Annotated in this window: 60 protein-coding genes and 3 tRNA genes (2 of these 63 running past the window's edge); 44 read left to right on the forward strand and 19 right to left on the reverse strand. The window is 65.9% G+C overall.

Going from position 1 to position 53,989, the window contains the following annotated elements; genetic code table 11:
- Positions 1-1,554, forward strand: the 3' portion of a protein-coding gene (locus C4S71_RS07255) for a SpoVR family protein (RefSeq protein WP_086508536.1). It extends 3 nt beyond the left edge of the window; the window shows 1,554 of its 1,557 coding nt (coding positions 4-1,557); the start codon falls outside the window, past its left edge; the stop codon is at positions 1,552-1,554.
- Between the two features lie 79 nt (positions 1,555-1,633).
- On the opposite strand, the gene C4S71_RS07260 is transcribed toward C4S71_RS07255, so the two are convergent.
- Entirely contained in the window at positions 1,634-1,987 is a 354-nt protein-coding gene (locus C4S71_RS07260; protein WP_176342760.1) for a high-potential iron-sulfur protein, read from the reverse strand.
- Between the two features lie 346 nt (positions 1,988-2,333).
- Here C4S71_RS07260 and C4S71_RS07265 point away from each other — a divergent pair, with 346 nt between their 5' ends.
- Positions 2,334-2,753 (forward strand): CopD family protein, encoded by a 420-nt coding sequence (locus C4S71_RS07265; RefSeq protein ID WP_103968709.1) that lies wholly within the window; start codon positions 2,334-2,336, stop codon positions 2,751-2,753.
- Between the two features lie 53 nt (positions 2,754-2,806).
- Here the strand turns inward: C4S71_RS07265 and C4S71_RS07270 are convergent, their stop codons facing one another.
- On the reverse strand, positions 2,807-3,271 hold the full coding sequence (locus tag C4S71_RS07270) for a DUF2231 domain-containing protein (protein ID WP_086508534.1): 465 nt from the start codon (positions 3,269-3,271) through the stop codon (positions 2,807-2,809).
- Positions 3,272-3,370: 99 nt separating this feature from the next.
- On the opposite strand from C4S71_RS07270, the gene coxB reads away from it, so the two are divergent.
- The 5 genes from coxB to C4S71_RS07295 all read left to right on the forward strand — a co-directional run bounded on the left by coxB (position 3,371) and on the right by C4S71_RS07295 (position 8,622).
- Complete coding sequence (gene coxB, locus C4S71_RS07275; RefSeq protein ID WP_235014242.1) at positions 3,371-4,372, forward strand: cytochrome c oxidase subunit II; 1,002 nt, start codon at positions 3,371-3,373, stop codon at positions 4,370-4,372.
- Entirely contained in the window at positions 4,369-6,900 is a 2,532-nt protein-coding gene (ctaD, locus tag C4S71_RS07280; protein ID WP_103968710.1) for a cytochrome c oxidase subunit I, read from the forward strand. Before coxB ends, ctaD begins: the two co-directional genes overlap by 4 nt.
- Positions 6,897-7,247, forward strand: coding sequence for a hypothetical protein (locus C4S71_RS07285; RefSeq protein ID WP_086508532.1), 351 nt, complete (start codon positions 6,897-6,899; stop codon positions 7,245-7,247). The genes ctaD and C4S71_RS07285 overlap by 4 nt, the downstream gene beginning before the upstream one ends.
- A 128-nt stretch (positions 7,248-7,375) precedes the next feature.
- Positions 7,376-7,651 carry an Lrp/AsnC family transcriptional regulator gene (locus C4S71_RS07290; RefSeq protein ID WP_086508531.1) on the forward strand — a complete coding sequence of 92 codons (276 nt, stop codon included), beginning with the start codon at positions 7,376-7,378 and terminating at the stop codon, positions 7,649-7,651.
- Positions 7,652-7,737: 86 nt separating this feature from the next.
- Positions 7,738-8,622: a DNA/RNA non-specific endonuclease gene (locus C4S71_RS07295; RefSeq protein ID WP_103968711.1), complete on the forward strand. Its 885-nt coding sequence runs from the start codon at positions 7,738-7,740 to the stop codon at positions 8,620-8,622.
- 119 nt (positions 8,623-8,741) lie between these two features.
- Here C4S71_RS07295 and C4S71_RS07300 read toward each other — a convergent pair.
- From C4S71_RS07300 to C4S71_RS07310, 3 genes are all read right to left on the reverse strand, one after another.
- A tRNA-Leu gene (locus C4S71_RS07300) sits at positions 8,742-8,828 on the reverse strand.
- Between the two features lie 46 nt (positions 8,829-8,874).
- Positions 8,875-8,961, reverse strand: a tRNA-Leu gene (locus tag C4S71_RS07305).
- A 33-nt stretch (positions 8,962-8,994) separates the two neighbouring features.
- Positions 8,995-9,081 (reverse strand) — tRNA-Leu (locus tag C4S71_RS07310).
- A gap of 231 nt (positions 9,082-9,312) precedes the next feature.
- Between C4S71_RS07310 and rnr the strand changes: the two genes are divergently transcribed.
- The 11 genes from rnr (at position 9,313) to hemH (ending at position 20,059) form a co-directional block, all read left to right on the forward strand.
- Positions 9,313-11,721: a ribonuclease R gene (gene rnr / locus C4S71_RS07315; protein WP_103968712.1), complete on the forward strand. Its 2,409-nt coding sequence runs from the start codon at positions 9,313-9,315 to the stop codon at positions 11,719-11,721.
- Positions 11,721-12,551, forward strand: coding sequence for a 23S rRNA (guanosine(2251)-2'-O)-methyltransferase RlmB (rlmB, locus tag C4S71_RS07320; protein WP_255408512.1), 831 nt, complete (start codon positions 11,721-11,723; stop codon positions 12,549-12,551). Before rnr ends, rlmB begins: the two co-directional genes overlap by 1 nt.
- Positions 12,552-12,725: 174 nt before the next feature.
- On the forward strand, positions 12,726-13,109 hold the full coding sequence (gene rpsF / locus C4S71_RS07325) for a 30S ribosomal protein S6 (protein ID WP_010629659.1): 384 nt from the start codon (positions 12,726-12,728) through the stop codon (positions 13,107-13,109).
- A gap of 24 nt (positions 13,110-13,133) precedes the next feature.
- Positions 13,134-13,361 (forward strand): 30S ribosomal protein S18, encoded by a 228-nt coding sequence (rpsR, locus tag C4S71_RS07330; RefSeq protein ID WP_010629658.1) that lies wholly within the window; start codon positions 13,134-13,136, stop codon positions 13,359-13,361.
- Positions 13,362-13,373: 12 nt separating this feature from the next.
- Positions 13,374-14,228 carry a YybS family protein gene (locus C4S71_RS07335; protein WP_086508528.1) on the forward strand — a complete coding sequence of 285 codons (855 nt, stop codon included), beginning with the start codon at positions 13,374-13,376 and terminating at the stop codon, positions 14,226-14,228.
- A 15-nt stretch (positions 14,229-14,243) separates the two neighbouring features.
- Positions 14,244-14,690: a 50S ribosomal protein L9 gene (rplI, locus tag C4S71_RS07340; protein WP_086508527.1), complete on the forward strand. Its 447-nt coding sequence runs from the start codon at positions 14,244-14,246 to the stop codon at positions 14,688-14,690.
- Positions 14,691-14,992: 302 nt separating this feature from the next.
- A complete protein-coding gene (locus C4S71_RS07345) occupies positions 14,993-16,492 on the forward strand; it encodes a carbohydrate porin (protein WP_103968713.1) in 1,500 nt (499 codons plus the stop codon).
- A gap of 149 nt (positions 16,493-16,641) precedes the next feature.
- A complete protein-coding gene (gene dnaB, locus C4S71_RS07350) occupies positions 16,642-18,030 on the forward strand; it encodes a replicative DNA helicase (RefSeq protein ID WP_086508525.1) in 1,389 nt (462 codons plus the stop codon).
- 77 nt (positions 18,031-18,107) lie between these two features.
- Positions 18,108-18,401: a hypothetical protein gene (locus tag C4S71_RS07355; protein WP_086508524.1), complete on the forward strand. Its 294-nt coding sequence runs from the start codon at positions 18,108-18,110 to the stop codon at positions 18,399-18,401.
- Between the two features lie 157 nt (positions 18,402-18,558).
- Positions 18,559-18,861, forward strand: a complete 303-nt coding sequence (locus C4S71_RS07360; protein ID WP_026038265.1) for a DUF6482 family protein — start codon at positions 18,559-18,561, stop codon at positions 18,859-18,861.
- A 124-nt stretch (positions 18,862-18,985) separates the two neighbouring features.
- Positions 18,986-20,059, forward strand: coding sequence for a ferrochelatase (gene hemH, locus C4S71_RS07365; protein WP_103968714.1), 1,074 nt, complete (start codon positions 18,986-18,988; stop codon positions 20,057-20,059).
- 39 nt (positions 20,060-20,098) lie between these two features.
- Here hemH and C4S71_RS07370 read toward each other — a convergent pair whose 3' ends face one another.
- The 6 genes from C4S71_RS07370 to C4S71_RS07395 are packed head-to-tail and all read right to left on the reverse strand — an operon-like array spanning position 20,099 to position 26,008.
- A complete protein-coding gene (locus C4S71_RS07370) occupies positions 20,099-20,533 on the reverse strand; it encodes a Na+/H+ antiporter subunit G (RefSeq protein ID WP_086508522.1) in 435 nt (144 codons plus the stop codon).
- 10 nt (positions 20,534-20,543) lie between these two features.
- Entirely contained in the window at positions 20,544-20,813 is a 270-nt protein-coding gene (locus C4S71_RS07375; protein ID WP_010629649.1) for a K+/H+ antiporter subunit F, read from the reverse strand.
- Positions 20,807-21,304 (reverse strand): Na+/H+ antiporter subunit E, encoded by a 498-nt coding sequence (locus tag C4S71_RS07380; protein ID WP_086508521.1) that lies wholly within the window; start codon positions 21,302-21,304, stop codon positions 20,807-20,809. Before C4S71_RS07380 ends, C4S71_RS07375 begins: the two co-directional genes overlap by 7 nt.
- A complete protein-coding gene (locus C4S71_RS07385) occupies positions 21,301-22,857 on the reverse strand; it encodes a monovalent cation/H+ antiporter subunit D (protein WP_103968715.1) in 1,557 nt (518 codons plus the stop codon). Before C4S71_RS07385 ends, C4S71_RS07380 begins: the two co-directional genes overlap by 4 nt.
- Complete coding sequence (locus tag C4S71_RS07390; protein WP_010629646.1) at positions 22,854-23,198, reverse strand: Na+/H+ antiporter subunit C; 345 nt, start codon at positions 23,196-23,198, stop codon at positions 22,854-22,856. Before C4S71_RS07390 ends, C4S71_RS07385 begins: the two co-directional genes overlap by 4 nt.
- The gene (locus C4S71_RS07395; protein WP_103968716.1) at positions 23,198-26,008 is read right to left on the reverse strand and encodes a monovalent cation/H+ antiporter subunit A; all 2,811 of its coding nucleotides are present in this window, start codon (positions 26,006-26,008) and stop codon (positions 23,198-23,200) included. Before C4S71_RS07395 ends, C4S71_RS07390 begins: the two co-directional genes overlap by 1 nt.
- 144 nt (positions 26,009-26,152) lie before the next feature.
- Here C4S71_RS07395 and C4S71_RS22285 point away from each other — a divergent pair, with 144 nt between their 5' ends.
- The 9 genes from C4S71_RS22285 to C4S71_RS07435 all read left to right on the forward strand — a co-directional run bounded on the left by C4S71_RS22285 (position 26,153) and on the right by C4S71_RS07435 (position 33,760).
- Positions 26,153-26,431 (forward strand): hypothetical protein, encoded by a 279-nt coding sequence (locus C4S71_RS22285; RefSeq protein ID WP_146064588.1) that lies wholly within the window; start codon positions 26,153-26,155, stop codon positions 26,429-26,431.
- Positions 26,432-26,453: 22 nt separating this feature from the next.
- Complete coding sequence (locus C4S71_RS07400) at positions 26,454-28,787, forward strand: putative monovalent cation/H+ antiporter subunit A (protein ID WP_103968717.1); 2,334 nt, start codon at positions 26,454-26,456, stop codon at positions 28,785-28,787.
- On the forward strand, positions 28,780-29,211 hold the full coding sequence (locus C4S71_RS07405; protein ID WP_010629643.1) for a Na+/H+ antiporter subunit B: 432 nt from the start codon (positions 28,780-28,782) through the stop codon (positions 29,209-29,211). The genes C4S71_RS07400 and C4S71_RS07405 overlap by 8 nt, the downstream gene beginning before the upstream one ends.
- A gap of 51 nt (positions 29,212-29,262) precedes the next feature.
- Complete coding sequence (locus C4S71_RS07410; protein ID WP_086508515.1) at positions 29,263-29,610, forward strand: Na+/H+ antiporter subunit C; 348 nt, start codon at positions 29,263-29,265, stop codon at positions 29,608-29,610.
- Positions 29,607-31,181: a Na+/H+ antiporter subunit D gene (locus C4S71_RS07415; RefSeq protein WP_103968718.1), complete on the forward strand. Its 1,575-nt coding sequence runs from the start codon at positions 29,607-29,609 to the stop codon at positions 31,179-31,181. The genes C4S71_RS07410 and C4S71_RS07415 overlap by 4 nt, the downstream gene beginning before the upstream one ends.
- On the forward strand, positions 31,178-31,651 hold the full coding sequence (locus C4S71_RS07420; RefSeq protein WP_103968719.1) for a Na+/H+ antiporter subunit E: 474 nt from the start codon (positions 31,178-31,180) through the stop codon (positions 31,649-31,651). The genes C4S71_RS07415 and C4S71_RS07420 overlap by 4 nt, the downstream gene beginning before the upstream one ends.
- A 27-nt stretch (positions 31,652-31,678) precedes the next feature.
- On the forward strand, positions 31,679-31,948 hold the full coding sequence (locus C4S71_RS07425; protein WP_010629639.1) for an MrpF/PhaF family protein: 270 nt from the start codon (positions 31,679-31,681) through the stop codon (positions 31,946-31,948).
- Positions 31,941-32,345: a monovalent cation/H(+) antiporter subunit G gene (gene mnhG, locus C4S71_RS07430; protein ID WP_010629638.1), complete on the forward strand. Its 405-nt coding sequence runs from the start codon at positions 31,941-31,943 to the stop codon at positions 32,343-32,345. Before C4S71_RS07425 ends, mnhG begins: the two co-directional genes overlap by 8 nt.
- Positions 32,346-32,455: 110 nt before the next feature.
- The gene (locus C4S71_RS07435; protein ID WP_103968720.1) at positions 32,456-33,760 is read left to right on the forward strand and encodes a lytic murein transglycosylase; all 1,305 of its coding nucleotides are present in this window, start codon (positions 32,456-32,458) and stop codon (positions 33,758-33,760) included.
- A gap of 224 nt (positions 33,761-33,984) precedes the next feature.
- Here C4S71_RS07435 and C4S71_RS07440 read toward each other — a convergent pair whose 3' ends face one another.
- Positions 33,985-34,569 carry a hypothetical protein gene (locus C4S71_RS07440; protein WP_103968721.1) on the reverse strand — a complete coding sequence of 195 codons (585 nt, stop codon included), beginning with the start codon at positions 34,567-34,569 and terminating at the stop codon, positions 33,985-33,987.
- A 113-nt stretch (positions 34,570-34,682) separates the two neighbouring features.
- Between C4S71_RS07440 and rloA3 the strand changes: the two genes are divergently transcribed.
- Entirely contained in the window at positions 34,683-35,306 is a 624-nt protein-coding gene (gene rloA3 / locus C4S71_RS07445; RefSeq protein ID WP_103968722.1) for a retropepsin-like aspartic peptidase RloA3, read from the forward strand.
- A gap of 16 nt (positions 35,307-35,322) precedes the next feature.
- On the opposite strand, the gene C4S71_RS07450 is transcribed toward rloA3, so the two are convergent.
- On the reverse strand, positions 35,323-36,036 hold the full coding sequence (locus C4S71_RS07450; RefSeq protein WP_086508508.1) for a 16S rRNA (uracil(1498)-N(3))-methyltransferase: 714 nt from the start codon (positions 36,034-36,036) through the stop codon (positions 35,323-35,325).
- A gap of 94 nt (positions 36,037-36,130) precedes the next feature.
- Here C4S71_RS07450 and phaR point away from each other — a divergent pair, with 94 nt between their 5' ends.
- The 7 genes from phaR to C4S71_RS07485 all read left to right on the forward strand — a co-directional run bounded on the left by phaR (position 36,131) and on the right by C4S71_RS07485 (position 41,219).
- A complete protein-coding gene (phaR, locus tag C4S71_RS07455; RefSeq protein WP_086508507.1) occupies positions 36,131-36,607 on the forward strand; it encodes a polyhydroxyalkanoate synthesis repressor PhaR in 477 nt (158 codons plus the stop codon).
- A gap of 122 nt (positions 36,608-36,729) precedes the next feature.
- Positions 36,730-38,025 carry a phosphoribosylamine--glycine ligase gene (purD, locus tag C4S71_RS07460; protein WP_103968723.1) on the forward strand — a complete coding sequence of 432 codons (1,296 nt, stop codon included), beginning with the start codon at positions 36,730-36,732 and terminating at the stop codon, positions 38,023-38,025.
- Between the two features lie 44 nt (positions 38,026-38,069).
- On the forward strand, positions 38,070-38,510 hold the full coding sequence (locus C4S71_RS07465; protein WP_103968724.1) for an acyl-CoA thioesterase: 441 nt from the start codon (positions 38,070-38,072) through the stop codon (positions 38,508-38,510).
- Positions 38,510-39,382, forward strand: coding sequence for a phosphoribulokinase (locus tag C4S71_RS07470; protein ID WP_086508504.1), 873 nt, complete (start codon positions 38,510-38,512; stop codon positions 39,380-39,382). The genes C4S71_RS07465 and C4S71_RS07470 overlap by 1 nt, the downstream gene beginning before the upstream one ends.
- A 20-nt stretch (positions 39,383-39,402) precedes the next feature.
- Positions 39,403-39,747, forward strand: a complete 345-nt coding sequence (locus C4S71_RS07475) for a histidine triad nucleotide-binding protein (protein WP_086508503.1) — start codon at positions 39,403-39,405, stop codon at positions 39,745-39,747.
- Between the two features lie 211 nt (positions 39,748-39,958).
- Positions 39,959-40,603 carry a 2-polyprenyl-3-methyl-6-methoxy-1,4-benzoquinone monooxygenase gene (gene coq7 / locus C4S71_RS07480; protein WP_086508502.1) on the forward strand — a complete coding sequence of 215 codons (645 nt, stop codon included), beginning with the start codon at positions 39,959-39,961 and terminating at the stop codon, positions 40,601-40,603.
- A 10-nt stretch (positions 40,604-40,613) separates the two neighbouring features.
- On the forward strand, positions 40,614-41,219 hold the full coding sequence (locus tag C4S71_RS07485; RefSeq protein ID WP_086508501.1) for a DNA-3-methyladenine glycosylase family protein: 606 nt from the start codon (positions 40,614-40,616) through the stop codon (positions 41,217-41,219).
- A 63-nt stretch (positions 41,220-41,282) separates the two neighbouring features.
- On the opposite strand, the gene C4S71_RS07490 is transcribed toward C4S71_RS07485, so the two are convergent.
- From C4S71_RS07490 to C4S71_RS07500, 3 genes are all read right to left on the reverse strand, one after another.
- Positions 41,283-41,702, reverse strand: coding sequence for an OsmC family protein (locus C4S71_RS07490; protein ID WP_086508500.1), 420 nt, complete (start codon positions 41,700-41,702; stop codon positions 41,283-41,285).
- A gap of 61 nt (positions 41,703-41,763) precedes the next feature.
- Complete coding sequence (murU, locus tag C4S71_RS07495; RefSeq protein ID WP_086508499.1) at positions 41,764-42,435, reverse strand: N-acetylmuramate alpha-1-phosphate uridylyltransferase MurU; 672 nt, start codon at positions 42,433-42,435, stop codon at positions 41,764-41,766.
- Positions 42,432-43,475 carry an aminoglycoside phosphotransferase family protein gene (locus tag C4S71_RS07500; protein ID WP_103968725.1) on the reverse strand — a complete coding sequence of 348 codons (1,044 nt, stop codon included), beginning with the start codon at positions 43,473-43,475 and terminating at the stop codon, positions 42,432-42,434. Before C4S71_RS07500 ends, murU begins: the two co-directional genes overlap by 4 nt.
- Positions 43,476-43,612: 137 nt before the next feature.
- On the opposite strand from C4S71_RS07500, the gene C4S71_RS07505 reads away from it, so the two are divergent.
- From C4S71_RS07505 to C4S71_RS07540, 8 genes are all read left to right on the forward strand, one after another.
- Positions 43,613-46,054, forward strand: coding sequence for an LPS-assembly protein LptD (locus C4S71_RS07505; RefSeq protein ID WP_103968726.1), 2,442 nt, complete (start codon positions 43,613-43,615; stop codon positions 46,052-46,054).
- A 46-nt stretch (positions 46,055-46,100) separates the two neighbouring features.
- On the forward strand, positions 46,101-46,763 hold the full coding sequence (locus C4S71_RS07510) for a SurA N-terminal domain-containing protein (RefSeq protein WP_103968727.1): 663 nt from the start codon (positions 46,101-46,103) through the stop codon (positions 46,761-46,763).
- A 3-nt stretch (positions 46,764-46,766) separates the two neighbouring features.
- A complete protein-coding gene (pdxA, locus tag C4S71_RS07515) occupies positions 46,767-47,816 on the forward strand; it encodes a 4-hydroxythreonine-4-phosphate dehydrogenase PdxA (RefSeq protein ID WP_103968728.1) in 1,050 nt (349 codons plus the stop codon).
- A 26-nt stretch (positions 47,817-47,842) separates the two neighbouring features.
- On the forward strand, positions 47,843-48,655 hold the full coding sequence (gene rsmA / locus C4S71_RS07520; RefSeq protein WP_103968729.1) for a 16S rRNA (adenine(1518)-N(6)/adenine(1519)-N(6))-dimethyltransferase RsmA: 813 nt from the start codon (positions 47,843-47,845) through the stop codon (positions 48,653-48,655).
- Positions 48,652-49,050, forward strand: coding sequence for a Co2+/Mg2+ efflux protein ApaG (gene apaG / locus C4S71_RS07525; protein ID WP_086508493.1), 399 nt, complete (start codon positions 48,652-48,654; stop codon positions 49,048-49,050). The genes rsmA and apaG overlap by 4 nt, the downstream gene beginning before the upstream one ends.
- A 66-nt stretch (positions 49,051-49,116) precedes the next feature.
- Positions 49,117-49,947: a symmetrical bis(5'-nucleosyl)-tetraphosphatase gene (locus C4S71_RS07530; RefSeq protein WP_086508492.1), complete on the forward strand. Its 831-nt coding sequence runs from the start codon at positions 49,117-49,119 to the stop codon at positions 49,945-49,947.
- A 40-nt stretch (positions 49,948-49,987) separates the two neighbouring features.
- A complete protein-coding gene (gene glpE / locus C4S71_RS07535; RefSeq protein ID WP_086508491.1) occupies positions 49,988-50,311 on the forward strand; it encodes a thiosulfate sulfurtransferase GlpE in 324 nt (107 codons plus the stop codon).
- Positions 50,311-51,450, forward strand: a complete 1,140-nt coding sequence (locus tag C4S71_RS07540) for a tRNA nucleotidyltransferase/poly(A) polymerase-related protein (protein ID WP_086508490.1) — start codon at positions 50,311-50,313, stop codon at positions 51,448-51,450. The genes glpE and C4S71_RS07540 overlap by 1 nt, the downstream gene beginning before the upstream one ends.
- Positions 51,451-51,487: 37 nt before the next feature.
- On the opposite strand, the gene folK is transcribed toward C4S71_RS07540, so the two are convergent.
- Both folK and folB read right to left on the reverse strand, forming a co-directional pair.
- Entirely contained in the window at positions 51,488-51,985 is a 498-nt protein-coding gene (gene folK / locus C4S71_RS07545) for a 2-amino-4-hydroxy-6-hydroxymethyldihydropteridine diphosphokinase (RefSeq protein ID WP_086508489.1), read from the reverse strand.
- Entirely contained in the window at positions 51,985-52,350 is a 366-nt protein-coding gene (folB, locus tag C4S71_RS07550; protein ID WP_086508488.1) for a dihydroneopterin aldolase, read from the reverse strand. Before folB ends, folK begins: the two co-directional genes overlap by 1 nt.
- Before the next feature lie 130 nt (positions 52,351-52,480).
- On the opposite strand from folB, the gene plsY reads away from it, so the two are divergent.
- Entirely contained in the window at positions 52,481-53,080 is a 600-nt protein-coding gene (plsY, locus tag C4S71_RS07555; protein ID WP_086508487.1) for a glycerol-3-phosphate 1-O-acyltransferase PlsY, read from the forward strand.
- Between the two features lie 47 nt (positions 53,081-53,127).
- Here plsY and tsaD read toward each other — a convergent pair whose 3' ends face one another.
- Positions 53,128-53,989, reverse strand: partial view of a tRNA (adenosine(37)-N6)-threonylcarbamoyltransferase complex transferase subunit TsaD gene (tsaD, locus tag C4S71_RS07560; protein WP_086508486.1) — the 3' portion only. Its footprint extends 176 nt past the window's final position; the window shows 862 of its 1,038 coding nt (coding positions 177-1,038); the start codon falls outside the window, past its right edge; the stop codon is at positions 53,128-53,130.

The raw sequence follows: 53,989 nt of genomic DNA on the forward strand, positions 1-53,989 counted from the left end.
ACCCGACGCAAGCCGATTGCCACCGGTTCCGACTGGAACTTCGACATCCTCAAGTCATATGAGCAGGAGCTGGCCAGGCTGGCCGACGAGTACCGGCTGGACACCTATCCCAATCAGATCGAGATCATCACCACCGAGCAGATGATGGACGCCTATGCCAGCGTGGGGATGCCGGTGGGCTACCATCACTGGTCGTTCGGCAAGCAGTTCCTGGCCGTGGAGCAGGCCTACCGGCGGGGCCAGATGGGGCTGGCCTACGAGCTGGTGATCAACTCCGACCCCTGCATCGCCTATCTGATGGAGGAGAACACCCTGATGATGCAGGTGCTGGTCATGGCCCACGCCTGCTATGGCCACAACTCCTTCTTCAAGGGCAACTATCTGTTTCGTACCTGGACGGATGCCAGCTCGATCGTCGACTACCTGGTGTTCGCGCGTCGATACGTGGCGGAATGCGAGCAGCGCCACGGGGTGACCGCCGTGGAGCAGCTGCTCGATGCCTGCCACGCGCTGCAGAACTACGGCGTCGATCGTTACAAGCGACCGTCGCCCATCTCCGCCGAGGAGGAGGTGCGCCGTCAGGCGGAGCGCGAGGCCTACCTGCAGACCCAGGTCAACACCCTATGGCGCACCATTCCGGGCCGCCAGGCGGCTGATGCGCTGCCCGGCAGTCTGGCCAGCGACGAGGATCCGCTGGGCCTGCACGGGGGTGGGCGCTATCCGCCCGAGCCCCAGGAGAACCTGCTCTACTTCATCGAGAAGAACGCGCCGCTGCTGGCGCCGTGGCAGCGCGAGATCGTGCGCATCGTGCGCAAGCTGGCGCAGTACTTCTACCCCCAGCGCCAGACCCAGGTGATGAATGAAGGCTGGGCATCGTTCTGGCACTACACCCTGATGAACCGGCTCTACGACGAGGGGCTGGTCGACGAGGGGCTGATGCTGGAGTTCCTGCAGTCGCATACCGCCGTGGTCAGCCAGCCCGGTTTCGACAGCCCTTACTACAGCGGCATCAATCCTTACGCGCTGGGATTCGCCATGTTCAGCGACATCAAGCGCATGTGCGAAAACCCCACCGCCGAGGATCGCGAGTGGTTCCCCGACACCGCGGGCGGCGACTGGCTGGAGGCGGTGCACTTCGCCATGCGCAACTTCAAGGACGAATCCTTCATCCAGCAGTTCCTCTCGCCCAAGGTCATGCGCGACCTCAAGCTGTTCAGCATCGTCGACGACGATCAGGAGGAGATGCTGGAGGTGGCGGCCATTCACGACGAGCGCGGCTATCGTCGCATTCGGGAGGCGCTGGCGGCGCAGTACGCCCTGTCGCTGCGGGAGCCCAACATTCAGGTGTACGAAGCCGATATCCGCGGTAACCGCTCATTGACCCTGCACCACGTGCAGGACAGCCGACGACCGCTGGGCCGCAGCGTCTACCCGGTGATTCGCCACCTGCACCAGCTGTGGGGCTTCCCGGTGCGGCTGGAGTCGATTGCGGCGGATGGCAGCGTCGGCAGGCGCTATCAATGGCCGCTGCCGGACGAAGAGGGGAAAGAGTAGCGCCTGACGTAACGTCGGGCAGTTTGGGCCGTGCCGACAGCCGCGCTTCGTCGCGCGGCTGGTTCGGTCGGTTCCTGGCTCAGTCGGCGCTGATCCAGGACTGGCACCAGCCGCCGGGTTCGACGCTATTCTGTGGAAAAAGCTGGCAGCCTTCGCTGCGACGTTCGAAGAACATGCAGTTGCTGCAGGTTTCGCCTCGCTCGTAGGCGGGATGATCGCTGGCTCGCTCGGCCACTTCCACGTAGTTCAGTGCCTGGGCCTGCTCGTCGTTGGGGTTGAGCCTCGGCAGGGTCTGGGCGAACGCCTGGCGCGAGAGAGTGCCGGCTCCCAGGGGTAGAGCGGCGAGGCCCAGCAGGCTGTTGCGTAAGAAGTTGCGTCGGCTCTGATGAGCCGGGGAGCGATGCTTCTTGGCCATGGGAGGCTTCTTGGCCATTGAAAGTTCTCCTGCTTCGACACGGTCAAGTCGGTATGGAACAAACCCCACGGGCCGGGGCAGCTGCCGAGAGGACAGACGACGTACCGGCTCGATTATCAGACTCGACAAGGGGGAGTGAAGTTCTCGAGTGTTAAGCGGAGGAAACACTCTTTCGAGCCGAGGCGCAATTGCCGAATTTTGCCTTGCGTTTCAGTTCGGTGTCATGCGGTTTCGGCAGGGCAGTCGATGTAATGGAATGCGAAGGAGCGGAGCGAGAGACGCCGCCCGCCGGACCCGATGGCGCTGGCACCGCTAAGGTAGATTCGATAGTGTGGGTGAACACTGCTGCTGCAAGGATGCTGTTATGCCGTGGTTAAAGGTTCTGCACATCGCCACGCTGCTGTGCTGGTGTGCTTCGCTGCTGTATCTGCCGGCCATGCTGATGGCCAGTGCCCGAGCCCGGACGGGCAGCTCTTTCGAGGTGTCTGCCCCGGCGCTGCTGCGTTTCGTTTTCACTCACATCGCCACTCCCTTCGCCCTGGTGGCGATCATGAGCGGTACGCTGCTGTTCGTCGTGGCGCAGCTCGTCGGCGGCTGGCTGGTGCTGAAGCTGGCGGCGGTGAGCGGCATGGTGCTGTGCCATGTGCTGTGTGGTGCGCTGATCGTGCGCCTGGAGCGTGACCGACGCCGTTTCCTGATGCCGGCAAGCGTGTTGGTGGCCGCCATCGCCGCCACGCTCATGCTTGCCGTTCTCGTGCTGGTACTCAGCAAGCCATTCGATTGAGGCATGACAAGGAGAGTCACATGCACCACTCGACCCGCCATGCTCGGTCAACGTTACTTGTCGTCGATCTCGACGCCGACCGCCTCGTCGTAGACGAGCATGCCACCGAGAATCCCGGCCAGCACGATCAACCCCGCCGTCATCAGCGTCAGGCCAACGGCCCAGGGCAGCAGATCGGTGGGATTGAGGTAACGCCACAGCCAGTTGAGCGAGGCCAGCGACAGCATCATCACCGCCAGGATGGCGTGACACCAGCCCAGGATCATGTCGCGGATGCGCTTGACCGTCACCAGGTCGGTCAGTCCGGCAATGCTGGCGACCCATCCCCCCAGCGCGCCGATGCCGGCCAGCCACAGACTGGTGCGTGCCCAGAACGGGTCGCCGATGAACAGGAAAAGGGCGTCGCTGCCCACCACCAGCATCAGGCAGGCGATGGGGAAGTGCACCATGGTGGGATGAAGGGGATGGCCGGCAATGGCAGCACGGCTCTTGATCGAGCGTCTCGGTTGTTCAGCCATGTTCGCGTCCTTTGCGATCGGTTCAGAGGTCTCTCTGGCATTCAACGCTCTGACCGGCAGCGGGTCAACCGCCAGCGGCTGGCGAAAAGGGGCTGGGTCTTGCCGCTTGCGCTGCTGCTGGCGGGCTGTGCCGGCGAGATGTCGATCCTCGACCCCAGCGGTCCCGCCGCCCGCCACCAGTTCTGGGTGTGGTGGGCCATGCTCGGCGTCAGCGTGGTCGTGGCGCTGGTTCTCTTCACGCTCTGGCTCTATACCTTCCGGCGCCGCGAGCAGCCGGAGCGAACCCCGCGGGAGGAGCAGCGCATCATGCTGCGCTGGGTGCTGGGCGGCGGTATCGCGCTGCCGCTGGTCAGCATCATTGCGCTGCTGGTGTTCGCCGCGCCGACCGGTCGCAGCATGCTGCCTCTGCCACTGCCGGAGGGGGAAGCCGAACTCATCGAAGTGGTGGGGCATCAATGGTGGTGGGAAATCCGTTACCCCGGCGAAAACGGCGAGCCCGACGTGATCACCGCCAACCGGCTGGTGATGCCGGCCGGTGAACCGGTCGACTTCCGCATCGTCAGCGCGGACGTGATCCACGCTTTCTGGATTCCGCGCCTCGGCGGCAAGCGCGACATGTTGCCGGGGCGGCATTCGATCATTCGTCTCGAGGCCGACGTGCCCGGCGTCTTCGGCGCCCAGTGCGCCGAGTACTGCGGTGCCCAGCACACCAACATGCTGCTGCACGTCGAGGCGATGCCGCGTGAGGAGTACGATGCCTGGCTGGCCGAGCGCCGTGTCCCCCCCGCGCCTCGCGAAGGCTTCGACGAGGCGCGGCAGGCCTTCGGCGAGCACTGCGCAGCTTGCCACACCGTCGACGGCTTTCCGGAGGAGCTCATCGTCGACGACGTGACTTACGACATGGTCGGTCCCAACCTGACCGACATCGGCTCCCGCCCCACCCTCGGGGCCGGAGTGCTGCCCATGGAAGAGGGCGCCATCGCCTACTGGCTCGAGCATCACCAGACGCTCAAGCCCGGCAACAGGATGCCGCCGCATAACCATATCGACACCGAGACGCTGCAGGATATCGGAGCCTGGCTGGAGACGATGGAACCATGAGCGATATCAAGGACGCTACGCTGACGCCGGAGGTTCGGCGACTGCACAAGGGAATGGATGAGGTGTGGGGCAATCCCACAGGCCTGCGGGCCTTGACCGTGGTGAACCACACCACCGTCGGCCTGCGCTTCATGGTCACCGGGGCAATCTTCTTTCTGATCGGTGGTCTGCTGGCGATGCTGATCCGCACCCAGCTGGCTTTCCCCGACAACGACTTCATGTCCCACGAGATCTACAACCAGGTCTTCACCATGCACGGCACGGTGATGATGTTCCTGTTCGCCATCCCCATTCTCGAGGGGCTGGCGATCTACATGATTCCCAAGATGATCGGGGCTCGCGATCTGGTGTGTCCGCGGCTGACGGCCTTCGGCTATTACTGCTATCTGTTCGGCGGCATCATTCTCGCTTCCAGCCTGATCCTGGAAATCGCCCCGGCCAGTGGCTGGTTCATGTATACCCCGCTCAGCAGCGGCGAATACTCGCCCGGGCCGGGGTCCGACTTCTGGTTGCTGGGCATCACCTTCGTCGAGATATCGGCGCTCTCCGCCGGGGTCGAACTGGTGGTGTCGATCCTGCGCACGCGCACCCAGGGCATGGCGCTGCACAAGATGCCGCTGTTCGCCTGGTACATCCTGGCCATGGCGCTGATGATCGTGGTCGGCTTTCCGCCGCTCATTCTCGGCAGCATCCTGCTCGAGCTGGAGCGCGCTGCAGGAATGCCCTTCTTCGAGGTAGCCGGTGGCGGCGACCCGGTGCTCTGGGCGCACCTGTTCTGGCTGTTCGGCCACCCCGAGGTCTACATCATCTTCCTGCCGGGGGCGGGGATCGTCTCGACCCTGATCCCGGTCTTCGCCGGGCGACCCATCGTCGGCTACGGCTGGGTGGTGGCGGCGATCATCATCATGGGCTTCGTCAGTTTCGGGCTGTGGGTGCATCACATGTTCACCCTGGGCATACCGCAGCTGGCGCTGGCCTTCTTCTCGGCGGCGAGCATGCTGGTGGCGATTCCCACCGGTATCCAGATATTCGTCTGGCTCTCCACGCTGTGGCTGGGCCGGCCCAGGATGACGTTGCCGATGTTGTGGATCGTCGGCTTCCTGATCATCTTCGTGCTGGGCGGGCTGACCGGCGTCATGCTGGCGCTGGTGCCGTTCAACTGGCAGGTCCACGACACCCACTTCGTGGTTGCCCACATGCACTACGTGCTGGTGGGAGGCATGTTGTTTCCGCTGATGGCCGGGCTCTACTACTGGCTGCCTCAGGTGTCGGGGCGCATGCCCTCCGAGCGCCTGGGCAAGTGGAGCTTCTGGCTGATCTTCCTCGGCTTCAACGTCACCTTCCTGGTCATGCACTGGACCGGGCTGCTAGGCATGCGGCGGCGCGTCTTCACCTACGACACCGCCATGGGCTGGGACATCTACAACCTGATCTCCTCGGTAGGTGGTTTCATGATGTCCGCCGGCGTGGCGCTGCTGATTCTCGACATCGTGCTGCATTTCCGCTTCGGCAAGAAGGCACCGCAGAATCCGTGGGGAGCCGATACCCTGGAGTGGGCCATGCCCAAGCCGCCCACGGCCTACAATTTCGTCAGCCTGCCCGCGGTGGAGACGCGTCACCCGCTGTGGGAGAAGCCCGAGCTGTCGCGCACCATCTACGAGGGTGAGCACGGCCTCAATACCATCGACCATGGCAGGCGGGAGACCTGGGGCAGCGATGCGCTGACCGGCAAACTGCGCGAGACCGTCCACCTGCCGAGCAACTCCTGGTGGCCACTGTTCTCCTCGCTGGCCCTGGCCGCGGTATGCGTCAGCCTGCTGGTACGGGTCTATTGGGTGGCGGCCGTGGCAGTCGTGGTGGGTGTGGTACTGCTGCTGCGCTGGTCGTGGGAGAACGGCGCTCATCCCGGCAAGGCGCCCGAGGCGTCGATGGCGCCCACCGAGCCACCGTTGCACTACCACACCATGAACGGGCCCGGCGTCTGGTGCATGTCGGTGTCCCACCTGGCCAACGGCTCGCTCTATCTGTCGCTGCTGTTCGGCTGGTTCTATCTGTGGGTGGTGGCACCGGAGTGGCAGATGCCGGAAACCTCGCCGCTTTCGATGCCGCTGTTGGTGGCGGCCGGTGCGGCGCTGACCCTGGGCACGCTGCTGCTGGCCAAGGTGGTGCGTCGCCTGCGTCGCCGCGAGGGGAGCGGGCTCGGTCTGATGATGCATCTGGCGGGCGGCCTGGGCACCCTGCAGACGCTGCTGATCGTTGCGGTGATGTGGCTCGCGGGGCTGGCGCCTACCGAGACGGCGCATGACGCCACGCTGTTCGTGGCGCTGTGCTACGTGCTCATTCTGGCGGGTTTGGGGGCTGTGCTGTGCATCCTGCAGGGGCTGCGCGTCGGCTACGGCTACGTTAGCGTCGAAGCGCCGCTGGAGCCGGTGGTGGTGCTGCGCCTGTGGTACTACAGCCTGGTGGTCTACTGGAGTCTGTTCGTGGCCATCTGGGTCCTGCCGACCGTACTGGGAGGTGGCGCATGAGGCGGCTGCTGAAACTGACCCATCCGATTCACCTGGTCAGCGGGCTGACGATCTGGGGCATCTGGTTCGTGGCGATCTATGCCGGGCTCTCGGTGGCCTGCTCGGTGGCTCCCCCCGAGCCCGAGAGCGACATGTTCACCGGCATCAACCTGGGCGTCGGCGTGGCCACCCTGGTCACCACCGCGTTGCTGCTGTGGCTGACCTGGGCCAGCGTTGTCGCGGCACGCAGGGCGGAGGTGCGCCGCGAGTGCTACTTCGCCTATACCTCGGCCGGGGTGTTTCTGTTCTCGGCGGGCGGCACCCTGTTCGTCGGCTACCCCATCGTGTTCCTGCCGCCTTGTCTGTAAAGGTCGGTGCCGGGGGGGCGATCGGCTCGGCAGGAGCGCGGCGATTCAGCCGCCGGGGTGGGCCTGCTATACTCGCGCCAGCGCGGCGATGCCTGGCCGCAGGACTTCATCAACGGGGAGGGTGCCCGATGCAGAACGCCGTGATTCTGATCAACACCGAGAAGGGGCAGGTCAAGGCGGTGGCCGAGCGGCTTGCCGACGTGGAAGGCATCAGTGAGGTCTACTCCACCTGCGGTCGCTACGATCTGGTGGCGATCGCCCGCACGCGAGACTTCGAGAGCCTGGCCGAGCTGGTCACCGAACGCCTCAATGCCGTGGAAGGCATTCGCGATACCGAGACCCTGAATGCCATGCAGGTGCACTCGCGGCACGACCTCGAAACCATGTTCTCGCTCGGTTGGTAGACGCTCGCTAGCGACTATCGCCCGCTCGTAACCGTATCGAGCCGGTACCCGGATGTACCGGCAGTGGCTCCCCTGCGGATGAATTCATGGCTTTAGCACGTACCCGTGGCCGGCGGCGTCGCTCCGTACTGCCGCGCTGGCGCTCCCGCGTTCGTCAATTCGGCATCACTCTCGTTTTCGTGCTGGTCGGCAGCGGCCTGTGGTACACCCAGGAGCAGGAGTACCGCGACCAGCTGAGCTGGATGGGCGTGCCCACCTGGGACACCCTGACCCCGCTGACCGTGCATCGCGTGCTGCGCAACGACGGCTTCCTGGTGGGCTGGTCGGACGTGCGGGTCAATCCGCTGTGGGTGAGCTATCTGCTGCACGACGTGGAGGAGCGCCGGGCGGCACCCAGGCCAGACTTTCGCCGCGACTGGCGCACCCTGTGGCCGATTGCCGCCGACAGCTACTTCGGCAGCGGCTACGACCGCGGCCACCTGGCGCCCAACTACGCCATCGCCGTGGTGCACGGGAGTCAGGCCCAGGAGCAGTCGTTCCTGATGAGCAACATCTCGCCCCAGCGTCCCGATCTCAACCGGCGCCTGTGGCAGCGCCTGGAAGAGGTGGTGATCGACCACTTCGTGCCGCGCTTCGGTGTGGTCCAGGTGATCACCGGCCCGGTCTTTCCCGAGCGCTTTCTCGACAACGTGACCAACCGGGTAGGGCTGGTCGAGATTCCCGAGGCGTTCTACAAGATCGTCGTGGTGCCGGCCGAGGAGCCCATGGCGCTGGCCTTCATCATGCCCCAGGAGGTGCGCGGCGACGAACCGCTGGGCGACTACCTGGTGAGCATCGACGAAGTGGAGGCGCGTACCGGGCTCAACTTCTTCCCGCGGCTGCCCGAGGAGGTCGCCGAGGTATTGGAGGGAGAGGTGGTGGCTTCGGGCTGGGCGTTGGAAGAGGTCGCCCGGCTGCCCGCCAGATACTGAGGCGGGCCGGATACTGAGGTGGGGCAGCGTTCGGGCACAAAAAAACCGCGATGGGTCGCGGTTTCTCGTTTCACTCTGAAGGCTTTCAGCTTGCATGACGCGGCCTGCTCGGAGAGCAGTGGTGCCCAGGAGAGGACTTGAACCTCCACGTCCGTAAGGACACTAGCACCTGAAGCTAGCGCGTCTACCAATTCCGCCACCTGGGCGCATCATGCGGTAGTCGAGTCTGCCGTCGTGTTCGCGTGCCTGGGATGGTGCCCAGGAGAGGACTTGAACCTCCACATCCGTAAGGATACTAGCACCTGAAGCTAGCGCGTCTACCAATTCCGCCACCTGGGCGAACACGAGCGGGTCGAGCTGAATAAAGAGCGATGGTGCCCAGAAGAGGACTTGAACCTCCACGTCCGTAAGGACACTAGCACCTGAAGCTAGCGCGTCTACCAATTCCGCCATCTGGGCAGGCGACGCGTATCTTACCCAATTTGTGGGCCAATGCAAGAGCTGGGGCGGTGAAAGAGTGAAATAGCGGGCGACGTCGAGGTCGGGAGGTGCCGTCATGGTTGGGAACAGCCACCAGCGGCGCTATACTGCGGGCATGACAAACGACTCTATTAGCAATATCCCACGTATGCGGCTTCTTGCCGATTCTCTTCCCAGTACGCTGCTCCCGTTGCCAAGGATGCCCCTCGCATGACTCATTGGACGCTCAGCAACGACCCCCATGCCAACCGCGAGGCCCACAAGTACGACAAGCCGGCGCCCAGCCGCGAGTATCTGCTGGCGCGCCTGGAGGAGTACGGCAAGCCGATTACCCACGAATCCATGAGCCGCATGCTGGGTCTCGAGGACGATGAGCTGCAGGAGGCGGTACGCCGTCGGCTTGCCGCCATGGAACGCGACGGTCAGGTGCTGCGCAACCGTGCCGGTGCCTACGCGTTGATCGACAAGCTCGACCTGATCAAGGGCAAGGTGCTGGGTCATCGCGACGGCTTCGGCTTCGTGCTGCGCGACGACGGCAAGAAGCCCGACCTGGTGTTGCCGCCGCGGCAGATGCGCCGCGTCTTCCATGGCGACTACGTGCTGGTGCGCGTCAGCGGACGCGACCGCCGCGGCCGCGACGAGGCCACCATTGCCGAGGTGCTGTCGCGCAATACCCAGACCATCGTCGGCGTCTATCGCGAGAACACGTCCGAATTCGGCGTGCTGATCCCCGAGAATCCGCGCATCACCCAGGAAGTGATCATTCCCCACAGCGCCTGCGGCGGTGCCCGCGACGGCCAGGTGGTGTCGGCCAGGATCGTGCAGCAGCCCGATACCCGGGTGCAGCCGGTGGGCGAGGTGGTCGAGGTGCTCGGCGAGCGCATGGATCCCGGCATGGAGATCGACATCGCCATCCGCAGCTACGAGATCCCCGCCGAATTTCCGCCCGAGGTGCACGACCAGATCGCCGAGATGTCGGCCGAGGTGGCCGAGCAGGACAAGCAGCACCGTATCGATCTGCGCGACGTCCCGCTGGTGACCATCGACGGCGAGGACGCCAAGGACTTCGACGACGCCGTATGCGCCTGGAAGACCAAATCGGGCAGCTGGAAGCTGATCGTCGCCATTGCCGACGTCTCGCACTACGTGCGTCCCGGCACGCCGCTCGACGAAGAGGCCCTGCGCCGCGGCAACTCGGTTTACTTCCCCGGGCAGGTGGTGCCGATGCTGCCCGAGCTGCTCTCCAACGGCTTGTGCTCGCTCAATCCGCACGTCGATCGCCTGGCCATGGTCTGCGAGCTCAACATTTCCAAGAACGGGACGATCAGTCGCTACCGCTTCTACGAGGCGGTGTTCCGCTCCCACGCCCGGCTCACCTACAACAAGGTGGCGGCGATCCTCGACGAGGACGACCCCGAGGGCGATGCTCTGCGCGAAGAGTACCGCGACCTGGTCAAGCCGCTCCAGAGCCTGCATGCGCTCTACAAGGTGCTGCGCCAGGCCCGCGAGGAGCGCGGTGCCATCGACTTCGAGACCACCGAGACGGCGATCCTCTTCAACGAGGAGCGCAAGATCGAGCAGATCGTGCCGCGCACCCGCAACGACGCCCACAAGCTGATCGAGGAGTGCATGCTGGCGGCCAACGTGGCCACCGCGCGTTTCCTCGACAAGCACGACCTGCCGGCGCTCTATCGCATCCACGAGCGGCCCTCGCCAGAGCGGCTCGACAAGTTGCGTCTGTTCCTCAACGAGCTGGGGCTCTCGGTGGGCGGCGGCGACGAACCCACGCCGCAGGACTACCAGGTGCTGGCGGAAGCGATTCGCGGACGGCCGGACGCCGACGTGATCCAGACCGTGATGCTGCGCTCCATGAGCCAGGCGGTCTACTCGCCGCACAACGAGGGGCATTTCGGCCTGGCCTATCCGGCCTACGCGCATTTCACCTCGCCGATTCGCCGCTATCCCGATCTGCTGGTGCATCGCGCCATTCGCTCGGTGGTGCGCGGGCCGCGTCAGACCAATACCGTGCTGCGCGCCGAAGGCGCCAGGGTGGATCCGCCGAGCAAGTGGTGCCCTTACACCTTCGAGCAGATGCTCGAGCTCGGCGAGCACTGCTCGATGACCGAGCGGCGTGCCGACGACGCCACTCGCGACGTCGAGGACTGGCTCAAGTGCGAGTTCATGTCGGACAAGCTCGGCGAGGTCTATGAAGGTACCATCGCGTCGGTGACCCAGTTCGGCATCTTCGTACGTCTCGACGCGGTCTACGTCGAGGGGCTGGTGCACGTCACCTCGCTGCCCTCGGACTACTACCACTACGAGCCCGAAAAGCATCGCCTCAAGGGCGAGCGCACAGGCATGAGCTACCGCCTGGGCGATGGCGTCACGGTGCAGGTGGCGCGTGTGGATCTCAACGATCGCAAGATCGACTTCGTGCTCGAGGACGAGAAGCCGCGGCCCAAGCGTCAGCCGCGCAAGCGGCAGGCCGATGGCGATGCCAATGCGACCTTCACGCCCAAGCCGGCTGACAAGGGCCGAGCGGAGAACAAGGGCGAGCGGGGCAAGGGCAAGGGCGGCAAGCGTCGCCGCGGCCCGCGCAAGCCGAGGGCGCGCGGCTGATGAGTCAGGGGCGCAAGGGGCGAGAGCGCGAGGTCGGCAAGAAGGCGGGGGCGCGTCGCGCAACCGGCACGCCAGGCCTGCCTGGCAGTCTCGACGCCGTGTTCGGCGTGCACGCGGTGCGCGCCCTGCTGTCACGCGGCGACATACCCAAGGTGCTGTGGGTGCAGGAGGGCGAAGCGCAGCAGCGCCTGACCGAGCTGGTCGAACAGGCCCGGCGGGGTGGGGCGCGAGTCGAACGGCATCCGCGTGAGGAGCTCGACCGTCTGGCCAGGGAGGCCTCGCATCAGGGCATCGTCGCCTTTGCCGCGCCGCTGGCCTTCGAGAGCGAGGCGTCGCTGTGGTTCAAGCTGGAGGCCTGGCCGCACGAGACGCCGCCGTTGCTGCTGGTGCTCGACGGCGTCACCGACGTGCACAACTTCGGCGCCTGCCTGCGCAGCGCGGATGCCGCCGGGGTGCACGGCGTGATCGTGCCCAAGGACAAGTCCGCTCCGCTCAGCGCCACGGTGCGCAAGGTGGCCTGCGGCGCCGCCGAGAGCGTGCCGGTCTATCAGGTGACCAACCTGGCCCGCGCCCTGGCCCGGCTCAAGGAGTTCGGCGTGTGGATCACCGGCACCGCCGGTGAGGCCGAGGCGATGCTCTTCGATGCCGAGTTCACCGGCCCCACGGCGCTGGTGATGGGGGCCGAGGGCAAGGGCATGCGCCGCCTGACCCGCGAGGCCTGCGATGGCCTGGTCAAGCTGCCCATGGCTGGCAGCGTCTCCAGCCTCAACGTTTCGGTGGCCACCGGCATCTGCCTGTTCGAGGCGGTTCGCCAGCGCCGCGACGCGTGAGTCGCCAATGCACCGCCAGCTTGCAACCGGCGGTGCGGATCACTAGAATACAGGCGCCCGTTCCTGCGTGAGCGGGTGTTGCTATTTTCGACTATCACCTCCTTGCTTCTCCTGAGTGCCGGTCCCGTATGGAGCGGGCCTCATGCGGAAGCTGCCAACCCGAAAGGAGATCCCATGCGTCATTACGAAATCGTGTTCATGGTCCACCCGGACCAGAGCGAGCAAGTGCCGTCCATGGTCGAGCGTTACTCCAGCATCGTCACCGAGAGCGGTGGCACCGTGCACCGCCTGGAGGACTGGGGCCGTCGTCACCTGGCCTACCCGATCAACAAGATCCACAAGGCTCACTACGTGCTGATGAACGTCGAGTGCAGCGGCGAGACTCTCGAAGAGATCGAGAACATCTTCCGCTTCAACGACGCCATCATTCGCAGCCTGGTGGTGCGCTGCAAGGAAGCCATCACCGAAGCTTCGCCGATGATGAAGCCGGCAGACGACAAGCGTGCGCGTCGCGAAGAGAAGCCGCGCGCCGAAGAAGAAACTGCCGAAGCCCACTGATCGCACGTACCGAGGAGTCTCTACATGGCACGCTTTTTCCGCCGCCGTAAGTTCTGCCGTTTCACCGCTGAAGGCGTGAAGCAGATCGACTACAAGGATCTGGACACGCTGAAGGCCTACATCACCGAAACCGGCAAGATCGTACCCAGCCGCATTACCGGTACCAAGGCCCGTTATCAGCGTCAGCTGGCAACCGCCATCAAGCGCGCGCGCTACCTGGCCCTGCTGCCCTACACCGACAGCCACCAGTAAGCCGCCGATTCGATGTTGCCGATCGCCCGATGGTTGATGCGCGGTACGCCCTATGCCGTAGGCGGGGCGGCGCTGGCTGCGGTCATACCCTGGCTGTTCTGGCTCAGTGGCGCCATCGTGGCCCTGGTCACGCTGCGTCGCGGCCTGTCGCCGGCGCTGCCGGTGCTGGTGGCGGCCGCCGTCCCTGCCGGCTGGTGGTGGGCTCAGGGCGATGCCCTGCCGCTGGCCAGCGTGCTGCTGGTCACGCTGATGGCGGTGGTGCTGCGCTCCCGCATGCGCTGGGGCGAGGCGCTGATCGTCGGCACGCTGGCCGCGGCGGCCATGATCCAGCTCGGCGTCTTCGTGCCGCCGGGCGGTACCGGGCCGCTGTTGGAGCAACTGCGCCAGGGGTCGGCCGAGATCGACCGCATGTTGACCGAGATGGCCAACCAGGGCTTCGACACCGAGGAGCTGGCCACGCTGCTGATCGGCGGCATCACCGGTCTGGTGGTGCTGATCGCTGCGGTGGGCTGTCTGGCGCTGGCGCGGGCCTGGCAGGCGGGGCTCTACAACCCCGGCGGCTTTCGCGAGGAGTTCCATGCGCTGCGGCTGGTGCCGCGCGAACTCGGCCTGCTGGTGGTGCTCGGAGTGGTGGGCATGGTGCTTGGCTTGCCGTCGCTCTCCATGCTGGTATGGGTGCCGCTGCTGGTGGCCGGTATCGCCCTGGTGCACGGCTACGTCGGATTGAAAGGCATGAACGGGCTGTGGCTGATCGCTTTCTACGTATTGCTGATCACCACCTGGCCCATGATTCTGATAGTGCTGCTGGTGGCCTTCATCGATGTGTTCGCGGATTTTCGCGGCCGTCTGGCCTCTCGCAGCGACTGACAAGAGGTTAACGAGATGGAAGTCATTCTGCTCGACAACATTGGCAAGCTGGGTGGCCTGGGCGACAAGGTCACCGTGAAGCCCGGCTACGGCCGTAACTACCTGGTGCCTTACGGCCTTGCCGTGCCGGCTACCAAGGACAACGTGGAAGCCTTCGAGGCGCAGCGCGCCGAGCTCGAGGCCCAGGCCGCCGAGCGTAAGGCGATCGCCGAATCCCGTGCCGCTCAGCTGGCCGAGATCGAGCTGTCGCTGGTGGCCAAGGCCGGCGACGAAGGCAAGCTGTTCGGCTCCATCGGCCCGCGCGACCTGGCCGAGGCACTGGCTCAGGCCGGCATCGAAGTCGCCAAGAGCGAAGTTCGCATGCCCGAAGGTCCGATCCGCCAGACCGGTGAATACGACATCGACCTGCATCTGCATGCCGAAGTCGATGCCACCGTTCGCGTGGTCGTCGTCGCCGAGTAAGCCTTACCGCACTCGACCGACCCAAGGGGCGCAGGAGAGATCCTGCGCCCTTTTCGTTTGCTGTATTGGGCAGGCGTGTGGGTGTCTTAGACATTGGTAGTAATATTACGGTTTGTCTTTGCATTGTAACTCTTAAACGATTAAGTTTTTTCTGCCTGGCTCCGCTGCGATTCAGGCCAGGGCAGCAGGACGAGACATAAGAGACAAGCGTATCCGCGATACCGCTCTTAAACGATACAGCGCCATGCTTCCCACCGTTCTCCTTGCGTAAACAACTAAATAAACACAAAGGAACAACTGCGATGAAGACTGCCTTGCCAAGAACTCCGCTGGTCGCCGCCGTGGCCCTGGCCAGTTTCGGCATGATCGGGCACGCCGCCGCCGATACCAGCGCCCTGGAGCAGCGCCTGCTCGAACTGGAAAGCCGTATCGCCGCCGCCGAACAGCGCGCCAGCGCCGCCGAGCAGCGCGCCGAACTCGCCGAGGCCCAGGCCGCGGGAAGCCCGGCCCCCGCTGACGTGGAAGAGCGCCTGGCCCGGGTCGAGCGCCAGGCCAGCGGCGAAGAGGGCTTCTCGTTCAACGTCTACGCCCGCTCCGGGCTGCTGCTGGGTGAAGACCGCAAGAGCATCGACGGTGGCCCCAACGTAACGCCAGCCGGTGGACTGGGAGGCCATGTGGGGCGCCTGGGCAACGAGCCGGATACCTACGCTGAGGCCATCCTCAACTACCGCATGCAGTTCGACAACGGCGCCAAGGCGCACTACCGCACCATGCTGGCCGATAGCGTGACCACCAGCAACGATTGGACGTCCGACGAATCCAACCTCAACGTGCGCCAGGTCTACGCCGAGTTCAGCGATCTGCCGAGCTTCACCGGCGCCTTCGAGAACGCCTCGATCTGGGCCGGCAAGCGCTTCGACCGCGACAACTTCGACATCCACTGGCTCGACACTGACTTCGTCTTCCTCGCCGGCACCGGTGCCGGTATCTACGACGTGCAGCTGGCCGACAACTGGCGCTCCAACTTCTCGCTCTACGGGCGCAGCTTCAGCGACTTTCCTGTCAGCAGAGAAAGTCCCGGTGATACCGGCTCTACCGACAGTCTGATCCTGACCGCCAACAACTACTTCGGTAACTGGCAGTGGATGGTGAGCGGTCTGTCCGCAGCCGACAACGATGAGCGCGACATCGGCGAGGGCCAGACTGCTGCCGACAGTGGCTTCCATACCATGGTGGCCTACCACGGCGACAGCTTCTTCGGCCTGGGCGAGGGCAACTTCAAGGTGGCACTGCTGCACGGCCAGGGCCTGGGCGCCGAGGTCAAGGGGCTCGGCAGTGCTGGTGAGCTGACCGACGATGCCCAGGCTACCCGCCTCGGCATCTACGGCACCACCTACGTGGCGCCCAACTGGCGTCTGGCCCCGGTGCTGTTCGGCGAGGTGAGCAAGGACCGCTATGTCGATGGCGACGACTACAAGTGGCTGACCCTCAGCGCACGCCTGGCCAACGAGATTACCCAGAACTTCGAGATGCAGTACGAGGCCAGCTATCAGTACATGGATCTCGATCCCAATGGGCGCGGAGATCTCAACGCGGTGAGTGGCGACTTCGGCAAGTTCACCATTGCGCCGACCTTCAAGCCCCAGGTGGGTGGGTTCTGGCAGCGGCCGGAGATTCGCGCCTTCGCCTCCTATACCGACTGGTCGAGCGATCTCAACAACTACGGCGCCAGCTCCTTCGGCAACGAAGGCTTCACCGGCGGCCAGTGGAGCTTCGGCGTCCAGACCGAGGTATGGTTCTAGACCGGCTACATCAATCCCGTTGCTCGCACGCTGTTTCGAACCTTCGCCGCGACCGTTTTCGGTCGCGGTTTTTGTCATTTCGAAAGGTGGGGTGGGCCACGGGCATCGGGTAGAATGGCACGGCCCGTTCCCCTCAAGGTTGCCGCACCATGAACGACACGCTCGAGCTCGATCAGGAAACCGCTGCGCTCAAGGTGCCGCCGCACTCGCTCGAAGCGGAGCAGTCGGTGCTGGGCGGCCTGATGCTCGACAACCAGGCCTGGGACAACGTCGCCGACCGGCTGGTGGCAGACGACTTCTACCGCTATGAGCACCGTTTAATCTTCAACGCCATGACCGGGTTGGCTGAAGCCAGCAAGCCGCTCGACGTGGTCACTCTCTCCGAGGCGCTGGAAGGCCGCGATCAACTCGATACGGTGGGTGGGCTTGCCTATCTCGCCGAGCTGGCGCGCAATACCCCCTCGGCGAGCAACATCCGCGCCTATGCCGACATCGTTCGCGAGCGGGCCACGCTGCGCAAGCTGATCCGTGCCGCCAGCCAGATCGCCGACGGCGCCTTCAGCCCCCAGGGACGTCCCGCCGACGAGCTGCTCGATGAGGCCGAGCGACTGGTGTTCCAGATCAGCGAGGAGCGCCCCAAGTCGGGCGGACCCATCGGCATGAGCGAGCTGCTGGCCAAGGCGGTGGACCGCATCGACGAGCTGTTCAACATGAAGGGCGAGATGACCGGCCTTTCCACCGGGTTTCGCGACCTCGACGAGATGACCTCGGGCCTGCAGCCCTCCGATCTGGTGATCATCGCGGGCCGCCCCTCCATGGGTAAGACCACCTTCGCCATGAACCTGGTCGAGCACGCCGTGATCGCCAGCGACCGGCCGGTGATGGTGTTCTCCATGGAGATGCCTGCCGAGTCGCTGATGCTGCGTATGCTCTCTTCTCTGGGACGCATCGACCAGACCCGGGTGCGTACCGGTCAGCTCGAGGACGAGGACTGGCCGCGGCTGACCTCGGCGGTCAACCTGCTCAAGGACAAGCAGCTGTTCATCGACGATACCGCGGCGCTGTCGCCCAACGAGATGCGCTCGCGCATTCGCCGGGTGGTGCGGGAGCACGGCAATCTGGCCCTGGTGATGATCGACTACCTGCAGCTGATGCAGATTCCCGGCTTCTCCGAGAACCGCACCGGCGAGATCTCCGAGATCTCGCGCTCGCTCAAGGGCATGGCCAAGGAGTTCGGCTGCCCGGTGGTAGCGCTCTCCCAGCTCAACCGCTCGCTGGAGCAGCGCCCCAACAAGCGCCCGGTGATGTCGGACCTGCGCGAGTCAGGCGCCATCGAGCAGGATGCCGACTTGATCGCCTTCGTCTATCGCGACGAGGTCTACAACCCGGATAACCCCGACAACCAGGGCCTGGCCGAGCTGATCATCGGCAAGCAGCGTAACGGTCCCATCGGCACGGTGCACATGGCCTTCATCGGCAAGTACACCCGCTTCGAGGACCTGGCGCCGGACAGCTACGGCGAAGCATTCGGCGAGTGAAGCGCAGCAGCGCTTGAGCCAGCGGCGCGGCCCCGTATAATGCCGAGCCCCCGACAGTCGTTTTCGAGGAGTGACCCATGGCAGGCGGATTTCGACGCGGCAAGCGTCAGCGCCCCCCCAAGCTGGAAGCCCGCGGTATCATCGAGTCGCTGGAGCGCGAGGGGCCGTTCAAGGAGTGGCTCGGCATGCCGGATCTCTATCGCTTTCATCTGGTCGTCGACGGCGAGGCCTACAGCTACCAGACCGAGGATGCCGAACTCTCCGTCGCGGTGGGCGATCGCGTGGTGTTCCGCTACAAGGAGACCAAGGCGGGCAGGTGGGTCGACCGCAACTCCCTGGCCAAGGCGATCGATCCCTCGGAGTACCAGTAGCCGCCTCGCGCAGGAGAACGCCTGCGGAACCTGGCCAGGGCTCCACTGTCATAGTTTCGATACGTTAGCGTCATGCGATTGATATCGGGCACAGTCATGCTGTGCCCGAAGTCTATCCAGAGACCCCAACGGAACGAAACAGGACATGGAGGGAGCCATGGAATTCGAACAGTTGAAGCAATTCGTCGCGCGCCATGACAACTTCGAAGTGCGCGTCATCACCCATTCCGGCAGCCACTGCTACCAGGTGGAGCTCGAGGACGTGGAGGGCGTACGCCACATGCTGACACGGCGTGGCAAGCCCATGGTGTTCCGCTCTCTCGAGGACGTCTACCTGGAGCTGCAGCGCGCCGGCATCCACCGGGCCTTCCTGGTCCAGCACGTGCCGCAAGACGAAGTCATCGGTCGCGAGGCTCATTATCACGACCCGCTGACGTCGCGCATGCCGCTGGTCTTCTAGGCCCGCTGAACGACAACCTTGATCCAAGTTATACAAATCGACTTCATAGTATAACTCGATGCCCCTGACGGACCTCGCCTGATACAATGACGCTCCTAATGTTTCGCCACGAGGAGCGCAGCGCATGGCCGCATCGCAAGAGGTATCGGGCTCGCCGGAGCGTCAACGTCCCCCCCATGCTCCGGCGGATCATCCCGCGGTGGCCCGGCCCAGGGTCGGTGTGGTGCTGGTCAACTTGGGCACGCCGGATGCCACCGATTACTGGTCGATGCGACGCTATCTCAGCGAGTTTCTCTCCGACAAGCGGGTGGTCGACTACCCCAGTTGGAAGTGGCAGCCACTGCTGCAGCTGATCATCCTCTCGCGCCGACCGTTCAAGTCGGGCGAGGCCTATCGCGGTATCTGGAACACCGAGAAGAACGAGAGTCCGCTGCTCACCATCACCCGGGACCAGACGCGCAAGGTGGCCGAGGGGCTGAAAGCGCGCCATGGTGAGCAGGTGCTGGTGGACTTCTGCATGCGTTACGGCAACCCTTCCACGGACAGCGTGCTGCGGCGCCTGCAGGCCGAGGGTTGCGAGCGCATCCTGTTCTTTCCGCTCTATCCGCAATACGCCTCGCCGACCACGGCCACGGCCAACGACCACGCCTTCCGCACCCTGATGAAGCTCAAGTGGCAGCCGGCGATTCGTACCGTGCCGGCCTACTTCGAGCACCCGGCCTATCTCGAGGCGCTGAGCAATTCCGTGCGCGAGGCCTATGCCGCGGCCGAGTCGGCGCCGGAGGTGCTGGTGGCCTCGTATCACGGTGTGCCCAAGCGCTTTCTCATGGAGGGAGACCCCTACCACTGCCAGTGTCAGAAGACCACGCGACTGCTTCGCGAGCGGCTGGGCTGGGCGGAGGGTGAGATTCAGACTGCCTTTCAGTCGCAGTTCGGCCCCGAGGAGTGGGTCGGCCCGCAAACCGTCGATCATGTGGCCGAACTGGCGCGCCAGGGCAGTAAACACATCGCGGTGATTTCTCCGGCCTTCTCCGCCGACTGTGTCGAGACCCTGGAGGAGATCAACGAGGAGATTCGCGACAGCTTTCTCGCCGCGGGCGGAGAGCGCTTCACCTACATTCCCTGTCTCAACGACCGCGACGATCACATCCGGGCGCTGCTGGCGATCATCGACAACGAGCTGGGCGGCTGGGTGTGAAGCGGGAGAGCCGATCGGGCCACCTGATCGGCTCTCGTGTCAGCGGAACAGGCGCGAACGCTTCTGCTTGCGGTACTTCCAGGGGTGTTTGGCGCGGGCCGGACGCGCCACCCGGCTCTGGCCCACGTCCTCGTCGCGGAACTCCGGCACCGAGCCGCGGGTACCGGTGGTGAAGCGCAGGTGCATGTGCAGCCCGGTCTTGGCCAGCATGTGACCGGTGACCGGGGCGGTGATGAACAGGAACAGGGTGATCAGCAGCTCCTGAACGTGCAGCTCGCGCTGGGTGATGGTGAAGTAGAGCATCGAGGCGATCAGCACGCAGCCGATACCCAGCGTGGTGCCCTTGGTGGGGCCATGCAGGCGCATGAAGAAGTCCTTGAACTGCAGCATGCCGAGCGAGCCGGTGAAAGCGAACACCCCGCCGGCTATCAGCAGAAAGGCAATCACACCTTCGGCAATGACGTAGAAGGTCATGTGGCGTCCCCTATTCGATGATGTCGCCGCGCAGCAGATAGCGGCAAACGGCCATGGTGCCGATGAACCCCAGCATGGCGATCAGGATCGCCGCCTCGAAGTAGGTCTTGGTGTTGAGCCACAGCCCCAGCAGCACGATCAGGGCGATCGAGTTGACGTAGAGCGTATCGAGGGCCAGCAGGCGGTCGGGTACGTCCGGGCCGATGGCGAGGCGATAGACGTTCATGGCCATGGCCAGCACGATGAGCGTCAGGCTGATCAGCAGGGCGGTGTCTAGCATTCGAAGATCTCCTTGAGCGGGCGCTCGTAGCGATCGCGGATCTCGCGAATCAGGGCCTGTTCGTCGTCGAGGTCGAGGACGTGGATCAACAGCGAGGAGCCGTCGAGACGGATGTTGGTCGATACCGTGCCCGGCGTCATGGTGATGGTATTGGCCAGCAGGGTGATGGCCAGGCGATCCTTCACCTCCAGCGGGTACTCGACGAAGCCGGGGTGCGGTTCGCGCCGCGGCAGCAGGATCAACAGGCTGACATGCACGTTGGCCTTGACGATGTCCCACATCACCACGAGCACGAACCAGGCCAGCTTGAGCGGATGCTTGACCCGCGGCAGCGGCTCCCAGAAATCCTTCGTCAACAGCGGAATGCCTACGGCCAGCAGCGTGCCGAGCAGGAGCTGGCCGGGCGCAATGCTGCGTACCATCAACAGCCATACCACCAGCAGCACCAGCGACAGGGTGGGGGTGGGCAGGAAACGTCCCATGGCTTTCATAGCGTGTCTCCCTGCGTCTGGTCATGGAACGGCTGGCGAGACTGCACCAGATCCCGGGTGGGTTCGTCGCCCAGCAGTTGCTGGATCACGACCTGGGGCATGGCCAGCTGCTCTGCGGTGGCTTGGGAGTAGTGGCTGATAGGCCCGGCGAAGACCACCAGCAGGGGGGCGCTGGCCAGCAGCCAGACCACGCCGACGAGCTGGGGACGGGTGACCTTGCCGGCGGCTACCTCGCCCTTGTAGCTGGCCCAGAAGAAAACCGATCCCGCCCGTGACATGGCGATCAGGGCGCTCAGGCCGGCCAGCAGCAGCAGCGGCCACAGCCATAGCCGGGCGCTGCCCTCCGCAGCCTGCATTAGCAGCAGCTTGGCTAGGGAGCCGGCCAGCGGGGGCAGACCGACCACGCCGACCGCCGCGGCCAGGAACAGGCCGCCGAGCAGGTAGCGCTGGTGCAGCCGGCGGGCGCGCACCAGACGCGTACCGGCCTTGCCGCGCTGCTGACCGATCAGCTCGGCGATCAGGAACAGCACGCCGCAGATCAGGGTGGTGTGGGGCAGATAGTAGAGCAGCGCGGTGGTGGCAGCGGTGGTGCCCAGGCTGGCGGCCGCCAGCAGGGTGCCGACCGAGACCAGCACCAGATAGGCCACCAGCGGGCGCAGGTCGCGGGCTGCCAGGACGCCGATGGCGGCCAGCAGGATGGTGGCCAGCCCCGACCACCACAGCCAGCCCTGGATGGCGGATTCGGCGTCGCTGTCGGCAAAGATCAGGCTGTTCACGCGGAGAATGGCGTAGAGCCCGAGCTTGGTCATGATGGCGAACAGCGCCGCCACCGGTGCAGGGGCCGAGGAGTAGGTGCGCGGCAGCCAGAAATAGAGCGGCAGCAGCGCGGCCTTGAGACTGAACACCACGATCAGCAGCAGGGCGCCGGCGGTGACCAGGGCGGCCTGGTCACCGGACATGGTGGCGACCCGCCGTCCCATGTCCGCCATGTTGAGAGTGCCGGTCGCGCCGTACAGCACGCCCAGCGCAATCAGGAACAGCGCCGAGCCGGCCACGTTGAGAATCACGTAGTGCAGACCGGCACCGACCCGCTCCTTGCCGCCGCCGTGCATCAGCAGGGCGTAGGAAGCGAGCAGCGTGATCTCGAAGAAGACGAACAGGTTGAAGATGTCGCCGGTGAGAAAGGCGCCGTTCAACCCCATCAGCTGCAGTTGGAAGAGACCGTGGAAGTTGCTGCCGCGGACGTCGTCACCGGCGCTGGCGAAGATCACGCAGCCCAGCGCCAGCACGGCGGTCAGACTCAGCATGAGCGCCGAGAGGCGGTCGAGCATCAGCACGATGCCGAAGGGGGCCTGCCAGTTACCCAGCGCGTAGAAGGTCAGCTCGCCCCCGGCCGCCCGCTGCAACAGCAGCAGGGTGACGATGACCAGCAGGGCGGTGAAGGCGATGCTCAGGCGACGGTGAGTCCGGTCGCTGGCCTTGCCCGACAGCAGCAGCACCAGAGCGCCGAACATCGGCAGCAGGATGGGCAGGGAAATCAGATGCTGATTCATCGTGGGGCGTCTCCATCCTCGCCTTGCTGGCCATCCACATGGTCGGAGCCGAGGTCGCCGCGGGCGCGGATCGCCAGGATCACCACGAAGGCGGTCATGGCGAAGCCGATCACGATGGCGGTGAGCACCAGGGCCTGGGGCAGCGGATCGGTGGGCGTGATCGAGTCGCCGATCACCGCCGCCGCGTGAGTATTGAGCCCGCCGGTGGAGAACAGGAACAGGTTCACTGCGTAGCCGAGCAACGCCAGACCGACGATGACCGGGAAGGTGCGTCCGCGCAGCAGCAGATAGATGCCGCTCGCCGTGAGCACTCCGACGACGAGTGAGAACAGGGCTTCCATCAGCGCTCCTCCAGCGTTGGGCGATTGACCGTGGTGACGCGGCCCAGGTTGATCAGGATCATCAGCGTGGCCCCCACCACGGCGAGATAGACGCCGAGATCGAACAGCATCGCCGTGGCCAGCTCGAACTCACCCACCAACGGCAGGTGGAAGTGGCCGAAGGCCGAGGTCAGGAAGGGGAAGCCGAACAACCAGCTGCCGAGACCGGTGGCCAGCGCCACGGCAAGGCCAGATACGGCGACGATGGGGTAGGAGATCGGCAGTCGCTCGCGGGTCCAGTCGTGGCCGCGGGCCATGTACTGCAGGATCAGCGCGGTGGCGGTGATCAGGCCGGCGATGAAGCCGCCGCCCGGCTGGTTGTGGCCGCGCAGGAAGATGTACACCGACACCAGCAACGCCAGCGGCAGCAGGATCTGGGCCACCACCGACAGGATCAGCGGATAGCGATGGCGCGACCAGCGGATGCCCTCGATGTTGCCCGAGGGCATGAACAGACGCAGACGGTTGAGCAGCTTGAAGGTGGCGAGGCCGGCCAGGGTGAGTACGGTGATCTCGCCCAGGGTATCGAAACCGCGGAAGTCGACCAGGATGACGTTGACCACGTTGGTGCCGCCGCCGCCGGGCACGCTCTCGCGCAGGAAATAGTCGGCAATGGTCAGGGTCTCCCGGGTCAGCAGGGCGTAGTTGAGCATGGCCACCACCAGGCCCAGCGAGGTGGCCAGGATCAGGTCGCGCAGGATGCGTCTGCCCGAGACCAGCAACGGCGGGCGCTGGGGCAGGAAGAACAGGGCCAGGATCATCAGGATCATCGAGGCGACCTCCACCGATAGCTGGGTCAGGGCCAGGTCGGGAGCGGAGAAACGCACGAAGGTCAGCGAGACCGACAGCCCCACCACCGAGAGCATCAGCAGCGACACCAGCCGCCAGCGATGGCTCAGGGCGCTGCCGATGGCGCCGAACACCATCAGGCCGGCGCCGAGGAACAGCATGCCGTCGAGCGGCTGCTGGCCGCGCTCGCCGGTCAGCGACTCCAACTGGGTCAGGCCGATGGCGGCCATGGCCAGGGCGCTCAGGATCAGCAGCGCCTGGTAGCGCTGCAGGGAGCCGTTCTCCAGGCGCAGGGTCAGCCATAAGGTTGCCTTGATCAGACGCTGCACCGCTGCCTCGAAGATCAGCCCGGCGTTGCGCTCGTGGAACAGGGCGGCGATGCCGGCCAGGCGCCGATGCTGGCGCAGCACCAGCACGCCGCCGGCCACCGCGGCCACACTCATCAGCAGCGGCAGGTTGAGGCCGTGCCACAGGGCCAGGCTGACCACCGGAGTGGTCTCGCCCTGCACGGCGAGGCTCGCCGCGTGCAGCAGCGGAGCGGCCAGGGTCATCGGGAACAGCCCTACCAGCAGACTCATGGCGGCCAGGAACAGGCCGGGGGCCAGCATGCCCCGCGACGGGTCGTGCACCTTCATCGGCGGCAGCGCCTTCTGCTCGCGGGTCAGCTTGGGCTCGGCGAAGAACAGGCTCCAGATCAGCCGCAGCGAGTAGGCCACCGAGAGCATGGCGGCTACCACGACCAGCAGCGGGATGACGATGCTCAGCGCGCCGAGCAGGTTGTTGATCAGGCTCTGTTCGAACAGCATCTCCTTGGATAGGAAGCCGTTGAACGGGGGGAAGCCGGCCATGGCGGAGCCGGCCAGAATGGTCATGGTGCCGGTCAGCGGCATCATCGACCACAGCGCGCCGAGACGGTCGATGTCACGGGTGCCGGTTTCATGGTCGATGATGCCGACCATCATGAACAGCGCCGCCTTGAAGGTGGCGTGGTTGAGGATGTGAAACACGGCGGCGACGATGGCCAGCGGGCTGCCGAGCCCCAGCAGCAGCGTGATCAGGCCCAGGTGGCTGACGGTGGAGAAGGCCAGGATGCCCTTGAGATCGCGCTCGAGCAGGGCGAACCAGGCGGCATAGAGCATGGTCGCCAGACCCACCAGCGACAGGCTGACCGCCCACAGCGCGGTGTCGCCCAGCGCCGGGTTGAGGCGTGCCATCAGCAGCACGCCCGCCTTGACCATGGTGGCCGAGTGCAGGAACGCCGAGACCGGCGTGGGGGCGGCCATGGCGTGGGGCAGCCAGAAGTGGAACGGGAACTGCGCCGACTTGGTGAAGGCCCCCAGCAGCACCAGGGCCACGATCAGCGGATAGTGCTGCGAGGCGCGGATCAGATCGCCGGCCGCCAGCACGTCGCCCATGGCGAAGCTGCCCACCGCCTGCCCGATCAGCAGGATGCCGGCCAGCAGGGCCAGGCCGCCGGCACCGGTGACGGTCAACGCCATGCGTGCACCGCGCCGGGCATCGCTGCGGTAGCCCCAGAAGCCGATCAGCAGGAACGAGGAGATGCTGGTGAGCTCCCAGAACAGCCACAGCAGGATCAAGTTGTCGGCCATGGCGATGCCGAGCATGGCGGTCATGAACAGCATCATGTAGGCGAGGAAACGGCCGTCGTCCTCCTCGGCCGAGAGATAGAAGCCGGCGTACAGCAGGATCAGGCTACCGATACCCAGGATGAGCAGGGAGAAGAGCAGTGTGAGGCCGTCGATCCGCAGCGCGAGATCCAGGCCCAGCAGGGGCATCCAGGGTATGCGTAGGCTGACCACGTCGCCGCCGAGCACGGCCGGGGCGTGCAGCAGCACCAGGCCGAGGGCGAGCAGCGGGGCGATCAGCGTGGCGGTGACGCAGGCTTTGCGGCCGTGGCGCGAGGTCATCACCGGCACGAAGATACCGGCAATGGTAAGCAGGGGGATCCACAGCAACGACATGGCGGTTCGTCCATTCTGGCGGCGGTCGATGCGTCGCACCACAGCACAGAGAGATCCGTCGTGGCGTAATCTGCCCGAGCACCGCGCACACAGGCTAATGGTATCGATCGAGGAGCGCAGGGCCGGGTCGTTGGGAACGGTGTAATGAAGAAACGTTTTAAAATCGCTATACTAGCAAGCCGTTTCGTCGTGAAATCAACGCTCACCGTAGCCAGCCGCGGCGCAAAGTCTAATCCTTTTGCGCTGCAATATACAGGTTTGGCCCGGCTGCCGACGCTCATCCTTTGGGCGTATTTTTTCGGCCGCTGCACGGATTTCTTTAATCGCGACGTCACGCTGGGCGGGGGATACCCGGACGTCACGGCAGGCTCTGCCGTCGATGTCGGCGCTGCGAGGTGGCGGGGCGCCATGTCCGGACGATGAACTGACAGAAGGGAACTGCATGATGCAACTTGCCGTGCTATCGGGATTCGTGCTGGCCGCCTTTGCGCCGTTGCTGCACCGCTGGTTCGGTGGCCGCGCCAGCTTCGTGCTGGCCGCGTTTCCGGCCGCGCTGGCACTCTGGTTCCTGGCCCAGGTGCCGACGGTGATGCGCGGCGAGGTGCTCTTTCTCGAGCTCGATTGGGTGCCGTCGCTGGGCATGAGCCTGAGCTTCGTCATCGACGGCCTGGCGCTGCTGTTCGCGCTGCTGATCACCGTGATCGGTACCTTCGTGCTGATCTACGCGGGCGGCTATCTCAAGGGGCACCGGGATCTGGTGCGCTTCCACATCGTCATCCTGGCCTTCATGGTGTCGATGTTGGGCCTGGTGCTGGCCGACGGCCTGCTGACCCTGTTCGTGTTCTGGGAATTGACCAGCATCACCTCCTACCTGCTGATCGGCTTCAGCCATGCCGACATCGAGGCGCGCAAGTCGGCGCGGCAGGGGCTGTTCGTCACCTTTGCCGGCGGCCTGGCGCTGATGGCGGGGCTGGTGCTGCTGGGTAACGTCGGCGGCAGCTGGTCGCTGGCCGAGATCAACGCCGGCGGCATCGACCTGCGCGAGCACGATCTCTACCTGCCGATGCTGCTGTGCCTGCTGCTGGCGGCCTTCACCAAGTCGGCGCAGTTCCCGTTCCACTTCTGGTTGCCCAATGCCATGGCCGCCCCCACGCCGGTGTCGGCCTATCTGCACTCGGCCACCATGGTCAAGGCGGGCATCTACCTGCTGGCGCGTCTGCAGCCGAGTCTCGGCGGCACCGAGGCCTGGGTCGGCATCCTGTCGGTGGTCGGTGCCCTGACCATGTTCACCGGCGCCTTTCTGGCCATCCGTCACACCAACATCAAGAAGATGCTGGCCTACTCCACGGTGATGGCGCTCGGCACCCTGACGATGCTGCTCGGTATCGGCACCGAGGGGGCACTGATCACCTTCGTCACCTTCCTGCTGGCCCACTCGCTCTACAAGGGCGCGCTGTTCATGGTGGCCGGTATCCTCGATCACGAGACCGGCACCAAGGACATCACCGCCATGGGTGGCTTGCGGCCGCTGATGCCGGTGACGGCGGTGGTGGCCATCATCGCTGCGCTGTCGCTGGCCGGGGCGCCGCCGCTGTTCGGTTTCATCGCCAAGGAGATGATGTTCGAGGCGGCGCTCGAGGCAGATGCCTTCGGCTGGCTGGTGCTGCTGCTGGCCTTCGTCTCGGCGTTTTTGACCATCGCCGTGGCCGCGATCATTGCGCTGCGGCCGTTCTTCGGCGAGCGTCGGGCGACGCCGCGGGTGGCGCACGAGGCGCCGCTGTCGATGCTGCTGGGGCCGGCCTGTCTGGCAGCGCTGTCGCTGCTGCTGGGAGTCTTCCCGGTGCTTGCCGGAATGGGAGTGCTCACGGCAGCCGCCTCGGCGGTCATGGGCGAACCGGTGACCGTCTACCTCTCCCTGTGGCATGGCATCAATCTGCCGCTGGTCATGTCGATCGTGACCCTGGCGCTGGGCTATCTGCTGTTCAAGCGCTGGGACCGCGTGCGCGCCCACCTGGCACGGCTCGACCCGGTCATGGCGCGTGGCCCGGAAGCGGGCTACGAGGCGTTCATGCACTGGATCACGGTGGTGTCCGAGTGGCAGACCCGCATCCTGCAGAACGGCTACATGCGCAATTACATTCTGGTGATGGTGCTGGTGCTGATCGCGCTGCTGGGCAACTCGCTGCTGCTCAGGCATCCGCTCGAGATCGCCTTCGAGCTCGACGTGCGCTTCCACGAAGTGGTGGTGGTCGCCATGATGGTACTCGGCGCGCTGTTCGCCGCCGTCGCCCGCTCGCGGCTCAGCGCGGTGGTGTCGGTGGGCATCATGGGCTTTTCCATCGCGCTCACCTTCATCCTGTTCAGCGCCCCGGATCTGGGCATCACACAGCTGCTGGTGGAGACCCTGACGGTAATCCTGCTGGTGCTGGTGCTGTTCCGCCTGCCGCGCTTCGCCAGCCTGTCGACGCCGCTGGAGCGGGTGCGTGACGTGCTGGTGGCGGGCAGCGTGGGCGTGCTGATCACGCTGCTGATCCTCACCGCCTGGGGCATCGACCAGTTCGTGCCGATCTCCGAGTACATGATCGAGAACAGCGTACCGCTGGCCCACGGGCGCAACATCGTCAACGTGATCCTGGTCGATTACCGCTCGCTGGACACCCTGGGCGAGATCTTCGTACTGGCCCTGGCCGCCATCGGGGTCATCGCCATGCTCAAGCTGAGGGCGCCGGTGAAACCGGCCAAGCCGACGGCGCAGGAGAAGGAGTCGAGCCATGGTTAAGTCCGGTACGCTGATTCTGCACACGGCAGCGCGTATCCTGATGCCGCTGCAGCTGCTGTTCTCCGTATTCCTGCTGCTGCGCGGTCACGACGAGCCCGGCGGCGGTTTCATCGCCGGGCTGGTGGCGGCGGGGGCCTTTACCCTCTACCTGTTCGCCTTCGGCGTCAGCGCCACTCGTGAGGTGCTGCGCATGGTCGATCCCCGCGACCTGATCGGCATGGGGCTGCTGCTCGGCATGATCTCGGTATTCCCCGCCTGGTTCGTGGACCAGCCCTTCCTCACCGCCCAGTGGTGGACGATCCCTGGCGTCGACTTCTACGCCTCGACCCCGCTGATCTTCGATATCGGGGTCTATCTCGCCGTGCTGGGCTCGGTGCTGGCCATGGTCATGACGCTGATGGAGGTGGACAAGGATGAACCCTGAGCACGTGGGCGCTGCGGGTGCCTCATCCCCGATTCCGCAGGGAGGAATGCTATGGAACCGGTAATGGCCGTGGCCGTTGGCCTGCTCTACGCGGCCGCCATCTTTCTCATGTTGCGGCGTTCGATCGTCAAGCTGGTGATCGGGCTGATGCTGCTCTCCAACGCCGCCAATCTGCTGATCTTCACCACCGCCGGCATGACCCGCGGAGCGCCGCCGCTGATCCCTGAGGGGCTCTCGGCGCCGCTGGGGCCGGTGGCCGATCCCTTGCCCCAGGCCGTGGTATTGACCGCCATCGTGATCGCCTTCGGCGTGCTGGCGTTCGCCGTGGTGCTGATTCGCCGGGCCTACGAAATCGTCAAGGCCGATGATCTGGACAAGATGAAGGAAACCGATACGTGAGGCCCGAAGTCGCCCTTCCCGTTCTTCTGCCGCTGCTGTCGGGGGCCATTTCGCTGCTGTTCTGGCGCTCTCGTCCCATGCAGCGTTTCACTGCCGTGGCCGGCAACCTGGCCCTGCTCGGCGTGTCGCTGTGGCTGCTGGTGTCCGTGATCCAGGAGGATTACGTGGTGATCCAGATGGGCGGCTGGCCGGCCCCCTTCGGCATCACCCTGGTGGCGGACATGCTCAGCGCGGTGATGATCGTGCTCACCGGCATCAAGGGGCTGGTGCTGTCGATCTATTCGCTGGCCTCCACCGGCCCCGGGCACGAGCGCTTCGGCTATTACCCGCTGATGCATCTGCTGCTGGCCGGTGTGGCCGGCGCCTTCCTCACCGGCGACGTGTTCAACCTCTACGTCTGGTTCGAGGTGATGCTGGTGGCCTCCTTCGCGTTGCTGATTCTCGGCGGCGAGAAGGCGCAGATGGAGGGGGCGATCAAGTACGTCACCCTCAATCTGCTTGCCTCGGTGATCTTCCTCTCCGCGGTGGGGCTGCTCTACGGTATGGTCGGCACGCTCAACATGGCCGATGCGGCCCAGCGCCTGGCGGTGGCCGAACATCAGGGCATGGTCGAGGTACTGGCGGTGATGTTCATGGTTGCCTTCGGCATCAAGGCGGCGGCGTTCCCGCTGTTCTTCTGGCTGCCGGCCTCCTACCACACGCCGCCGGTGGCGGTGTCGGCGCTGTTCGCCGGGCTGTTGACCAAGGTGGGGGTGTACGCGCTGTTCCGCTTCTTCACCCTGCTGTTCGACCAGACTCTGGGCTACACCCAGGAGCTGCTGATCTGGGGTGCCGCCCTGACCATGGTCACCGGCGTGCTGGGCGCGGCGGCGCAGTTCGAATTCCGTCGTATCCTGTCGTTCCACATCGTCAGTCAGATCGGCTACATGATTCTCGGCCTGGCGCTGTATACCCCGCTGGCCATCGCCGGGGGCATCTTCGCCGTGATGCACAACATGGTGGTCAAGACCAACCTGTTCCTCATCAGCGGCATCACCCGGCGCCTGCAGGGTACCTACGAGCTGAAGAAGATGGGCGGGCTCTACCGCGAACGCCCCTGGCTGGCGGTGGCCTTCTTCCTCTCCGCCTTCTCGCTGGCCGGGGTGCCGCCGCTGTCGGGCTTCTTCGCCAAGTTCGTCATCGTGCGCGCCGGTATCGAGGCGGAAGCCTATGTGGTGACGGCGGTTGCGCTGCTGGTGGGACTGATGACTCTCTACTCCATGGTCAAGATCTGGAACGAGGTATTCTGGAAGTCCCTGCCGGAGGACAACCTGGTGCCCGCCGAAGAGGTGGTGGTCGGCGATGACAGCCGCATGGTGCCGCCGAGCCTGTGGCTGATGTACCTGCCGGTGGCGGTGCTGGCGCTGTTCGCGCTGCTGATCGGTGTGCTCGCCGAGCCGCTGATGGCGATGATGAACCAGATCGGTGACCAACTGATGCACCCGCAGGGGTATATCGATGCGGTGCTGGGTGCCGAGGTCGGGGTCGAGGATGCCCTGATCGAGGCGCCGGATCAGGAGGGAACGCCATGACGGGAGCTATCTGGAACCTGCTGCTGGCGCTGGCCTGGGTCATCCTGTCCGGCGACTTCTCGGGGGTCAACCTGGTGGTCGGGCTGGTCTTCGGCTACATCACCCTGGTGCTGATCGAGCCGCAGGTCGACGCCCTGGCCGGCTACCCGGCGCGGGTGCCGCGGATCCTCAGATTCCTGGGCTTCTTCATCAAGGAGCTGGTACAGGCCAACCTGCGGGTCGGTTTCGATATCCTGACGCCGCCCTGGCACATGAAGCCGGGGGTGATCGCCATGCCCCTCGAGGCGCGTACGGAGCTCGAGATCACCATGGTCGCCAACCTGATCTCGCTGACGCCGGGTACCCTGAGCCTGGACGTTTCCGACGACCGCAAGGTGCTCTATATCCACGCCATGTTCCTCGACGACGAAGAGGAGCTGCGCCGTAACCTCAAGGAAATGGAATGTCGTGCACTGGAACTGTTCCGTTGAGTACGCCAAGGCCGAGTGGGGAGTGATATGGCCACAGTGATTCTGATAAGCCAGGTACTGATGGGGATCGCCCTGATCCTGGCCTTCGTGCGTGTCGTGAGAGGCCCCAGTCTGCCCGACCGCGTGGTGGCGCTGGAGCTGTTCGCCAGTATCGTGGTGGGACTGGTGGGGGTCTATGCCATTCGCACCGACGTTTCCAGTTTTCTGGACGCCGCCATCGTGATCGCGCTGATGGGCTTTCTGGCCGCCATCGGCTTTGCCCGTTTCCTGGAGCGTGGAGGGCCGCGGGATGATTGAGACCATCAAGGGCTTTCTGATCCTCACCGGTGCCATCTTCATGCTGCTGGCGGCGCTGGGCATTCTGCGTCTGCCCGATCTGCTCACCCGCATGCATGCCACCACCAAGGCCGCGGCGCTGGGGGTGATCCTGATCATGCTGGCGGTGGCCGTGCATTTCGGTGAGGTGGCGGTGGTGGCGCGGGCTTTCGCCATCATCGTCTTCGTGCTGATGACCGCGCCGGTGGCAGCTCACGTGATCGGCCGGGCGGGCTATTTCGTCGGCTCCAAGCTGTGGAGCGGTACGGTGAAGGATGAGCTCAGACCCAACTACGATCCGCTCACCCACGAGCTCAAGAGCGGCCTGGAAACGGATAGCAACGCGGTGCATCAGCCGCGCGAGAACGACCCCAAGTGAGGCAAGGCACGCGGTTACACAAAGCGACGTTTTCCGCGTGCGGGAGGGCTGGTCTGAAGGCCGCTTCTGCGCCATTATCGGTGGCCTTCGACGTAAAGGAATACCGCGCCATGATTCGTCCTCTGTTCCCGGTCGCTCTGCTCACCCTGACCCTTGCCGGGTGCCAATCCGGCTCCATCACGCCCGTGCAGGAGGCGGCGGCCGACGAGCGCCCGCCGAGCGCTGCCGATGCGAGTGCAGCGCCGGCATCCAGCAACGCTGCCGCGCCAGCCCGCAGCGAGGCGGAGCCCGCCCCACCGGCCGACTTCCAGGCCTGGCTACGCGATTTTCGTCGTCAGGCCCGGACGGAGGGCATCAGCGAGGCGACCCTGTCGCGGGCGCTGGATGGCGTGCGCTACCGGCCGCGTGTCATCGAGCTCGACCGTTCCCAGCCCGAGTTCGTACGTCCCATCTGGCAGTATCTCGATACCGCGGTTTCCCAGGCGCGTGTGAGCCAGGGGCGGGCCAAGCTCGCCGAGCATCGCGACACGGCCCGGCGCATGGAGCAGCGTTACGGTGTGCCGGCTGAGATCATCGTGGCGATCTGGGGCATCGAGAGCAACTACGGCGGCAATTTCGGCGATTTCTCCACTCTCGAAGCGCTGGCGACCCTGGCCTTCGACGGCCGGCGCAGCGATTTCGCTCGCGGCGAACTGCTGGCCGCGCTGCGGATCATCGAGGCCGGCGACATCGCGCCCGAGCGCATGGTCGGCTCCTGGGCCGGCGCCATGGGCCACACCCAGTTCATTCCTTCCAGCTTCGAGGCTTACGCGGTGGATGGCGACGGCGACGGGCGCCGCGATATCTGGGGCAGCATACCGGACGTGATGGCTTCCACCGCCAACTACCTGGCCCGGGCCGGCTGGCAGCCCGGCCAGCCGTGGTTCGTCGAGGTGCGACTGCCGAGCGACTTCGACTATGCCCAGACCGAGCTGACCACGCGGCGCTCGAGCCAGGAGTGGGCGGCACAGGGGGTGAGCCGCCTCGGCGGTGGCAGCCTGCCGGCCTTCGATCAGGCCTCGGTGCTGGCTCCGGCGGGCGCCCAGGGGCCGGCCTTCCTGGTGGGCCCCAACTACCGTGCCATCCTGCGCTACAACAACGCCACCAGCTATGCGCTGGCGGTGGGCACCCTGGCTGACAGGATCGCGGGACGAGACGGCATTCGCAGCGACTGGCCCCGCGACGAGCAGCCGCTCTCACGCAGTCAGGTGCGTGAAATGCAGCAGGCACTCAATGCCCGTGGCTTCGATGTCGGAGCACCGGATGGTGTGATGGGACCGAATACCCGACGTGGCCTGCGCGATTACCAGCGCAGCATCGGCGTCACGCCGGATGGCTTTGCGACCCTGAGTCTGCTGCAACGGCTGCAGCGTTGAATCGGTGACCCCGCTCTGACCGGTGAGCCAGAGCGGGGCGCCAGGCGAGGCAATATGAGGCGTTGAACGAGCCGCGGGCTAAGGAAGCGCTGAACAAATCGGCGAGCGAGATGAAGCGCAAGGCGCACGGAGCACAGGAACCGGAGCCTATGGGGTATAGGTGAGGATTCTGCGCACCGCGCAACGCAGCGATTCGCTCGCGCAGGCATTTGTGCAGTGTTTTCTTAGTCGTTGGTCCAGCGGTCCAGGGTTTCACTGATGGTGCGTCCGGCCCGTTCGGCGCCTTCCTGGGTGCGCTCCCAGGCCTGTTCGGCCCCTTCGCCGATGCGATCGGCGCCGCGGCGGGTCTGCTGCCAGGCGCTGTCGGCACCTTCACCGGCGCTGTGCCAGGCCTCGCGGGTGCGCTCACGCGCCATGTCCCACCACTCCTGGTCGTAGCGCGGCATGGCCTCCAGCGACTCCGGATCGGCGTCGACGATGATGTCATGGACCGTTTCGCCATCATCCTCGTAGTTGACCAGCCGATAGTGGGCATTGGTGATCACCAGGTAGTCGCCATCCTCAACCAGGTTGGCGTCAGGGCGAACGACGATGGCATGTACCTGCCGGTCGTCGCCGAGCAGGAGATCCACCACCTCGCCCGGCTGGCTGTCCGGTGCCGCCTCGAAATGAACCTCGGCATCGAAGAGCGCCCGGGAGGAGTAGAGCCCCTGAGGCTCGAACTGCGCCTGTACGCCAGTGGCAAGGCCGGTGAGCAGCAGACCGGCCGAGGCGGAAATGAGCGTCCTTTTCACGTGGGGGTGTTTCATCGTTTCGCCCTCCTTATCCTTGGTGACACGAACAGTGTAGTAAATGTAACGATGACCGGGCGGCTGCGACATGCCGCGGCAGACTGAGCATCGACGACAAAGGAGCTATCGTCATGAAGAGAGTGTACCGGAAAGATCCGGCTCGGCAGTTGCGTAACCGGCTGTTGGCAACCGTGAGTGCGCTGTTGTTGGCGGGACCGGCCATGGCAGAGGAGCCGGTCGTGTTCGGCTGGGTCGAGAAGAGTACGCTCGAACCCTGGGGAGTCGAGGTCAAGGCCAAGCTGGACAGCGGCGCCTTGACCTCGTCCCTGGATGCCCGCGATATCGAAACCTTCGACAAGAACGGCGAGGAGTGGGTGCGCTTTCGCCTGGAGTTGACCGATGAGGCCAGCGGCGAGCCGTTCGAGGAGCGCCTGGAGCTGCCGCTCTATCGCGACATTCGCGTGCGCGGGGCAGGCGGTCGCGACGAGCGCCCGGTGGTGCTGATGAAGATCTGCATGGGCGATACCATCCACGAGGAGCAGTTCAGCCTGCGTGACCGGGGCGAGATGCACTATCCGCTGCTGCTGGGTAGGCGCACCATCGGCCATCTGGGGCTGCTCGACGTCACCCGCACCTTCCTCAATTCGCCCGACTGCGGTGACGATGCCGAGGTGATGCGCTACGAGGGCGAGGACGAAGGTGACATCGAGGATGACGATGTCGAGGACGACGAGGCCGAAGACGGCGAGGCGTAAGATTGCCTGCCCGGCATCAGAACAGCCGGGCGAGCAGGGCGACCACCGCGGTTTCTACCCGCAGGATGCGGGGCCCCAGATGGATGCCCTCGCAGCCTGCCTCGAGCAGCCGCTCCACTTCATAAGGGATGAAGCCGCCCTCGGGCCCGATGAGCAGCACGCAGGGCTCGCTCAGGCCGGTGGGGCAGGGGCTGGGCATGCCGGGGTGGGCGACGAGACCGCGTCGGCCTTCGAGCAACTGGGGCAGCCGCTCCTCGACGAAGGGGCGAAAACCCTTGGCCACGTCGACCTCGGGCAATGCCGTGTCGCGTGCCTGTTCGAGGCCCAGTACCAGGTGCTCGTGGATCTTCGCTGGCTCGAGCTCCGGCGACTGCCAGTAGCTCTTCTCCACCCGGCGGGTATGTAGCAGCGTGATCCGTTTTACCCCCATGGCGGTGACATGCTCGAGACTTCTGGCCAGCATGCGCGGGCGCGGCAGGGCCAGCACGAGGTGCACCGGCAGCGCCGGCGGTGGGGGCGTGTCGAGCGTCTCGAGCGCAAAGCGGGCCTCGTCGTCGGAGAGCAGCGTGAGTTCACCGCGACCGATGCCGCCGTCCTGCACGCCCAGGGTCAGGACGTCACCGACCCGGGCGCGATGCACTTCCCTCAAATGACGCAGGCGGCGCGGGTCGCGCACGGATGCCAGGCGGTCGTGCCGGATATCTTCCGGAGCCAGCAGAATCAGATTCATCGGGCCTCGTTGGTCGCTTCGATTTGCAAGGGCGGTAGCGCGGTGCACAATAGCAGCCAAGGGCAAACCTGCCTTTCCCATAAGGAGTGCCGTCGTGCGCGTGATTCGCAAGTATGCCAACCGCAGGCTCTATGATACCCAACAGAGCCGTTATGTGACGCTCGAAGATCTGCGACGCCTGATTCTCGACGAGGAGCCGTTCCGCGTCGAGGATGCCAAGTCCGGTGAGGACCTCACCCGTACCATTCTGCTGTCGATCATCATCGAGCAGGAGCAGGCCGACGGTGAGGCCGAGGTCTTTTCCAACGATCTGCTGGCCCAGTTCATCCGTGTCTATGACATGGCGCAGCCGCTGCCGCTGGCCCGTTATCTGGAGCAGGGCACCCAACTGATGCTCGAGCAGCAGAAGCGCATGCAGGATCAGTGGCAGCAGGCGATGCGCCACTCACCCATGGAACTGATGCGCGAAATGGCCGAGGAGAACATGCGCTTCTGGCAGCAGGCGATCGGCCAGGGACAGCCGGGCAAGCCGGAGCCGAAGGACAAGTCGGACAAGGAAGACGACAAGTAGACAGGCTGCGCGGGGCGGCGTACGGGGCCGCTTTCTGCCATAATGCCGCGACGTCTTATAGCCGAACGCCAGGTTCGCCGGATGGCGGTGCCTGATCGGTACGAAACAGGAAAAGCAAGCGGATGAAGGTTTTGATCATCGGCGGCGGTGGCCGCGAACATGCTCTGGCCTGGAAAGTCGGCCAGTCGCCTCTTGTCGAGCGGGTATTCGTGGCCCCCGGCAATGCCGGTACCGCCCACGAGCCCGGGCTGACCAACGTCGCCATCGAGGCGACCGAGCTGGAGCGCCTGGTGGCTTTCGCCCGCGACGAGGGCGTGGAACTGACCATCGTCGGTCCCGAGGCGCCGCTGGTCGAAGGCGTGGTGGATCGTTTCCGCGACGCCGGGCTGGCCATCTTCGGGCCGACCCAGGGGGCTGCCCAACTGGAGGGCTCGAAGTCCTTCACCAAGGATTTCCTCGCCCGTCACGCCATTCCCACCGCCGCCTATCGCACCTTCACCGAGGTCGAGCCGGCTCTCGCCTATCTGGCCGAGCAGGGCGCGCCGATCGTGATCAAGGCCGACGGCCTGGCCGCAGGCAAGGGCGTGATCGTGGCCATGACCCTGGCCGAGGCCGAGGCGGCGGTGCGCGACATGCTCGAGGCCAATGCCTTCGGCGATGCCGGCGCGCGGGTGGTGATCGAAGAGTTCCTCGAAGGGGAGGAGGCGAGCTTCATCGTCATGGTCGACGGCACCACCGTGCTGCCCATGGCCACCAGCCAGGACCACAAGCGCGCGCTGGACGGCGACGCCGGTCCCAATACCGGCGGCATGGGCGCCTACTCGCCGGCGCCGGTGGTGACCGAGAGCGTGCACGAGCGCATCATGCAGCAGGTCATCATGCCCACGGTGCACGGCATGGCCGCCGAGGGTCACCCCTACAGTGGCTTCCTCTACGCCGGGCTGATGATCGACGCCGAGGGCAATCCCAAGGTCATCGAATACAACTGCCGCTTCGGCGATCCCGAGACTCAGCCGATCATGCTGCGTCTGCGCTCCGATCTCGCCGAGCTTTGCCTGGCCGGGGCGCGGGGCGAACTCGCCGGCCATACCTGCGAGTGGGACCCGCATGCTGCGGTGGGCGTGGTGCTGGCCGCCGGTGGCTATCCCGGCAGCTATCGCAAGGGCGACGTCATCGAAGGGCTCGAAGCCGCCGAAGCGACCGGCTGCAAGGTATTCCATGCCGGCACCGCTGAAGACGACCAGGGGCGTGTGGTGACCAGCGGCGGGCGTGTGCTGTGCGTCACCGCGTTGGGGCAGGGCGTGTCCCAGGCACGCGATCTGGCCTACGAAGGCGTGGCGGCGATTCGCTGGGACGGCGTCCAGTTCCGTCGCGACATCGCCTACCGTGCCATTGCCCGGGAGCGTCAGGCGGGCTGATCGCGGCCACCTGTATCTACCGCAACGACAGTCAGGGAGTGAGCATGGAGCGCATCAAGCTGGCATTTCCCGATTCCGCCATCGTGCACAGGCAGCCGCTGTCGGTACGTGTCACCGACATGAACTACGGCCGGCACCTGGGGCACGATACGCTGGTGTCGCTGCTGCATGAGGCGCGCATTCAGGCCTTCGGCGCTCTCGGTCTCACCGAGTGGGACATGGGCGGCTTCCCCAGCGTGGTGGTCGACCTCGCCGTGCAGTACCAGTCCGAGGCCCGCTGGCCGGACGCGCTGGTGGTGGAAACGGCCATTCCGGAGCCGGACGGCCAGGCGATCGTGGTCTACCATCGGGTACGGCACGCCGAAGGCGGCCGGCCGGTGGCCACCGCGCGCCTGAATCTGGTGCTGGTGGACCCGATCCAGGGGCGCAGCGTCGCGCTGCCCGATGTCGTGCGGCAGGCCTTCGCCGGAGCGGAGAGCGCCTGATGTCGCGCGAATATCCCATCATCGCCGTGACCGGCTCGTCAGGTGCCGGCACCACGACGGTGAAACGTACCTTCGAGCGCATGTTCGCCCGCGAGGACGTGCATGCGGCCTTCGTCGACGGCGACGCCTTCCATCGCTATACCCGCGAGGAGTTGGCGCGCATCTTCCGCGAGGAGCCCGAGCGCAAGAGTCAGCTCTCCCACTTTGCGGTGGAGGCCAATCTGCTCGACCGTCTCGAAGCGCTGTTCCTGGAGTACGGCGAGCATGGTACCGGGACCTACCGGCACTACATTCATGCCGAAGACAAGCAGATGATCGAGGCCGGCCACCAGGTGGGTACCTTCACCGAATGGCAGCCGCTGCCCTGCGGCACCGACCTGCTGTTCTACGAGGGGCTGCACGGCGGGCTGGTGACGGCGGAGCACGACATCGCCCGCCACGTGGATCTGCTGGTGGGGGTGGCGCCGACCATGAATCTCGAGTGGATTCAGAAGATCGACCGCGACATCAAGCTGCGCGGCTACTCCCAGGAGGCGGTGATCGACACCATCCTCGGGCGCATGAACGACTACGTGCGCTACATCCAGCCGCAGTTCTCGCGCACCCACATCAATTTCCAGCGCGTACCCACGGTGGATACCTCCAACCCCTTCGAGGTGCAGGACATCCCCAACGACGCCGAGTCGTTCGTGGTGATTCGCTTCCGTGACCCCTCGACGGTGGATTTTCCCTGGCTGCTGGCGATGATCCAGGACTCCTTCATGAGTCGTCCGCACACCCTGGTGGTGCCCGGGGCGAGGATGTCGCTGGCCATCGAGCTGATCCTGGCGCCGCTGGTGCGTCATCTGCTGGCGCAGCGGCGCTTTCGGTAATACGCAAGGAGCACGGAGCGATGCAAGACTGCCTGTTCTGCAAGATCGTCAAGCGCGAGATTCCAGCCGACATCGTCTACGAGGACGATCAGGTGCTGGCGTTCAACGACATCAACCCCCAGGCGCCGACTCACATTCTGATCATTCCCAAGCGCCATATCGCCACCCTCAACGACCTCGAGGAGGCAGACCAGGCGCTGGTCGGCCGGCTGCCGGTCGTGGCGGCCCGGCTGGCCCGGGAGCGGGGCTTCGCCGATGACGGCTACCGGGTGGTGATGAACTGCAATGACCAGGGCGGGCAGACGGTCTATCATATTCATATGCACCTGATGGGCGGTCGTCGCTTTACTTGGCCGGCTGGCTAGCTGGCGCTTTGCGGTTCGTCCGCGCGCGTCGAGGCGTGCGACGCATCAGGTGCACCCAATTGCATGAGCGCCACCCCATGGGTGGCGCTGTCGTAACGGCCACGAGGTTCCGACACGTCTCGTTCAACGCACCCCGCCAAGCTGGGCAGGTGGCGTACAGCAACGGAAAACGACGTACAGGTACCCAAAGGCTGCGTACAGGAAAAGTGAGATGAATCGCAACTACTCTCCGGCCGACAATCTGGTTCATCAGTTCGATACCGTGCTGCGTACGCTGATTCCCCATGCGGCCCACGCCTCGCGCCCCTCGCCGGCCACCGCGGACATCCAGGACGGCGACATGAGTGCCGAGGAGCGGCGTCATGCTGCCGGGCTGATGCGGGTCAACCATACCGGTGAGGTGTGCGCCCAGGCGCTTTATCAAGGTCAGGGCTGTACCGCCAAGCTGCCGGAAGTGCGCAGCCAGATGGAGCACTCCGCCCAGGAGGAGATCGATCATCTGGCCTGGTGCGACGAGCGCTTGCAGGAGCTCGACAGCCACCCCAGCGTGCTCAACCCGCTGTTCTATGCGGCGTCGTTCGGCCTGGGGGCGGTGGCGGGTGCCATCGGCGACCGCATCAGCCTGGGCTTCGTCGCCGCCACCGAGGAGCAGGTGGGCAAGCACCTGGAGGAGCATCTGGTCAAGCTGCCCGCGGGCGACCATCGCTCGCGGGCCGTGCTGCGCCAGATGGCCATCGACGAGGCGCACCACGCCCAACTGGCGCTGGAAGCCGGCGGAGCGCGCTTCCCGGCGCCGGTCAAGTTCGGTATGTCGCTGATGTCGAAGGTGATGACCAAGAGCGTCTATCGAATCTGAGCACGTCGCGATGTCGGACGAGATCCATCGGCGCTGTATCGAAGTCGCCAGCCAGCTGAGTCCACCGCTCGCCGAGGCCATCGAGCGCGGGGGGCCGCTGACGCTGCGCGCCGACGACGGCCAGCCGCTGGCGGAACGCCTGTGCCGTTCGATTGCCGGGCAGCAACTGTCGGTGAAGGCGGCGCGCTCGATCTGGGCGCGGGTCGTCGATGCGGCGGGCGAGACGCCGCTGATGGAGTTCTTCGTCGAGCCGAACCAGGAGACGCTGCGTGGCTGTGGCCTGTCGGGGGCCAAGGCCAGGGCGCTGTGCCTGATTGCCGAAGAAGCCCGTGCCGGTCGGCTAGAGGCCGAGGCGCTCAGGGGCCTGGACCATGCCGAACGCTCGCGGCGGCTGACCGCGCTGTGGGGGGTGGGGCAATGGACCGCCGACATGATGTCCATCTTCTACTTCGGCGAGCCTGACGTCTGGCCGGAAGGCGACGTGACGGCGCGCAAGACCCTCGAGCGACTCACCAGCCCGAGGCGCAAGACGCTGCGCACCGCCATGCGCTTTGCCCCGCATCGCTCCTATCTCGCGCTTTACCTGTGGCGGCATGTCGACTCGCCGCCTGGCTAGCGTTTGGCCATGCGTTTGGCACCAGAAAAGGCCCGCCTTGGCGGGCCTTCGTCAGTACGGGGCTCAATCGTCGATGATGCTGTAGGAGTGGGTGACCTCTACCCCGCCCTTGGCCAGCATGATCGAGGCGCTGCAGTATTTCTCGGCCGATAGCTCCACGGCGCGCTTGACCTGGCTCTCCTTGAGGTTGCGGCCGCTGACGGTGAAGTGGATGTGGATCTTGGTGAACACGGCCGGCACGGCATCGGCGCGTTCGGCCTCGATGGTCGCCACGCAGTCGCTTACGGGAGCGCGCGACTTCTCGAGGATCTCCAGCACGTCGAAGGAGGTGCAGGCGCCCATGCCCATCAGCAGCATTTCCATCGGGCGCGGGCCGGTATTGCGTCCGCCGTGGTCGGGCGGGCCATCGATCACCACGCTGTGACCACTACCCGATTCGGCGACGAACTGACGGCCATCGGTCCACTTGACGCTGGCTTTCATGAGCAAGGTTTCCTTGTCGATACGTTCATGTCGGAAAGCTTATCACTGTGCGGCGCTCGGCTCAGCCCTGCCGTCCGACCAGCTCCCGCTCCAGCTCGGCCAGACGCTCGGGCGTGCCCACGTCGACCCAGCGTCCGCGATGGTGGGTGCCGCCAACGCGGCCGGCACGCATCGCCGCACGCAGCAGGGGGGCCAGGGGAAACTCACCCGGTGCCCGGTCGGCCGCCAGGGCCGGGTCGAGCAGGCTGAGCCCGGCGAAGGTCAGGCGTGGCTCGCCCTCGGCGTGGACCCGGCCCGCGGCGTCCAGATGGAAATCGCCGCCGGGGTGGTGAGAGGGGTTGTCGACCAGCACCAGGTGGGCCAGATCGCGCCCCAGGACGGGAAGTGTCGAGGTGTCGAATTCGCACCAGACGTCGCCGTTGACCAGCAGAAAGGGAGCGTTACCCAGCAGCGGCAGCGCCTGGCGAATGCCGCCGCCGGTCTCCAGCGGCTGCGTTTCGCGGCTCCAGGCGATGCGTACGCCGAACTGTCGACCGTCGCCCAGGGCGCCGATGATCTGCTCGGCGCGATAGCTGACGTTGATCACCACTTCGTCGATACCGGCTGCCGCCAGGCGTTCCAGGTGGTGCACGATCAGCGGCTTGCCGGCTACCGGCAGCAGCGGCTTGGGACAATGGTCGGTCAATGGGCGCATGCGTTTGCCGAGCCCGGCGGCCAGGATCATGGCCTTCATGTCGCCTCCGGGCCGGTGCCGGCGGCCAGCCGCTGGGTCAGGGTGGGGCGCAAGCGCTCCGTCAGCCAGCGCTGGAAGGCCGTGTGCTCGGGCAGGTCGACCAAGCTGGCCTCCAGATGGGCAAGGAAGTGCGGCAGACGTTCGAGGTAGCCGCTACGGCCATCGCGCAGGGTCAGGCGGCAGAAGATGCCGAGCACCTTGAGCGCGCGCTGGGCGGCCATGGCCTGGGCCTGACGCTGGAAGGTATCGCTGCCGGTGGAACCGGGCAGGCGGCCGTCGTGCACTGCCCGCTGGCGAAAGTCCTCGACCCAGCGCGCGAAGCGCGCGGGGGAAAAGCGGCAGTAGCGCCCGCGCAGCAGCGAGATCAGGTCGTAGCTGATGGGGCCGGCCACGGCGTCCTGAAAATCGATCAGGTAGAGCGTCTCGTCGCGCACCATCAGGTTCATGGCATCGAAGTCGCGGTGCACCGTGACCACCGGCTGCGCCAGAGCGGAGTCGATCAGTGCCTCGCGCAGCTCGGTCCAGCCGGGCGGCAGGGCAGTATCGCCCAGCCATCGCTCCAGGCACCACTCGGGGAAGAGGTCCAGCTCGCGGCCGAGCAGTGCCTCATCGTAGGCCGGCAGCATGTCGGGGCCGGCGCGATTCTGCAGCTCATGGATCAGAGCCAGGGCGCGTTCGTGCCAGGCCAGGGTGTCGGCATGCTCGTCGCCGGCAAAGCGTAGCTGCAGCGGCGTGTCGCCCAGATCGTCGAGCTCGAGGAAGCCGGCGTCGAGATCCACCGCGTGCAGGGCCGGTACCGGCAGGCCGCCGGCCCGCCAACGACGGGCGATATCGACGAATGGACGACTGTCCTCCTGGGCCGGGGGGGCGTCCATCAGCATGCGCGTGCTGCCATCGGGCAGCAGCAGGCGGAAGTAGCGGCGAAAGCTGGCGTCTCCCGCGGCCAGGCTCAGCTCGAGCGCAGCGGGGGAAAGCTCGTGCTGCGCCGCGGCCCACTGGCGCAGGGCCTCGAATCGCGTCGTGGTGTCGGCCTGGGTCATGCTGGCTCCTTGCAGTCTCGGACGGTGCCGGTTGACGCCCGTTGGGCACCGCCGCATGCTGACCGCTCAGGCGCATACGACAGGCTGGGTGCGGTCTGTATAATACCGATTCTCTTCGCCAAGGACATCGAGGGACCATGGGCAAGCGACATGCAGGAACGGCGTTGGCCAGCCTGATCACATCCGGCCTGACGCTGGGCGCGCCGCAGGCGCTGGCGCTCGAGCCGTTGGCGGCGTGGCAACTGGACTGGCAGCCATGGGGCGAAGATCGGCCGGCCGAGGCGCTATGCCGCGGGGTCTATATCATGCCCGCCTATCGCTTGCCCGCCGGCGATGTGCCTGATCAGGTGCGCAGCGAGTCCGACACCGCCTATTACGGCGACGATGGCGAAACCATTCTCGGTGGTGAAGTGATTCTGCGGCGTGCCGACACGCAGCTCGAGTCGCCGCGGGTGAGCGTGCCGCCCGAGCGCGAGCGGGCGTTTGCCGAAGGGCCGCTGGCGCTGCGCGATCTCAACCTGCTGGTGCGCGGTGAGGCCGGCGAAGTCTCGCTGGTCACCGATGCCGCCAGCATCGACGCGGCGCACTTCGTGGTCCATGACCGGCATTTGCGCGGCGATGCCATGCAGCTTGAGCGGCTGGAGGATGGTCGTTTCCGACTCACCTCGGCCAGCTTCACCACCTGCGACCCGGGCGACAACCTGTGGCAGTTGGTCACCGGCGATCTGGTGCTCGACCGCGAGAGCGGTTTCGGCACCGCACGCCACGCGCGCCTGGAGATGGGCAACGTGCCGGTGTTCTACTGGCCCTGGGTGCGTTTCCCCATCGACGACCGGCGTCATACCGGCTTCCTGTGGCCCGAAATTGGCCTTTCCGGCGGCGCCCTGGATTACGCCCAGCCGTTCTACTGGAACATCGCGCCCAACCACGACGCCACCCTCACGCCGCGCTGGATCAGCGATCGCGGCCTGCTGCTGGGAGGGGAGTACCGCTACCTGTTCCCCACCGATGCCGGGCAGGTCGAGGGGGCCTACCTGTCCAGCGACGGCGGTGGCTCCGACGAGCCGGGTGCCGCTTCGCGGCGCTACGAGGGCGAGGACCGCTGGTATGTCGATTATCGTCATACCGGGCGCTTCGATACGCGCACGAGTTACAACCTGCGCTACGGGGCGGCTAGCGACGGGCGCTATTTCGACGACTACGGTAGCATCTTCGGCGACGACCCCAACAATATGCCGCGCCTGGCCCAGATCGACTACCGTGGCGATGTCTGGCGTCTGGATGCCCGTGCCCAGGGCTACCAAAGGCTCGACGATCCGCTGCGCGATCGCGACAAGCCGTTCTACCGCCTGCCCAGCCTGTCGGCCAACGCCCGCTGGTCCCAGCAGGGCGGCTGGTATCAGCAGTGGCGCTCCAATGTCACCTATTTCTGGCGTGATGTGGATCGCAATCGCGTGCCGCTGCGCGAGGCAGCGACAGGTACCCGTCTGCACCTCTCGCCCGCCATCGGCTGGCGCTTCGAAGAAAGCTGGGGGCACCTGGAGCCGCGGGTGGAGTGGCTCTATACCGCCTATGACCTCGACTACGGCGAGCGTGATACCGATCGCGATACCACTCTGCAGCGCGCGGTGCCGGTAAGCTCCATCGACGGCGGGCTGGTGTTCGAGCGCGAACTGGAGCTCGGCGGGCGGTCCTATCGTCAGACCCTCGAGCCCAGGCTCAACTACGCCTACGTGCCGGCAACGAATCAACGCGAATTTCCCGAATTCGACAGCAGCGAGCGTGCCTTTTCGTGGAATCAGCTGTGGTCGCCTTATCGCTTCTCCGGCGCCGACCGGGTGGGCGATCTCAACCGAGTGTCGGTCGGCGTCGACTCGCGCCTGCTGGAAGACGACCGCGGCCGCGAGCGGCTGGCCTTCGGGGTGGGGCAGGCGTTCTATCTTGACGACCGCTACATCGACATCAACGGCGACCCCGATACCCTGCCACGCTCGCCGGAAGAGGGCGGACGGTTCGAACCCTGGTACAACGCCACTCGCGACCGCTCGCCGCTGGTGGCCCGGCTGGATTGGCAAATGACCGATCGCTGGCGCAGCCGCTGGGAGTGGCTGTACGACGACAACCAGCAGCGTACCGAGCGTACCTCGCTGGACCTGAACTACCGCAGCCGGGCGGGCCACGTATTGAACCTAGGCTATCGTTGGGAACTCCAAGGGTTCGACCCGTCCGTACGGCCAGGAGACGATGAGTTTCGCGATTACGACCGCGAGGAGTACGATCTCTCGTTCGCCTGGAAGCTCTCGCCACGGGTAGATCTCATCGGTCGTGCCGTGTATGACTACACTAACGACCGTCTGCTCGACCAACTGGCGGGGGTGCAGTGGAACGATTGCTGCTATGGCCTGCAGATTGTCTGGCGCGAGTGGATCGATGACAACGACAGCGCCAGAATCGATAACGATACGACGGAGCGTGGATTGTTCCTGCGCTTCGTCTTCAAGGGGTTGGGCGGTGTCGGCGGCGATGCCGGCGACTATTTCGAGCGGGCCATACCGGGCTACCGAGCCACTGCCTTCTGATCGTGCGAATGCCCTACAAGTGAGCCATATGAGAGGAAAGAGAAAGATGCGGATTTCGCCATTCGCCACCTTGGGCGCCCTGGGATTGGTCCTGTGCCTCGGTGCCGTGCCGTTGACGGCCGTGGCCCAGGATTTCCAGCCGGTACAGCGGCAGTCCCTGGACCGTATCGTGGCCGTGGTGAACCAGCAGGCCATCATGCACAGCCAGCTCGAGGAGCGCATGGCGCAGGCACGCAGCCAGCTGGCGGCGCAGGGGCAGTCCCTGCCGCCCGAATCGATGCTGCGCGAATACGTGCTCGAGCAGATCATCCTGGAAGAGATTCAGCTGCAGATGGCGGCGAACGCCGGCCTCAGCGTCGACGATACCGCCCTCAACCGGCAGATGCGCGAGATCGCCGAGAGTAACAACATGACCCTCGATCAGTTCGCCGACGCCCTTGAGGCGGACGGTCTGACCATGGCAGCCGTGCGCGAGGAGATCCGGCGCGAGATGCTGCTGCGCGAGCTGCATCAGCGTCAGATCGGCGGCCGGGTCAACGTCAGCACTCGTGAGGTGGAGCGCTTCATCGAGCAGCAGGGCGGCAACGTGAGCCATGAGCAGGCGCGCCAGATGGTGTTCCAGCGCAAGGCCAACGAGGCCCTCGACGCCTGGCTGCAGGAGATTCGCGCCGACGCCTTCGTCGATAACCGGCTGGCCAGCGGCAGCTGATAGATGAAACCGTCCGCGCCCGTGCTGGCGGTGACCAGCGGGGAGCCTGCCGGCATCGGCCCCGAGCTGTGTCTGCAGCTGGCCTTGGGCGAGCCGCTGCCCGGCCGTGTCGTGGTAGTGGGCGACCCGGCCCTGCTGGCTCAGCGCGCGGCGTTGCTAGGCCTGGCGGTCGATCTGGTCGAACTACGGCCGGGGGAACCGGTACCGCAGGCAAGGCCCGGCGTGCTGCCGGTGTGGCCGGTGGCGCTGCGTGAGCCGAGCCGTCCCGGTAAGCTGGCCGTGGCCAATGCCGGCTATGTGCTGGAAACCCTCGATGTGGCGATTGCGGCCTGTCTCGACGGCCGTGCCGGCGCCATGGTCACCGCACCGCTGCACAAGGGCGTGATTCTCGATGCCGGCCATGCCGGCTTTCGCGGTCACACCGAGTACCTGCGCGATGCCTGCGGCGTCGACGAGGTGGTGATGATGCTGGCCACCGACAGTGCTCTGCACGCCGCGGGCCCCGCCTGGCAGGGCAGCACCGCGCTGCGGGTGGCGCTGGCCACTACCCACCTGCCCCTGCGCGAGGTGGCCGATGCCATCAGCGAGGCGGGGCTGGAGCGCATCCTGCGTATCCTGCAGGCGGACCTGAGGCGCTGGTTCGGCATCGCCAGGCCGCGCATCGCCGTGTGCGGCCTCAACCCCCACGCGGGGGAGGGCGGGCATCTGGGGCGCGAAGAGCTCGAGGTGATCGAGCCTTGTCTCACGCGCCTGCGCGGCGAAGGCTTCGAGCTTGACGGGCCGTTGCCGGCCGATACCCTGTTCACGCCGCGCCATTTGACCGGGGTCGATGCCGTGCTGGCGATGTATCATGATCAGGGTCTGCCGGTGCTCAAGTATGCCGGCTTCGGCCAGGCCGCCAACATCACCCTGGGACTGCCGATCGTGCGTACCTCGGTGGATCATGGCACGGCGCTGGATCTGGCCGGCCATGGTCTGGCCGATGCGGGCAGTCTGCGGGTCGCCGTAGCGCTGGCCGCCGACATGGCCGGCCGCGGTTCGGCCACTCCCTGACGAACGAAAAGACAAGGATTCATTGCATGGCATCGCGCCCGCCGGTCCATCGCGCTCGCAAGCGCTTCGGCCAGAACTTCCTGCGTGACCCCGGCATCATTTCCCGCATCGTGCGAGCGATCGCACCCCGCCCCGGCGATCGGCTGGTGGAGATCGGCCCCGGCCAGGGGGCGCTGACCGAGCCGCTGATCGAGGCGACCGGTGGGCAGCTCGAGGTGATCGAGCTGGATCGCGACCTGATCCCCGGGCTGCGCGTGCAGTTCTTCAACTACCCTGATTTCGTGGTGCATGAAGGCGATGCGCTGAAGTTCGACTTCCGTGCGCTGCGTGGCGACGGTGAGCCGCTGCGGGTGGTGGGCAATCTGCCCTACAACATCTCGACGCCGCTGATCGCCCATCTGCTGCAAGCCGGCGATGCCATCGCCGACATGCACTTCATGCTGCAGAAGGAGGTGGTCGAGCGTCTGGCCGCCGAGCCGGGAGGCGCCGACTGGGGGCGCCTCTCGGTGATGGCGCAGTACCGCTGCCGCGTCGATGACCTGTTCACGGTGCCGCCCGAGGCGTTCGTGCCGCGGCCGAAGGTCGATTCGGCCATCGTGCGGTTGACGCCTTACGCTGAACTGCCCTGGCCGGCGGCGAACGAGGCGCTGCTGTTCGACGTCGTGCGTCAGGCCTTCTCCCAGCGCCGCAAGACCCTGCGCAACAACCTCAAGGGGATGGTGGACGGCGACACGCTGGCGGCGCTGGGCATCGACCCGGCGCGCCGGCCCCAGACGCTGAGCGTCGAGGAGTTCGTGCATATCGCCAATCATCTCGCTGCTACGGAGGTGACGCCATGAACCAGGCTTCCGACGTGCCGCTGGAGCGGGAGGTGCTGGTCGACGTGGAGCCCGTCTTTCGCGACGACGAGTCCTCGCACGAGGAGTCGCGCTATGTCTTCAGCTATACCGTGACGATCCACAATCATTCGGCTCGCAGCGTCCAGCTGCTGGCACGCCACTGGCGTATCACCCAGGGCAGCGGCAAGGTGCAGGAGGTGCGCGGCAAGGGCGTGGTGGGTCAGCAGCCGATGATCGGCCCCGGGCAGACCTTTCGCTACACCAGTCGCGCCATCCTTGACGGGCCGGTGGGGGTGATGGAAGGTTCCTACACCTGTGTCGATACCGCCAGTCAGCGTCCTTTCGAAGTGACCATTGCCCCCTTCCGGCTGGCCGGCCCCAATCAGATACACTGAAGCCTGTGGCGCGGGGTGAGCCTCGCGCCGGATGGACAACCCGCGAAGCGCACAAGGGAAGGTGTCATGACCGCCTATGCCGTCGGAGATTTGCAGGGCTGCCACGCCGAGTTCGTCGAGCTGCTCGAAAAGATCGACTTCGACCCCGGCCGCGACCGCCTGTGGCTGGCCGGCGATCTGATCAATCGCGGCCCGGGGTCGCTGGCCTGCCTGCGTGAGGTGCGGGCGCTGGGCGATGCCGCCCTCACCGTGCTGGGCAATCACGACCTGCACCTGCTGGCAGTGGCCCGTGGCGGTGCCCGGCTCAACCGCAAGGATACTCTGGACGAGATTCTTGCCGCCCCCGACCGTGAGGCGCTGCTCGACTGGCTGCAGTCGCGGTCGCTGCTGGTGCGTGACGACTTCCCGGGGCAGGGCGAGACCGTGATGGTTCACGCCGGGCTGCTGCCCCAGTGGTCGGTGAACCAGGCGGCAGAGCTGGCCGGTGAGGTCGAGGAGCGTCTCGGCAGTGAGCGCAGCGGCGCCTTCCTGGAGCGCATGTACGGCAACGAGCCGGCCTGCTGGCACGTCGCGCTCGATGGCATCGACCGCCTGCGTGCCATCGTCAACGTGCTGACTCGCATGCGCTTCATCGACGCTGAGGGCTGCCTCGACTTCAGCGCCAAGGAGGGGCTCGACAGCGCCCCGACGGGTTTCGCCCCCTGGTTCCGTTACCCCAGGGGTGACGACGTGCGGCTGCTGTTCGGCCACTGGGCCGCGCTGGAAGGACATGCCGAGGGCGCCCGGGTGCGGGTCGAGGCACTGGATACCGGCTGCGTGTGGGGCGGCAGTCTCACCGCGCTGAACCTTTCCACCGGCGAGCGCATTGCGGTGCCCAGTCATCGTCATCGCCGCTGAACCCGGATTGCGATCCGGCGAGACCTGAATGGAGCACGCCATGTTTCGACACCTGACCATCGATACCCTGACCGCCTGGCTCGACGACGAGGCTCCGCTCACCCTGGTCGATATCCGCGATCCGGCGAGCTTTGCCGCCGGCCGCATTCCCGGCAGCCGCCACCTCGACAACGACAGCGTGCCGGCATTGCTCGAGGCGGCGCCGCGCGAGCAACCCATGGTGGTGGTGTGCTACCACGGCCACTCGAGCCAGCAGGCCGCGGCCTGGCTGGCGGGGCAAGGCTTCGCCGAGGTCTACAGTCTCGACGGTGGATTCACGGAGTGGGAGTACCGTCTGCCCGAGCGCGTGGAGCGCGCCGGCTGATGAGCGCAGCGCGCGACCGCTGCCTGGCGGAGCTCGAGGTCTATCGCGTGGGCGGGGCGGTGCGTGATGCCCGTCTGGGCTGGCCCACCGTCGATACCGACTGGGTGGTGGTGGGGGCGACGCCCGACGAGATGCGCCGCCGCGGTTTTCGCCCGGTGGGGCGCGATTTTCCCGTGTTCCTGCATCCCGAGACCCATGAGGAGTACGCGCTGGCGCGCACCGAGCGCAAGGCGGGGCACGGCTATACCGGTTTCGAGGTGCATGCCAGCCCCGAGGTGACGCTGGAAGAGGACCTGGCCCGTCGCGACCTCACCATCAACGCCATGGCGGAGACGCCGGAGGGCGAGCTGATCGACCCTTATGGCGGCTTGCAGGACCTCGAAAAGCGCATCTTGCGGCATGTTTCCCCAGCCTTCGTCGAAGACCCGCTGCGGGTGCTGCGCACGGCACGTTTCCTGGCCCGCTATGCCGGGCTCGGCTTCACCATCGCCGACGAGACCTGGGCGCTGATGCGCGAGCTGACCGTGAGCGGCGAGCTTTCTCACTTGGTGGCCGAGCGCGTCTGGACCGAGACCGAGAAGGCGCTGGGCGAGCCCGAACCGACGGTCTACTTCCGTACGCTGCATGCCTGTGGCGCGCTGACGGTGCTGATGCCCGAACTCATCGGGAGCGGCACGGAGCTCGATGAGACGTTGCAGGGCATGACGCGCCTACCCGATGAGCTGCCCGAGGCGGAGCGGCCGCGCTGGCGCTGGGCTCGTCTGGTGGAGCGTCTGGATGAGGCCGACCAACGGACCTTGAGCGAACGCCTGCGCCTGCCGCGCAGCTATCGCGAGCTGGGGTGGCAGGCCGCATTGACCCGACAACTGGCCGAGAGCGGTACGCCCGATGCCGATGCGGTGAAAGCCTGGCTGGACGGTGTCGACGCCTGGCGGCGAGCCGAACGGGTGCCGCCCCTCATTGCGTTGCTGGCGCTGGAGGTCCCGGCGTTGGCCGAACGGCTCGAGCGGGCCTGGCGGGAAGTATCCAAGCTCGAAGCGCGCGCACTGCTGGCCGAGGGTTTTCGCGGCGGCGCGCTGGGCGAAGAGCTGGCCAGGCGACGCCGGACCGTGCTGCAGCGGGAAATGGAGCGGCACTGAGGGAGTATGCTCTGCCGTCAGCTCGCTGGCGCATCGCTCAGGAGCGCCAGAGGAACTCGATGGGCCACAGACGCTGATCGCCAGCCTCGAACTCGGCCCACAGTTCGGCGTAGCTGCGCCCGGCCACGGGATGGAGCGTGTCGGGCAGCAGTTCGGCGAGCGGAAGCAGCACGAAGGCGTGATGCAGGATTTCGTCGCGTGGCAGCGTGACCCCGTCGTGCTCGCCGGTGAGGCTGCCCACCGTCAGCAGGTCGATGTCCAGCGTTCGCGGGCTGAACTTGGGCGTGCCCGGGCGTCGTCCGTGCTCGCGCTCGATACGCTTGCACCAGGCCTGCAGTTCGCCCACCGACCAGTCGCTGTCGAACACCGCCACCAGATTGTAGAAGTTGCGTCCGTCGATGAAGCCGACGGGCACGCTCTCGAAGACGCGTGACACGACCAGGTTGTCGAAGGTAGCGTCGAGCGCTTCCAGGCAGGCCGTGATGTGATGCTCCCGCTCGATGTTGCTACCGATGCTGACGCTTACCCGAGTCATCAGGTGCCCTCCGACGGTGTGCCGCGTTCGATGCGCACGCCTACCGCGGCGGCGGCCGGTACCGCGCCCGGCTTGCGCAGCGTCAAGCGTAGCCACGGCACGGAAAATTCCGTCATCAGCAGCTCGGCGAGACGCTCGGCGAAGGTTTCCACCAGGGCGAAGTCGTGCTCGTCGGCGAAGTGCTGGATGCGCTGACTGATGGCCGCGTAGTCGAGTGTCTTGGTGAGGTCGTCGTCGGCGGCGGCCGGGCGAATGTCGGTGGCCAGTTCCAGGTCGAGCACCAGGCGCTGGCGAATGGTGCGCTCCCAGTCGTATACGCCAATGACCGTCTCGAGCTCCAGCGACTCGATCAACACGCAATCCATGTGCAGCTCCCAAACAGGCCGAAGAAGGAGGCACGATTGTACGTGAGCGTCGGGACGGATTGACAGGCTTGCGGTGCTGTCCCTGGCGTGCGGGGGCTGGCAGAATCATCGATGGTGATGACGAACGAGCATGGGGGCGGATTTGGGCGAAGAGCTGTGGCCGCTATGGGGTCTGGTGCCGCTGGGCTATCTCAGCGGTTCCTGGCTGGGCGCGCTGTGGGTCTGTCGGCTGGCAGGCGTTGCCGATCCGCGCGGGGAAGGCTCCGGCAACCCGGGCTTCTCGAACGTGTTGCGCCTTTACGGCCCGCGGCTTGCCGGAGCGACGCTGGCGCTCGATGCAGCCAAGGGGATACCGGTGCTGTGGCTCGCCATCGTCTTGGGCATGCCGCCCTGGGCCCAGGGCATGGTCGGGCTGGCCGTGCTGCTGGGGCACAGCTTTCCGCCCTGGCACCGCTTTCGTGGCGGCAAGGCGGTGGCCAGCGCTTTCGGCGTGCTGCTGGTGCTGACCCCCTGGGTGGCGCTGTGCTGTGCCGCGCTGTGGGTGCTGTTGGCCTGGCGGGTACGCACCGCAGCGGTGGCCTCGCTGGCCAGCGCCGGTATCGCGCCGCTGGCCAGCCTGTGGCTGGCGCCGGACTATGTCCTGGTGATCCTGGTCTTCACCCTGCTGGTGCTGGTGCGCCACCTGCTCAACATACGTCGGTTGGGCAAGGGCGACGAGCATGCGCTCTGAGCGCTGCGTCGCGTTGGCCCGGCTGGCCGCCGCCTCAGGGCGGGCGCTCAGGCGCTGGCCGGTGACGTCAGGGTATCCATCGGCCAGCGCGGCACCGCTTTCATGTGCCCCGTCGCGTCGCGTTCGCCGGCCTGCAGGCGCAAGGCGCCGGCCAGGGCGATCATGGCGCCGTTGTCGGTGCAGAAACGGCCGCGAGGATAGAACACCTGTGCGTTGCGCTTCGCCACCTCCGTGGCCAATCTCTCGCGCAGGCGCTGGTTGGCACTCACCCCGCCGGCCATTACCAGACGTTTGAGGCCGGTGTCGTCCAGCGCCCGGCGGCACTTGATCGTCAGGGTATCGACCACGGCCTCCTCGAAGGCCCGGGCGACGTCGGCGCGGGCCTGGTCGTCGAGCTCGCCGGCCTGTTCCAGTTGGCGCAGGGTGGTGAGGGTATGGGTCTTGAGCCCGGAGAAGCTGAAATCGAGGCCCGGCCGGTCGGTCATCGGCCGGGGGAAGCGAAAGCGCCCGGGACTGCCCGCCTCGGCCAGTCGGGCGACCTGAGGGCCGCCGGGGTAGCTCAGGCCCAGCATCTTGGCGGTCTTGTCGAAGGCTTCGCCGGCAGCGTCGTCCACCGACTCGCCGAGCAGACGGTATAAGCCCAGCCCTTGCACCTCGACCAGCTGAGTATGGCCGCCGGAGACCAGCAGGGCGACGAAGGGGAAGTCCGGTGGCGACTCCTCGAGCATCGGCGCCAGCAGGTGACCCTCCATGTGGTGTACGCCCAGTACGGGAACGCCCAGCGCGCGAGCCATGCCGTGCGCGGTGCTGGCGCCCACCATCAGCGCGCCGACCAGCCCCGGGCCTGCGGTATAGGCGATGGCGTCCAGCTCGCTTCGCTGCATGCCGGCTTCGTCGAGCACTCGCTGG

The sequence above is a fragment of the Billgrantia desiderata genome (assembly GCF_900108215.1).
Classification (GTDB): domain Bacteria; phylum Pseudomonadota; class Gammaproteobacteria; order Pseudomonadales; family Halomonadaceae; genus Halomonas; species Halomonas desiderata.

Bases quoted from the DNA above. Each gene is read 5' to 3' on its own strand.
- C4S71_RS07260 (WP_176342760.1), bottom strand. From the start codon at position 1,987: ATGGCCAAGAAGCCTCCCATGGCCAAGAAGCATCGCTCCCCGGCTCAT.
- C4S71_RS07265 (WP_103968709.1), top strand. From the start codon at position 2,334: ATGCCGTGGTTAAAGGTTCTGCACATCGCCACGCTGCTGTGCTGGTGT.
- C4S71_RS07270 (WP_086508534.1), bottom strand. From the start codon at position 3,271: ATGGCTGAACAACCGAGACGCTCGATCAAGAGCCGTGCTGCCATTGCC.
- ctaD (WP_103968710.1), top strand. From the start codon at position 4,369: ATGAGCGATATCAAGGACGCTACGCTGACGCCGGAGGTTCGGCGACTG.
- C4S71_RS07285 (WP_086508532.1), top strand. From the start codon at position 6,897: ATGAGGCGGCTGCTGAAACTGACCCATCCGATTCACCTGGTCAGCGGG.
- C4S71_RS07290 (WP_086508531.1), top strand. From the start codon at position 7,376: ATGCAGAACGCCGTGATTCTGATCAACACCGAGAAGGGGCAGGTCAAG.
- C4S71_RS07295 (WP_103968711.1), top strand. From the start codon at position 7,738: ATGGCTTTAGCACGTACCCGTGGCCGGCGGCGTCGCTCCGTACTGCCG.
- rnr (WP_103968712.1), top strand. From the start codon at position 9,313: ATGACTCATTGGACGCTCAGCAACGACCCCCATGCCAACCGCGAGGCC.
- rlmB (WP_255408512.1), top strand. From the start codon at position 11,721: ATGAGTCAGGGGCGCAAGGGGCGAGAGCGCGAGGTCGGCAAGAAGGCG.
- rpsF (WP_010629659.1), top strand. From the start codon at position 12,726: ATGCGTCATTACGAAATCGTGTTCATGGTCCACCCGGACCAGAGCGAG.
- rpsR (WP_010629658.1), top strand. From the start codon at position 13,134: ATGGCACGCTTTTTCCGCCGCCGTAAGTTCTGCCGTTTCACCGCTGAA.
- C4S71_RS07335 (WP_086508528.1), top strand. From the start codon at position 13,374: ATGTTGCCGATCGCCCGATGGTTGATGCGCGGTACGCCCTATGCCGTA.
- rplI (WP_086508527.1), top strand. From the start codon at position 14,244: ATGGAAGTCATTCTGCTCGACAACATTGGCAAGCTGGGTGGCCTGGGC.
- C4S71_RS07345 (WP_103968713.1), top strand. From the start codon at position 14,993: ATGAAGACTGCCTTGCCAAGAACTCCGCTGGTCGCCGCCGTGGCCCTG.
- dnaB (WP_086508525.1), top strand. From the start codon at position 16,642: ATGAACGACACGCTCGAGCTCGATCAGGAAACCGCTGCGCTCAAGGTG.
- C4S71_RS07355 (WP_086508524.1), top strand. From the start codon at position 18,108: ATGGCAGGCGGATTTCGACGCGGCAAGCGTCAGCGCCCCCCCAAGCTG.
- C4S71_RS07360 (WP_026038265.1), top strand. From the start codon at position 18,559: ATGGAATTCGAACAGTTGAAGCAATTCGTCGCGCGCCATGACAACTTC.
- hemH (WP_103968714.1), top strand. From the start codon at position 18,986: ATGGCCGCATCGCAAGAGGTATCGGGCTCGCCGGAGCGTCAACGTCCC.
- C4S71_RS07370 (WP_086508522.1), bottom strand. From the start codon at position 20,533: ATGACCTTCTACGTCATTGCCGAAGGTGTGATTGCCTTTCTGCTGATA.
- C4S71_RS07375 (WP_010629649.1), bottom strand. From the start codon at position 20,813: ATGCTAGACACCGCCCTGCTGATCAGCCTGACGCTCATCGTGCTGGCC.
- C4S71_RS07380 (WP_086508521.1), bottom strand. From the start codon at position 21,304: ATGAAAGCCATGGGACGTTTCCTGCCCACCCCCACCCTGTCGCTGGTG.
- C4S71_RS07385 (WP_103968715.1), bottom strand. From the start codon at position 22,857: ATGAATCAGCATCTGATTTCCCTGCCCATCCTGCTGCCGATGTTCGGC.
- C4S71_RS07390 (WP_010629646.1), bottom strand. From the start codon at position 23,198: ATGGAAGCCCTGTTCTCACTCGTCGTCGGAGTGCTCACGGCGAGCGGC.
- C4S71_RS07395 (WP_103968716.1), bottom strand. From the start codon at position 26,008: ATGTCGTTGCTGTGGATCCCCCTGCTTACCATTGCCGGTATCTTCGTG.
- C4S71_RS22285 (WP_146064588.1), top strand. From the start codon at position 26,153: ATGAAGAAACGTTTTAAAATCGCTATACTAGCAAGCCGTTTCGTCGTG.
- C4S71_RS07400 (WP_103968717.1), top strand. From the start codon at position 26,454: ATGCAACTTGCCGTGCTATCGGGATTCGTGCTGGCCGCCTTTGCGCCG.
- C4S71_RS07405 (WP_010629643.1), top strand. From the start codon at position 28,780: ATGGTTAAGTCCGGTACGCTGATTCTGCACACGGCAGCGCGTATCCTG.
- C4S71_RS07410 (WP_086508515.1), top strand. From the start codon at position 29,263: ATGGAACCGGTAATGGCCGTGGCCGTTGGCCTGCTCTACGCGGCCGCC.
- C4S71_RS07420 (WP_103968719.1), top strand. From the start codon at position 31,178: ATGACGGGAGCTATCTGGAACCTGCTGCTGGCGCTGGCCTGGGTCATC.
- C4S71_RS07425 (WP_010629639.1), top strand. From the start codon at position 31,679: ATGGCCACAGTGATTCTGATAAGCCAGGTACTGATGGGGATCGCCCTG.
- mnhG (WP_010629638.1), top strand. From the start codon at position 31,941: ATGATTGAGACCATCAAGGGCTTTCTGATCCTCACCGGTGCCATCTTC.
- C4S71_RS07435 (WP_103968720.1), top strand. From the start codon at position 32,456: ATGATTCGTCCTCTGTTCCCGGTCGCTCTGCTCACCCTGACCCTTGCC.
- C4S71_RS07440 (WP_103968721.1), bottom strand. From the start codon at position 34,569: ATGAAACACCCCCACGTGAAAAGGACGCTCATTTCCGCCTCGGCCGGT.
- rloA3 (WP_103968722.1), top strand. From the start codon at position 34,683: ATGAAGAGAGTGTACCGGAAAGATCCGGCTCGGCAGTTGCGTAACCGG.
- C4S71_RS07450 (WP_086508508.1), bottom strand. From the start codon at position 36,036: ATGAATCTGATTCTGCTGGCTCCGGAAGATATCCGGCACGACCGCCTG.
- purD (WP_103968723.1), top strand. From the start codon at position 36,730: ATGAAGGTTTTGATCATCGGCGGCGGTGGCCGCGAACATGCTCTGGCC.
- C4S71_RS07465 (WP_103968724.1), top strand. From the start codon at position 38,070: ATGGAGCGCATCAAGCTGGCATTTCCCGATTCCGCCATCGTGCACAGG.
- C4S71_RS07470 (WP_086508504.1), top strand. From the start codon at position 38,510: ATGTCGCGCGAATATCCCATCATCGCCGTGACCGGCTCGTCAGGTGCC.
- C4S71_RS07475 (WP_086508503.1), top strand. From the start codon at position 39,403: ATGCAAGACTGCCTGTTCTGCAAGATCGTCAAGCGCGAGATTCCAGCC.
- coq7 (WP_086508502.1), top strand. From the start codon at position 39,959: ATGAATCGCAACTACTCTCCGGCCGACAATCTGGTTCATCAGTTCGAT.
- C4S71_RS07485 (WP_086508501.1), top strand. From the start codon at position 40,614: ATGTCGGACGAGATCCATCGGCGCTGTATCGAAGTCGCCAGCCAGCTG.
- C4S71_RS07490 (WP_086508500.1), bottom strand. From the start codon at position 41,702: ATGAAAGCCAGCGTCAAGTGGACCGATGGCCGTCAGTTCGTCGCCGAA.
- murU (WP_086508499.1), bottom strand. From the start codon at position 42,435: ATGAAGGCCATGATCCTGGCCGCCGGGCTCGGCAAACGCATGCGCCCA.
- C4S71_RS07500 (WP_103968725.1), bottom strand. From the start codon at position 43,475: ATGACCCAGGCCGACACCACGACGCGATTCGAGGCCCTGCGCCAGTGG.
- C4S71_RS07505 (WP_103968726.1), top strand. From the start codon at position 43,613: ATGGGCAAGCGACATGCAGGAACGGCGTTGGCCAGCCTGATCACATCC.
- C4S71_RS07510 (WP_103968727.1), top strand. From the start codon at position 46,101: ATGCGGATTTCGCCATTCGCCACCTTGGGCGCCCTGGGATTGGTCCTG.
- pdxA (WP_103968728.1), top strand. From the start codon at position 46,767: ATGAAACCGTCCGCGCCCGTGCTGGCGGTGACCAGCGGGGAGCCTGCC.
- rsmA (WP_103968729.1), top strand. From the start codon at position 47,843: ATGGCATCGCGCCCGCCGGTCCATCGCGCTCGCAAGCGCTTCGGCCAG.
- apaG (WP_086508493.1), top strand. From the start codon at position 48,652: ATGAACCAGGCTTCCGACGTGCCGCTGGAGCGGGAGGTGCTGGTCGAC.
- C4S71_RS07530 (WP_086508492.1), top strand. From the start codon at position 49,117: ATGACCGCCTATGCCGTCGGAGATTTGCAGGGCTGCCACGCCGAGTTC.
- glpE (WP_086508491.1), top strand. From the start codon at position 49,988: ATGTTTCGACACCTGACCATCGATACCCTGACCGCCTGGCTCGACGAC.
- C4S71_RS07540 (WP_086508490.1), top strand. From the start codon at position 50,311: ATGAGCGCAGCGCGCGACCGCTGCCTGGCGGAGCTCGAGGTCTATCGC.
- folK (WP_086508489.1), bottom strand. From the start codon at position 51,985: ATGACTCGGGTAAGCGTCAGCATCGGTAGCAACATCGAGCGGGAGCAT.
- folB (WP_086508488.1), bottom strand. From the start codon at position 52,350: ATGGATTGCGTGTTGATCGAGTCGCTGGAGCTCGAGACGGTCATTGGC.
- plsY (WP_086508487.1), top strand. From the start codon at position 52,481: ATGGGGGCGGATTTGGGCGAAGAGCTGTGGCCGCTATGGGGTCTGGTG.